Source organism: Hahella sp. HN01 (genome assembly GCF_018986435.1).
Lineage (GTDB): Bacteria > Pseudomonadota > Gammaproteobacteria > Pseudomonadales > Oleiphilaceae > Hahella.
Genome location: NZ_JAHMIN010000004.1, coordinates 57,672 through 115,342, shown reverse-complemented (window position 1 = coordinate 115,342; position 57,671 = coordinate 57,672). Strand labels below are relative to the sequence as shown.

50 protein-coding genes (1 of these 50 only partly in view) are annotated in these 57,671 nt (G+C 48.5%); 4 read left to right on the top strand and 46 right to left on the bottom strand.

What is annotated here, in order from left to right:
* On the bottom strand, window positions 1–128 hold the 5' portion of the coding sequence (leuD, locus tag KP814_RS05465; RefSeq protein ID WP_216735806.1) for a 3-isopropylmalate dehydratase small subunit. 523 nt of this gene lie to the left of the window's left edge; only the first 128 of its 651 coding nucleotides appear in the window; the start codon lies at window positions 126–128; its stop codon lies beyond the left edge, outside the window.
* Window positions 129–138: 10 nt separating this feature from the next.
* Window positions 139–1,554 (bottom strand): 3-isopropylmalate dehydratase large subunit, encoded by a 1,416-nt coding sequence (gene leuC, locus KP814_RS05460; protein ID WP_216735805.1) that lies wholly within the window; start codon window positions 1,552–1,554, stop codon window positions 139–141.
* A gap of 201 nt (window positions 1,555–1,755) precedes the next feature.
* Here leuC and KP814_RS05455 point away from each other — a divergent pair, with 201 nt between their 5' ends.
* Window positions 1,756–2,637: a LysR family transcriptional regulator gene (locus KP814_RS05455; RefSeq protein WP_216735804.1), complete on the top strand. Its 882-nt coding sequence runs from the start codon at window positions 1,756–1,758 to the stop codon at window positions 2,635–2,637.
* Here KP814_RS05455 and phaC read toward each other — a convergent pair.
* The 10 genes from phaC to KP814_RS05405 form a co-directional block, all read right to left on the bottom strand.
* The gene (gene phaC, locus KP814_RS05450) at window positions 2,634–4,445 is read right to left on the bottom strand and encodes a class I poly(R)-hydroxyalkanoic acid synthase (RefSeq protein WP_216735803.1); all 1,812 of its coding nucleotides are present in this window, start codon (window positions 4,443–4,445) and stop codon (window positions 2,634–2,636) included. The genes KP814_RS05455 and phaC overlap by 4 nt on opposite strands.
* Window positions 4,446–4,580: 135 nt before the next feature.
* Complete coding sequence (locus KP814_RS05445) at window positions 4,581–4,943, bottom strand: phasin family protein (RefSeq protein ID WP_256445966.1); 363 nt, start codon at window positions 4,941–4,943, stop codon at window positions 4,581–4,583.
* A gap of 385 nt (window positions 4,944–5,328) precedes the next feature.
* Entirely contained in the window at window positions 5,329–6,483 is a 1,155-nt protein-coding gene (locus KP814_RS05440) for an MFS transporter (protein WP_216735801.1), read from the bottom strand.
* A gap of 235 nt (window positions 6,484–6,718) precedes the next feature.
* A complete protein-coding gene (gene aroC / locus KP814_RS05435) occupies window positions 6,719–7,834 on the bottom strand; it encodes a chorismate synthase (protein ID WP_216735800.1) in 1,116 nt (371 codons plus the stop codon).
* A gap of 48 nt (window positions 7,835–7,882) precedes the next feature.
* Window positions 7,883–8,788 (bottom strand): 50S ribosomal protein L3 N(5)-glutamine methyltransferase, encoded by a 906-nt coding sequence (gene prmB / locus KP814_RS05430; RefSeq protein ID WP_216735799.1) that lies wholly within the window; start codon window positions 8,786–8,788, stop codon window positions 7,883–7,885.
* Between the two features lie 53 nt (window positions 8,789–8,841).
* Window positions 8,842–9,888, bottom strand: a complete 1,047-nt coding sequence (locus tag KP814_RS05425) for a patatin-like phospholipase family protein (RefSeq protein ID WP_216735798.1) — start codon at window positions 9,886–9,888, stop codon at window positions 8,842–8,844.
* 34 nt (window positions 9,889–9,922) lie between these two features.
* Complete coding sequence (locus KP814_RS05420) at window positions 9,923–10,816, bottom strand: DUF4892 domain-containing protein (RefSeq protein WP_216735797.1); 894 nt, start codon at window positions 10,814–10,816, stop codon at window positions 9,923–9,925.
* A 28-nt stretch (window positions 10,817–10,844) separates the two neighbouring features.
* The gene (locus KP814_RS05415; protein ID WP_216735796.1) at window positions 10,845–11,690 is read right to left on the bottom strand and encodes an alpha/beta hydrolase; all 846 of its coding nucleotides are present in this window, start codon (window positions 11,688–11,690) and stop codon (window positions 10,845–10,847) included.
* 8 nt (window positions 11,691–11,698) lie between these two features.
* Window positions 11,699–12,496 carry a TatD family hydrolase gene (locus tag KP814_RS05410; protein WP_216735795.1) on the bottom strand — a complete coding sequence of 266 codons (798 nt, stop codon included), beginning with the start codon at window positions 12,494–12,496 and terminating at the stop codon, window positions 11,699–11,701.
* An 87-nt stretch (window positions 12,497–12,583) separates the two neighbouring features.
* Window positions 12,584–12,934 carry a PilZ domain-containing protein gene (locus KP814_RS05405; protein ID WP_011396293.1) on the bottom strand — a complete coding sequence of 117 codons (351 nt, stop codon included), beginning with the start codon at window positions 12,932–12,934 and terminating at the stop codon, window positions 12,584–12,586.
* Window positions 12,935–13,102: 168 nt separating this feature from the next.
* On the opposite strand from KP814_RS05405, the gene KP814_RS05400 reads away from it, so the two are divergent.
* On the top strand, window positions 13,103–14,020 hold the full coding sequence (locus tag KP814_RS05400; RefSeq protein ID WP_216735794.1) for a metal ABC transporter solute-binding protein, Zn/Mn family: 918 nt from the start codon (window positions 13,103–13,105) through the stop codon (window positions 14,018–14,020).
* A gap of 59 nt (window positions 14,021–14,079) precedes the next feature.
* Here KP814_RS05400 and KP814_RS05395 read toward each other — a convergent pair whose 3' ends face one another.
* From KP814_RS05395 to KP814_RS05260, 28 genes are all read right to left on the bottom strand, one after another.
* Window positions 14,080–15,489, bottom strand: coding sequence for a mannose-1-phosphate guanylyltransferase/mannose-6-phosphate isomerase (locus KP814_RS05395; protein ID WP_216735793.1), 1,410 nt, complete (start codon window positions 15,487–15,489; stop codon window positions 14,080–14,082).
* Between the two features lie 24 nt (window positions 15,490–15,513).
* Complete coding sequence (locus KP814_RS05390; protein WP_371824033.1) at window positions 15,514–16,203, bottom strand: glycosyltransferase family 2 protein; 690 nt, start codon at window positions 16,201–16,203, stop codon at window positions 15,514–15,516.
* 314 nt (window positions 16,204–16,517) lie between these two features.
* Complete coding sequence (gene rfbD / locus KP814_RS05385; protein WP_216735791.1) at window positions 16,518–17,429, bottom strand: dTDP-4-dehydrorhamnose reductase; 912 nt, start codon at window positions 17,427–17,429, stop codon at window positions 16,518–16,520.
* The gene (rfbC, locus tag KP814_RS05380) at window positions 17,429–17,968 is read right to left on the bottom strand and encodes a dTDP-4-dehydrorhamnose 3,5-epimerase (protein ID WP_216735790.1); all 540 of its coding nucleotides are present in this window, start codon (window positions 17,966–17,968) and stop codon (window positions 17,429–17,431) included. The genes rfbD and rfbC overlap by 1 nt, the downstream gene beginning before the upstream one ends.
* Before the next feature lie 10 nt (window positions 17,969–17,978).
* The gene (gene rfbA / locus KP814_RS05375; protein WP_216735789.1) at window positions 17,979–18,851 is read right to left on the bottom strand and encodes a glucose-1-phosphate thymidylyltransferase RfbA; all 873 of its coding nucleotides are present in this window, start codon (window positions 18,849–18,851) and stop codon (window positions 17,979–17,981) included.
* 81 nt (window positions 18,852–18,932) lie between these two features.
* On the bottom strand, window positions 18,933–19,997 hold the full coding sequence (rfbB, locus tag KP814_RS05370; protein WP_216735788.1) for a dTDP-glucose 4,6-dehydratase: 1,065 nt from the start codon (window positions 19,995–19,997) through the stop codon (window positions 18,933–18,935).
* A gap of 172 nt (window positions 19,998–20,169) precedes the next feature.
* Entirely contained in the window at window positions 20,170–22,086 is a 1,917-nt protein-coding gene (locus KP814_RS05365) for a polysaccharide biosynthesis protein (protein WP_371824032.1), read from the bottom strand.
* Window position 22,087: 1 nt separating this feature from the next.
* On the bottom strand, window positions 22,088–23,107 hold the full coding sequence (locus tag KP814_RS05360) for a glycosyltransferase family 4 protein (protein ID WP_216735787.1): 1,020 nt from the start codon (window positions 23,105–23,107) through the stop codon (window positions 22,088–22,090).
* Window positions 23,108–23,373: 266 nt separating this feature from the next.
* Entirely contained in the window at window positions 23,374–24,303 is a 930-nt protein-coding gene (locus KP814_RS05355; RefSeq protein ID WP_216735786.1) for a ketoacyl-ACP synthase III, read from the bottom strand.
* A 221-nt stretch (window positions 24,304–24,524) separates the two neighbouring features.
* Window positions 24,525–25,445, bottom strand: coding sequence for an NAD-dependent epimerase/dehydratase family protein (locus KP814_RS05350; protein WP_216735785.1), 921 nt, complete (start codon window positions 25,443–25,445; stop codon window positions 24,525–24,527).
* Between the two features lie 112 nt (window positions 25,446–25,557).
* The gene (locus KP814_RS05345; RefSeq protein ID WP_216735784.1) at window positions 25,558–26,613 is read right to left on the bottom strand and encodes an MraY family glycosyltransferase; all 1,056 of its coding nucleotides are present in this window, start codon (window positions 26,611–26,613) and stop codon (window positions 25,558–25,560) included.
* 410 nt (window positions 26,614–27,023) lie between these two features.
* Window positions 27,024–28,130 carry a glycosyltransferase family 4 protein gene (locus KP814_RS05340; RefSeq protein WP_216735783.1) on the bottom strand — a complete coding sequence of 369 codons (1,107 nt, stop codon included), beginning with the start codon at window positions 28,128–28,130 and terminating at the stop codon, window positions 27,024–27,026.
* A gap of 12 nt (window positions 28,131–28,142) precedes the next feature.
* Window positions 28,143–30,140, bottom strand: a complete 1,998-nt coding sequence (gene asnB, locus KP814_RS05335) for an asparagine synthase (glutamine-hydrolyzing) (RefSeq protein WP_216735782.1) — start codon at window positions 30,138–30,140, stop codon at window positions 28,143–28,145.
* Window positions 30,141–30,199: 59 nt separating this feature from the next.
* On the bottom strand, window positions 30,200–32,170 hold the full coding sequence (asnB, locus tag KP814_RS05330) for an asparagine synthase (glutamine-hydrolyzing) (RefSeq protein WP_216735781.1): 1,971 nt from the start codon (window positions 32,168–32,170) through the stop codon (window positions 30,200–30,202).
* Between the two features lie 71 nt (window positions 32,171–32,241).
* Entirely contained in the window at window positions 32,242–33,375 is a 1,134-nt protein-coding gene (locus KP814_RS33330; protein WP_216735780.1) for a glycosyltransferase family 4 protein, read from the bottom strand.
* Between the two features lie 150 nt (window positions 33,376–33,525).
* Complete coding sequence (locus KP814_RS05320; RefSeq protein ID WP_216735779.1) at window positions 33,526–34,260, bottom strand: bifunctional 2-polyprenyl-6-hydroxyphenol methylase/3-demethylubiquinol 3-O-methyltransferase UbiG; 735 nt, start codon at window positions 34,258–34,260, stop codon at window positions 33,526–33,528.
* Window positions 34,253–35,185: a glycosyltransferase family 2 protein gene (locus KP814_RS05315; protein WP_216735778.1), complete on the bottom strand. Its 933-nt coding sequence runs from the start codon at window positions 35,183–35,185 to the stop codon at window positions 34,253–34,255. The genes KP814_RS05320 and KP814_RS05315 overlap by 8 nt, the downstream gene beginning before the upstream one ends.
* Window positions 35,175–36,272, bottom strand: coding sequence for a glycosyltransferase family 4 protein (locus tag KP814_RS05310; protein WP_216735777.1), 1,098 nt, complete (start codon window positions 36,270–36,272; stop codon window positions 35,175–35,177). The genes KP814_RS05315 and KP814_RS05310 overlap by 11 nt, the downstream gene beginning before the upstream one ends.
* A gap of 4 nt (window positions 36,273–36,276) precedes the next feature.
* Entirely contained in the window at window positions 36,277–37,689 is a 1,413-nt protein-coding gene (locus tag KP814_RS05305; RefSeq protein ID WP_216735776.1) for a hypothetical protein, read from the bottom strand.
* A gap of 5 nt (window positions 37,690–37,694) precedes the next feature.
* Window positions 37,695–38,444 carry a bifunctional 2-polyprenyl-6-hydroxyphenol methylase/3-demethylubiquinol 3-O-methyltransferase UbiG gene (locus KP814_RS05300; RefSeq protein WP_216735775.1) on the bottom strand — a complete coding sequence of 250 codons (750 nt, stop codon included), beginning with the start codon at window positions 38,442–38,444 and terminating at the stop codon, window positions 37,695–37,697.
* 35 nt (window positions 38,445–38,479) lie between these two features.
* Entirely contained in the window at window positions 38,480–40,237 is a 1,758-nt protein-coding gene (locus tag KP814_RS05295; protein WP_216735774.1) for a carbamoyltransferase C-terminal domain-containing protein, read from the bottom strand.
* On the bottom strand, window positions 40,237–41,409 hold the full coding sequence (locus KP814_RS05290) for a lipopolysaccharide biosynthesis protein (protein ID WP_216735773.1): 1,173 nt from the start codon (window positions 41,407–41,409) through the stop codon (window positions 40,237–40,239). The genes KP814_RS05295 and KP814_RS05290 overlap by 1 nt, the downstream gene beginning before the upstream one ends.
* Window positions 41,410–41,563: 154 nt before the next feature.
* Window positions 41,564–42,427 (bottom strand): bifunctional 2-polyprenyl-6-hydroxyphenol methylase/3-demethylubiquinol 3-O-methyltransferase UbiG, encoded by an 864-nt coding sequence (locus KP814_RS05285; RefSeq protein ID WP_216735772.1) that lies wholly within the window; start codon window positions 42,425–42,427, stop codon window positions 41,564–41,566.
* Entirely contained in the window at window positions 42,408–44,282 is a 1,875-nt protein-coding gene (gene asnB / locus KP814_RS05280; protein WP_216735771.1) for an asparagine synthase (glutamine-hydrolyzing), read from the bottom strand. The genes KP814_RS05285 and asnB (KP814_RS05280) overlap by 20 nt, the downstream gene beginning before the upstream one ends.
* Window positions 44,283–44,346: 64 nt before the next feature.
* A complete protein-coding gene (locus KP814_RS05275) occupies window positions 44,347–45,297 on the bottom strand; it encodes a Wzz/FepE/Etk N-terminal domain-containing protein (protein ID WP_216735770.1) in 951 nt (316 codons plus the stop codon).
* Between the two features lie 123 nt (window positions 45,298–45,420).
* Window positions 45,421–48,507, bottom strand: a complete 3,087-nt coding sequence (locus KP814_RS05270; protein ID WP_216735769.1) for an SLBB domain-containing protein — start codon at window positions 48,505–48,507, stop codon at window positions 45,421–45,423.
* A gap of 17 nt (window positions 48,508–48,524) precedes the next feature.
* Window positions 48,525–50,015 (bottom strand): capsule assembly Wzi family protein, encoded by a 1,491-nt coding sequence (locus KP814_RS05265; protein ID WP_216735768.1) that lies wholly within the window; start codon window positions 50,013–50,015, stop codon window positions 48,525–48,527.
* A gap of 226 nt (window positions 50,016–50,241) precedes the next feature.
* The gene (locus KP814_RS05260; protein ID WP_127969749.1) at window positions 50,242–50,589 is read right to left on the bottom strand and encodes a histone-like nucleoid-structuring protein, MvaT/MvaU family; all 348 of its coding nucleotides are present in this window, start codon (window positions 50,587–50,589) and stop codon (window positions 50,242–50,244) included.
* Between the two features lie 226 nt (window positions 50,590–50,815).
* On the opposite strand from KP814_RS05260, the gene KP814_RS05255 reads away from it, so the two are divergent.
* Window positions 50,816–51,121: a helix-hairpin-helix domain-containing protein gene (locus tag KP814_RS05255; protein WP_127969748.1), complete on the top strand. Its 306-nt coding sequence runs from the start codon at window positions 50,816–50,818 to the stop codon at window positions 51,119–51,121.
* 100 nt (window positions 51,122–51,221) lie between these two features.
* Here the strand turns inward: KP814_RS05255 and KP814_RS05250 are convergent, their stop codons facing one another.
* The 5 genes from KP814_RS05250 to KP814_RS05230 form a co-directional block, all read right to left on the bottom strand.
* Entirely contained in the window at window positions 51,222–52,391 is a 1,170-nt protein-coding gene (locus KP814_RS05250; RefSeq protein ID WP_216735767.1) for a DUF3103 domain-containing protein, read from the bottom strand.
* 485 nt (window positions 52,392–52,876) lie between these two features.
* Window positions 52,877–53,461 (bottom strand): ATP-dependent Clp protease proteolytic subunit, encoded by a 585-nt coding sequence (locus KP814_RS05245; RefSeq protein WP_216735766.1) that lies wholly within the window; start codon window positions 53,459–53,461, stop codon window positions 52,877–52,879.
* Window positions 53,462–53,611: 150 nt separating this feature from the next.
* Entirely contained in the window at window positions 53,612–54,127 is a 516-nt protein-coding gene (locus tag KP814_RS05240; RefSeq protein WP_216735765.1) for a DUF1993 family protein, read from the bottom strand.
* A gap of 125 nt (window positions 54,128–54,252) precedes the next feature.
* A complete protein-coding gene (locus KP814_RS05235) occupies window positions 54,253–56,244 on the bottom strand; it encodes a diguanylate cyclase domain-containing protein (RefSeq protein ID WP_216735764.1) in 1,992 nt (663 codons plus the stop codon).
* Between the two features lie 124 nt (window positions 56,245–56,368).
* A complete protein-coding gene (locus tag KP814_RS05230) occupies window positions 56,369–56,623 on the bottom strand; it encodes a hypothetical protein (RefSeq protein WP_216735763.1) in 255 nt (84 codons plus the stop codon).
* A 162-nt stretch (window positions 56,624–56,785) separates the two neighbouring features.
* On the opposite strand from KP814_RS05230, the gene KP814_RS05225 reads away from it, so the two are divergent.
* Window positions 56,786–57,286, top strand: coding sequence for a hypothetical protein (locus KP814_RS05225; protein WP_216735762.1), 501 nt, complete (start codon window positions 56,786–56,788; stop codon window positions 57,284–57,286).
* 9 nt (window positions 57,287–57,295) lie between these two features.
* Here the strand turns inward: KP814_RS05225 and KP814_RS05220 are convergent, their stop codons facing one another.
* A complete protein-coding gene (locus tag KP814_RS05220) occupies window positions 57,296–57,565 on the bottom strand; it encodes a hypothetical protein (RefSeq protein WP_216735761.1) in 270 nt (89 codons plus the stop codon).
* Between the last annotated feature and the right edge of the window lie 106 nt (window positions 57,566–57,671).

Here is a 57,671-nt window from a genome sequence, read left to right as displayed (position 1 = left end):
AACAGATTCGGACCGAAGCCGGAACGTTTAATGGATTTCAAAAACTGCTTCGGAATGATCATATCGGTGTCGACATTGGCGCGATCAATGGGCGCCACCACACCTGTGACCTGAGTAAATTTCTTCATGGGGCGCTCCTTAAATCAGCTCTCTGACATCAACAAAATGACCGAACACCGCCGCAGCGGCGGCCATAGCGGGACTGACCAAGTGGGTCCGACCGCCGAAGCCCTGACGGCCTTCGAAATTACGGTTGGAGGTGGACGCACAGTGCTCGCCCTGCCCCAACTTATCCGCATTCATGGCCAGACACATGGAGCATCCTGGTTCGCGCCATTCGAGACCCGCTTCGATAAATATTTTATCCAGGCCTTCCTGCTCCGCCTGCTCTTTCACCAGTCCAGAGCCTGGCACCACTAACGCCTGTTTGACATTGGCGGCGACCTTGCGGCCTTTGACGACTGCTGCGGCTTCGCGCAGGTCTTCAATTCGCGAGTTGGTGCAAGAGCCGATAAAGACGCGATCCAGTTTGATGTCGGTAATCGCGGCGCCAGCTTGCAAGCCCATATATTTCAAAGCGCGGCTGATGCCTTCTTTGGCGGTGGCGTCTTCCGCTTTTTCCGGATCGGGAACGCTGCTGTTGACGCCAGCGACCATTTCCGGGGAGGTGCCCCAAGTTACTTGCGGCTCAATGTCAGCGCCGTTCAATTCAACGACTTTATCGAATACAGCGTCGGAGTCGCTTTTCAAGTCGCGCCATGCTGCGACGGCTTTGTCCCACAACTCTTCTTTGGGGCTGTAGGGGCGACCCTTCACATATTCGATGGTCTTGTCATCCACCGCCACCAGTCCGGCGCGGGCGCCCGCTTCAATGGCCATGTTGCAGATGGTCATACGTCCTTCCATCGACAGGCTTTCTATCGCCTCGCCTGCAAACTCCATCGCGTAGCCAGTGCCGCCGGCCGTGCCGATTACACCGATAATCGCCAAAATCACGTCTTTTGCGGTGACGCCGCGAGACAACTGGCCATTCACTTTGATCAGCAGGTTTTTCATTTTCTTTTGCACCAGACACTGGGTGGCCAGCACATGCTCCACTTCCGAGGTGCCGATGCCATGGGCCAATGCGGCGAAAGCGCCGTGGGTCGAGGTGTGAGAATCGCCGCAGACGATAGTCATTCCTGGCAGGGTCGCGCCCTGCTCCGGCCCTATCACGTGTACAATGCCCTGACGCTTATCCAGCATCTTGAACTCAACGATGCCGAACTCTTCGCAGTTTTCGTCCAGCGTCTGCACCTGGATACGAGAGATGGGGTCTTCGATGCCCTGTACGCCGGCGCTGCGTTCCGTGGTGGGCACGTTGTGATCCGGCGTCGCCAGGTTAGCGTCCACGCGCCAGGGTTTTCTACCCGCCAGACGTAATCCTTCAAACGCCTGGGGCGAGGTAACTTCGTGCAGTAATTGACGATCGATATAGATAAGCGCGCTGCCGTCGTCGCGCTGTTTCACTACATGGGAATCCCATAATTTGTCGTAGAGGGTTTTGCCCGCCATGATAGTTACCTCAGAGTATTCATCGCTTTTTGAATTTGTTATCCGGACTTTGTTGCGCCTTGATCCGCGTCCGGGTCGCCACTTCCACGTTCATCCGTTGATAACGACGTCATGGGGCGACATGTATCGGCAATGCTAGTATTCAGGTTAGAATAAATCCAATTCATATTTTTCATATTTTCCATAACCAAACGGAATAGCATGGACTTACTCGATCTGAAGACCTTCATGGCTATCGCAGATACGGGCTCATTCTCGCAGGCCGCGGAATTGCTGCATGTCACTCAGCCTGCGGTATCAAAGCGCCTGGCCAACCTGGAGCAGCATTTTGCCACGCCATTGATTGAGCGTCTGCCACGCAAGGCGGTATTGACCGACGCTGGCAAGTTTTTACGCCAACGCGCCGCGACGATACTGCGTGAAGTCGACAACACGCAGGCGGAAATCCTCAATCTTCACAGCAGCGTCGCCGGGGTGTTGCACCTCGCCACCAGCCATCATATCGGACTGCACAGATTGCCAAAGGAAATCAGGCGCTTTTCCCGCGCCCACCCGGAAGCGGAATTCGATCTGCAGTTTTTAGCCTCGGAGGACGCCGAGCAGGCATTATTGGCGGGATCGGTGCAATTGGCGCTGGTCACGCTTCCTGAACAGGTAAAGGCTCCCTTCACCGCCCATGAGCTTTGGCTGGACCGCCTCGTTTTCGTGGCGGAGCCGGATCACCCTCTCACTCACAACACTGACTTACAACTGTCCGATCTGGCGGAGTATCGCGCACTGCTGCCAGCGCCGCACACCGTAACGTTTCAGTTGATTTCATCGCTGTTCGCCGGACAGTCTTTGCCGCTGGCGACATCCATGCCCACCAATTATCTGGAGACGATCAAGATGATGGTGTCGGTGGGACTGGGCTGGGGCGTACTGCCGGACTCCATGCTCGACGACAGCGTCGCCGAGCTGGCGCTGGAGACGAATCTCTATCGCAAGCTCGGCGTCATTTACGACTCCCGACGCACCCTGAGCAGGGTCGCGGAAGCTTTTCTTCGACAGCTCAGGGGAGAAGCGCCGCCAACAGCGCCTTAATGCCCGATTACATCGGCGATGCGTTGCTTCACGTAAGTGCCCGGGGCATCTTCGATCACGGCCAGTTCGCGGTCTCCCGGAACCCGGGCCGCTACTTTTTCTCCGGTGAAAGGCTGTATCCATTCGCTCCAATGGGGCCACCAGGAGCCTTTGTGTTTCTCCGCCATGGCGAACCAGTCATCCGGGTCGTCGGGTAGCTGGTCTCCAGTCCAAAAACCATACTTCTCCGCACTTGGGGGATTCACCACGCCAGCGATATGCCCGGAACCGGACAATACGAATTGCTTGGGACCGGAGTGCACGCGGGCGCCGCCATAGGTGGTCTTCCACTTGGCGATATGGTCCTGAATGGTGGAGAGGAAAAAGGCCGGCGTTTTGATCTTGCGCAGGTCAATGGGAGTATTCATCAGAGAAATCCCGCCCGGCTCCATCAACTTGTTCTCCAGGTACATATTGCGCAGATAGTAGCTGTGCATGGCCGCTGGCAAGTTCGTGCTGTCTGAGTTCCAGTAGAGCAAGTCAAATGCCGCCGGTTTTTCCCCCTTCAGATAGTTATTGACGAAGAAAGACCAGAACAGATCGTTCTCCCGCAGCATGTTGAAGCTGAAGGCCATGGCGCGACCGTCATAATAGCCAGCTTTATCCAGTTGCTTCTCTATGCCGCTGATCGCGTGCTTATTGATGAACACGCCAATGCCGCCAGGGTCAGTGAAGTCCAGCAGCGTCGTCAGATAAGTCGCCGACTTGATGCGCTTGGTCTGCTTCTTCGCCGCCAGATACGCCAGGGTACAGCCGAGCAAGGTGCCGCCGACGCAATAACCAATGGCGTTCATCTCCTTCTCGCCTGTGGCTTTCTCCACCGCATCCATGGCGGCCAGCGCGCCTTCCACCATATAGCTCTCAAACGTTTTGTCCCGCAGAGCCGGACCCGGATTGACCCAGGACACCACGAATACAGTGTGCCCCTGATCCACAATCCACTTGATCAACGAGTTTTTCTCTTTGAGATCCAGAATGTAGTACTTGTTAATCCAGGGCGGAATAATCAGCAGCGGCGTCTTATATACCTTCTCTGTGGTGGGCGTGTATTGAATCAGCTGCATCAGGTCATTCTGATAGACCACCTTGCCCGGCGTGGTGGCGACGTTGCGCCCCACTTCAAAGGCAGAAAAGTCAGTCATGGAGATATTGAGCAGATTGGGATTCTTCTTGTAGTCCTCCCAAAAGTTCTTCATGCCTTCCAATAAATTACCGCCGCCGCTGGATAGCGTCTTCCGCAGCACTTCGGGATTGGTGAGGAAGAAGTTGGTCGGCGCCAGCGCATTGACCAGCTGCCGGGTGTAGAACATGAATTGATCGTGTGTGTGATTGCCGGAATCCTCCAGCGTATCCACCAGATCCAACACCGCCTTGGAGTTCAACAAATAGGCTTGTTTGAGGTAATCGAAAAGAACGTTATCGTTCCACTCTGGATCGCTAAAACGGCGGTCGCCATCTTCCGGCATGGCGATCGGGTCCGGCTTTTTGCCAAGAAGACGTTTCAGGCTGCCGCCCAGCAGGGACACATGCCCTTTCGCCAGTTCAAATTCCTTGCCGGCGAGACGCACCGGATGCAGCGCCAGTTGCTCGGCGATGTCCCTGTAGGAGCCGAGCATATCCATCAGAGCCGACACTTGGGCGTCATTGACGTCCCAGTTCTTATTTAAAAAATCCTGCAGAGAGTTTCTGTAATTTTCCGAGGAAGTATTAACCGCGTGAAAAACCCTGCGCAGCGCTCTACCGGCCACGCTTCCCTTGTCGTCGCTCATTATTTCCATTTCCCCCTGGCCAAAATGACTTAAGGAGTCGGCCGGAATCCAACTACTCCGGGCGCGGAACCGGCCAGACTCATGAAAAAACGCCTGCGGGACAGGCGTTTATCTTGGAAAGTCTATGATTCGCTGTCAGGCGCCGGTATTACCGGCTGGTTTATCAGCGCCGTTGCGTGAGGTGGCGAGAATTTTCTCAACTTCATCTTTGAACTCAATGCCCATGTCGCCCAGCACTTTCATGTCTTCAACCCACTTCTTGCTGATTTCGCTGGCGAGCTCCGCCTGGCCTGCGGCGAAGTTTTTCAGAGACTCCACATCCTTGATGTCTGCGATATCCTTCCATTGTTTCATGGTCAAGTCTGCGTAGGACTTGGCCGCATCCATCTGGAACTCAGCTACTCTTTCCAGGTTGGACACAACCAGAGAGCCGATTTTCCCAACCGGTTCATACATGTGTTTTGCTTGGTCAGCAAAGTTCCCGAAGTATGATTGCATAGTAATCACCCAAATATTCCTGATTGGTTTGAACGTAACTACCCTGTCCCGGCGACAACAAACTCCCTGCTGGGCAGAAGTATTTTATTGCCATATCTGAAACTTCACAGCAAAAAATTGCGCTCTATTCCAGGGCGACTGCTTACAGCCGTTAGCCCAGTGTAGAGCGGCGACCTGTCAGCGCCGTTGATGCAAGTCAAAGCTCACGGCAAATCGCGAGCCCGTTTCAACGCCATTCCGTCAGGCTGACAAAAATAGTAGAAACATCCTCCCGCCCCCTGCAATACGACTATCCGCCAGCCATCAGCGCATCGGAGACAGCTGGCGGCGGTCTTGGCGTCACTTCAGAGGAAGGCCAGCCCAGGCTGCGCAACGCAGCGGAAGGTCAGTCCCATAACGCACCAAGATTACGGCGTTTAAGTATCAAAATTATTGCAGAAAGAAGACAAACGCCTGCGGCGGCGAGAAAGGTAAAGGTAGCGCCCAGGGGATCATAAATCGCGCCGCTGACATTGGCGCCAATCGCTCCGCCAACGCCAAAGCTGACCGCGCTGTACATCGCCTGCCCCTGCCCTGCATATTCTTTAGGGAAAGCGCGATGAACAAACTCAATCGCTGCGGCGTGCAAACCGCCAAAACTGGCTGCGTGCAGGGCCTGAGTCAACACCAGCACCCACCAGTGCTCCGCCAGCAACGCCACCCCCGACCAGCGTAGCGCCGTCAGCAACAGGCAGCTGACCACGATGACATACAGCGAATAGCGGCCCAGCAGGCGGTGCATCGCGGAAAACAACAGTATTTCCGCCACCACGCCCACGCTCCAGAACAGACCGATCATGGTCATGTCGTAGCCCAGCGATTTCAGATAAATACTGAAGAAGGTGTAAAACGGGCCGAAAGAAATCTGCCCAAGGCAGGCGATAAAGAAAAACAACAGAATCGAGCGATTCTTCAACAGCCCCAGAAAGCCGGTAAACCCCGCTGACTCCACCTTGCCGGTATCGCCGCGAATAATACAGGCGCTTAGGAAAATACCCACCAAAAGCGCCAGCAATAGCCAAGGCAACAACGCCACCGAATACAGGTTGAACAAAGCGCCGAAGCTGGTGACGGAGACGACAAAACCAATGGAGCCCCACAGGCGCACAGAGCTGTAACGCGCCCTCTCGTCGCCCAGGTTATGCAGCGTGACCACCTCAAACTGCGGCAGCACCGCATTCCAGAAACAACTAAACAAGGTCATCAGCAGCGCATGCCACCAGAAGCCCTGAATGATCAGCAACCCAGCGAAAAAGAAGGTGGCGCAGGCGCTGCCCATACGGATCATTAAAAGCCGTTTGCCGGTGGCGTCCGCAATCCAGCCCCACAGGTTAGGCGCCAGGATACGGGTCAGCATGAGGATGGACATGAGCTGCCCGACCTCCAGCGCATCGAAGCCGACATGCTCTAGATAAACCGGGAAGTAAGGCGAGATGCCGCCCACCAGGGCGAAATAGAAAAAGTAGAAGCCCGCGAGCTTCCATATGGGCTCTCTGGTCACGAGATATCCGTTTGTCAGGTTACAACTGATGACAAGACGCAGCCTCTGCAATGAGAAGCCGCGCCAATACTTTCAACCTTAGGCGTCATCCTTTCATCAAGGCTGACCGGGGCGCACAGGCCCCGACATTCCGGGAGCAATTGAGCGCTGAGGCGTTAGCGGCTCCTGACTTCCCTGCAGGAAAAATTGTCTCATACGCCTTGCCTGTATCTGGATATCGACGACAACGCGTCGCTTAGTATTGCGCCTTCGTCCGCGCAATGGCGGCGATATCAGGCGTGTCCACTTTAACGTCCGCGTTCTGTCCGCGATGACGCAGCAAGTGATCCATCAACACCATAGCCATCATGGCTTCCGCAATCGGCGTGGCGCGAATACCCACACAGGGATCGTGACGCCCGGTGGTGATCACCTCTACAGGATCGCCATTCACATCGATGGACTGGCCCGGCAGACGCAGACTGGAGGTCGGCTTGAGCGCCATGTGAGCGATTACGTCCTGGCCGCTGGAGATGCCGCCTAACACGCCGCCTGCGTTGTTGCTCAGGAAGCCTTCCGGCGTCATCTCGTCGCGATGCTCAGTGCCTTTCTGCTCGACCACGTCAAACCCGGCCCCTATCTCGACGCCCTTAACCGCATTGATACTCATCAGAGCATGCGCCAGATCTGCATCCAGACGATCAAAAATCGGCTCTCCCAAACCGGGAGGAACGCCTTCGGCGACCACGGTGATTTTAGCGCCGATGGAGTCGCCTTCTTTGCGCAAGGCGTCCATGTACTTTTCCATTTCCGGAATCTTATCCGCATCCGGACAAAAGAAAGGGTTGTCGTTAACGATAGACCAGTCCACTTTCTCGACTTTGATCGGTCCCAGCTGAGACAGATATCCGCGAATGCGAACGCCATAGACAGTCTGCAAGAACTTCTTGGCGATCGCCCCGGCGGCCACCCGCATGGCGGTCTCGCGAGCGGAGCTGCGACCGCCGCCGCGATAGTCGCGCACGCCATACTTGTGCCAGTAGGCGTAATCCGCATGCGCCGGACGGAACTGGTCTTTGATGTTGGAATAGTCTTTGGATTTCTGGTCGGTATTTTCGATTAACAGACCAATCGGCGTACCGGTGGTTTTTCCCTCAAATACGCCCGACAGAATGCGCACCTGATCAGGCTCTCTGCGCTGCGTCGTGTGGCGGGAGGTTCCCGGCTTGCGGCGATCCAGGTCAACCTGCAGATCTTCTTCCGTCAGCGGCAATCCTGGAGGGCAACCATCAACGATGCAGCCCAGCGCCAGGCCGTGACTTTCGCCGAAGGTCGTGACCGTGAATAACTTGCCAAATGTATTTCCAGACATAGGGGTATATCACTTTTTGCAATTTGAAACTTAATCGACGGCCATCGCCTATAGCAGTTCGCGACAGCCGAGCAAATCGTCTTTAGTCATGACGAAAACGCCGTCTCCGCCATTCTCGAATTCAGGGAAGATGAACATGATCTCCGGATAGGAGTTCTGCAGCGCTTCCATACTGTTGCCGACTTCACACACCATGAACCCGCCATCGCTTAGGAAGTCTGCGGCGCGAGCGAGAATAATCCGCGCAGCGTCAAGACCATCCGCCCCGGAAGCCAGCCCCAGCTCGGGCTCATGCAGATATTCCGGCGGCAGGCTGTCCATATCCGGCTTGTCGACATATGGGGGGTTGGTGAGGATCACATCAAATTCGCCATGCAGCGCGTCGAACATGTCTGACTCCACTACTTTACAGCGATCCCCCAGGTGATGCCGGGCCACATTTTTACGCGCCACTTCTAAAGCCAGCGGGGAGATGTCCGCCAGTACGACTTCCGCTTCAGGGAATACGTGCGCCGCCGCGATGCCAATACAGCCGCTGCCGCAGCACAAATCCAGAATACGTAGTGGAGGCTGTTCAAGCCAGGGTTGCAGATCATTTTCCAGCAGCTCCGCAATGGGAGAGCGAGGAATCAGGACGTCCTGAGTGATATGAAACGGTAATCCCATGAACCAGGCTTCGCCCAGAATATATGGCGTGGGAATACGCTGCAGCACGCGCTTGCCGATGGCCTCGGCCAAGGCCAGCTTTTCGTGATCCACAAGACGAGCGTCCAGCATGCTCGCGTCCACGTCCCAGGGAAGGTGCAACGAACCTAACACCAGGTGCACCGCCTCGTCCCAGGCGTTGTCCGTGCCATGGCCAAAAAACAGTTCTTCCTGATTAAAACGGGACCAGGCATAACGAATAAAATCACGAATTGTCTGCAACTGCAGGAAAGACTCTGGTTCGAACACAGCACACCTCAGAAAAAATGGAGCCCTATTATAGCGACGCTTGGCGGCCGCGCCTAACCGGATTCAACACCATTCCCCTCTAACTTGCCTTCTTTGGCGAGTTTGTCCAGGGTGCGCTCGGCGATTTCCCGGCCAAGTTGAATTAATTCCGGAGCTTTATGGTACTCAAAGGTACGACATACGCCCTTGGGAATATTGATCAGAATATCCGGCGGATACCCCGCCAGTTTGTATTGCGTCAACGAACTCTGCATCGCCTCGAAAGACAAGTTCATAATGTCGAACTTGCCCAGACTGAGCCGGGTCTCCATAGCGTCATCCGTCGACGCTTCATCTTCAGTACTCACCGCCTCCGCGCCGCCAGCGCTGTTCGGCGTCGGCTCGCCTATCGCTGGCGCGCCAGGGGGTGAAGCTGCAGCACCGGAAAGCGCCTCTTCTTCCCGATCAAAGAACTGCGAGGCTTTTTCCCACACGCCCGCAACCCATTCCTCAAATCGGCGATCCTGCTTGATCTCCGTTTTTTCATAGAGTTTTTTCTCAGCCTGATAATCGTAATAACTGAGATTGACCGCAATAATATAGTCAGCGTGAGCGGAGATGGTGGGAATGATCGGCAAGGGGTTCAAAAGACCACCGTCTACCAGGACGCGATCCTTAATGATTTCAGGAGTCAGCAGGCTGGGAATAGCGACTGAAGCCCTTATTGCCTGATGCAGCGGCCCTTCCTGAAACCACACCTCTTTTTGATGCAGCAGATCTGTAGCTACGGCAGTGTAAGCGATGGGCAAATCTTCTATACGAATGTCGCCAATCAACTCCCGCACCACGGAAAAGACTTTCTCTCCCCGAATGGCGCCAGGGGAAGACAGGGAAATATCCAGCAGGCGCAGTACGTCAAACTGATCCAGCCCGGTAGCCCAGTCTTTGAACTCTCTCAGCTTGCCCGCCGCATAGATGCCGCCAACCAACGCCCCCATTGAGCACCCGGAGAGCGCAACAATGTTATAGCCGCGTTCCAGCAGTACCTCAATCACGCCAACATGCGCATATCCGCGCGCGCCACCGCTACCCAACACCAACGCAACTGTTTTCGCCGCCATAGCCGATCATTCGCTCCAAGTCTTGGTTATGCGCTCAGGGGACCGCATCAACCGTATGTATCTCCAGATAACTGGCGCTCTCCGCAAAATCCTCTTCATCCGCAAAAGGCCCTATCACAATGAGGCGAATTGAGCCGGAGGGAATCGCCTGCTGCGTTAAATACACGCGAAACCTGCGAGCAAGGTCGGCGGCGTGCTCATAATTTTCAACGTCCGTGCGCTTTGATGAGTGACTATAAGAGGCGATAAATATTTGGAAGTCTGCAGGATTCGCCCTCACTTTGCTCAGCCAGACGCCCAGCTTGCCATTCAAAGAACTCGGTCGCTCCAGATCAGCTTCGTCAATGGTGATCTGCTCCCGCTTGCGCGCTTGCATAGCGACTTCAGCGTTGTTCAGCTCAACCAGCTCCACATGCGCAAACACTCGCTGGTTGGCGCGGCGCACCGTATAAATCGCCACCGCATAAGCTGCGTCCTGCGCCTGAAAGGTGGCGGCAAGGTACTGCTGATAATCATCCAGTCCATACAGATAAGAACGCTTGAAAATCACGTTCGCCCAATCATTGCTGCGCCCACAATCGCGGCCTTCGCAGCGATACAAAATGTTCGCATTCAGTCGCTGCAGCGCTTTGAGATAATGCTGCATCACCTCCCTGGGTTCATGCACCTGGGGAATCTCATATGACTTCTGCGTCAGTTGACCGCTAACCCGCTCCTCTTTTTCTGGTCTCGCGACGCTGCCGAGAGACGCTAACGGGCCTGTCGCCAAGCGATACTCTGGCGCATTCACCGCACGATCGCCAACCACGTCCGCCAGCGGAAACAGAGGCAACAAATCCTCCACGCGACTTCCTGCGACCGCGATCGCCATCTGGCTAAACGCCGCCCAAAGGACCCACAACAAGCGCAAACTGTCTTTTTTCTTCATTATTTATCCGTATCGTATGCGTCCAGGATCAACCCAAAAAATCATCGATGATTTGCGCAAGACCGTCGACATCTCCATCCATATGCAAGTGGTGACCGCCACGAAGAGTTTCTTTTCTCGCCGCCGCCAAGGCCTCAATCCTCGCATTTTTCTCAGAATCGAGCGAAATAAACCCCTTATCCCCCGCCACCAGCAAAGTTGGCGTCAAAATGGAGCGCAGATAAGCGTTCACCTGCTCTTCACTGAAACGTAAGTATGAGGGCCAACGCAAGCGCGCATCCGTACGCCATACCCAGCCGTCCCTCACCGGCTGAATGTTACGCTCCACCAGAATGCGGGAGGCTTCCGCCGACAGCCCGCCAAAGCCGCGTTGCCGGTCTTCCACTAATTTCTCAATGGTATAATAGACCTTTTTCTGACCTGATTTGGTGCGGGTTTTGGCCAAGGCTTTACTTAGATTGGCGGGAACTTCATTGGGAGTCGCAGCAACCGGCCCCAAGGCCTCGATCAGTATCAAACGGGCAATACGATCCTGGGCCGCCGCCGCATATAACGAGCTGATCACCGCGCCTAATGAATGCCCTAACAAAATAGGACGATTCCATCCGAGAGCGATAAGCGCCTGATCCACCTCATGGAGATAATCCAGCAAATGGTAGCTGGACCCGAGTGGTCGATGCTGGCTGTAGCCGTGACCAGGCAGATCCACAGCGACGACCTCGTAGCCAGCAGCGGCTAAACGAGGCGCCAGAAAGGAAAATGACGCAGCGTTATCCAACCACCCATGCAGCGCCAGAATTTTATTCGGCTGCCCTTCCCCCCAACGTAATGCCGCCAGTTTAATATGGGGAAGTTGCAGGGTCAGTTCATCCATGGCGTACTTCAGCTACCCTCAGCGCTTTGTCGCGTTTTGAATAAGCGATGAAAGTTGTCGGTGGTCGCTTGCGCCGTCTTATCCAAAGACAATCCCTTCAAATCCGCCACACATTGAGCGACTTCCACCACCCACTGGGGCTGGTTGCTTTTGCCTCGATAAGGAACAGGCGCCAGATAAGGAGAGTCGGTTTCCACCAGCAAGCGCTCTATCGGCGTCTGCTTGACCACCTCTCGCAGCTCTTCCGCATTGCGGAAGGTGATAATGCCGGAAAACGAAATATAGAAATCCAGATCTAACGCGGCTCTCGCCATATCCCAACTTTCGGTGAAGCAGTGCAAAACCCCCTGCAGTCCTTTAGCTGAGTATTTTCTCAACAGGTGAAGCGTATCTTCCCGCGCCTCCCGAGTATGCACGATGACCGGCTTGCCGATATCGCACGCCACACTCAATTGCTTTTCAAACATTTCCTGTTGGTTGGCTTTGCTGTCCTGATCGTAGTAGTAATCCAGCCCACACTCGCCAACAGCTACCACCTTATCGCCGGACATCGCCAGCTGCGTAAGGTGATCAGTGCTCAAATCCACTGCGTTCATTTTGGCTAATGGGTGAACGCCCGCAGAGCACCAGATATCGTCGTAAGCTTGGGCGATACGGTAGACGTCATTGAAGTTATCCAGGTCGATATCAACACAGAGGAAACCGGATACACCACGCGCTCGCGCCTGGTTCAAAGCGACGGTCAAATCGCCGTCGGCCTGGGACAGATCAATGCGATCCAAATGACAATGGGAATCTATCAACATCTTTAAGTGTGGTCTGTAGAAAAAGGAATTGGCTCAGAGCATGAGGCCGAATCAGCCGGCCTCCGGCATAAACTGAACGGCGCGCAATCACATAGTATGCGTCGGGCGGTCGGAGTTCAACGCTCCGGCAAGATAGGTCTCGATCTTGTTCTTCGCTGTCTCATCATCGCTGTTAAACTGCACGCCAATACCGGCTGCACGGTTTCCCTGGGCGCCCTTGGGCGTCACCCAGACAACTTTACCCGCCACCGGAATCTTTTCCGGCTCATCCATCAGATTCAATAACAGAAAGACTTCATCGCCCAATTGATAGTTCTTTGAGGTAGGAATAAACAGACCGCCATTACGAACAAAAGGCATGTAAGCAGCATAAAGCACTGCTTTGTCTTTTATGGTTAACGTCAATATGCCACTGCGAGCACCAAATTTTGGAGGCATAGTATTCTATTCCCTTGATTTTCGTTCTAAGACAAGCATATACCAATTTTATCAAACTCGCGCAGAGTTTAGCGCAATAGCTATCAAATGCCTCGGGTTATTTGTATAATGTTATGTTATAACCTTTCCAGAAACTCTCAAGGCGTAACGCCGTATCACTCAAAAGTCATGCAGTTAATCATTCGTTCGCTATCGCAATTTTTCCAGGCGCTGTTATTGCTCTGCCTGTTCACCATGCCCGTTCAAGCGGGAGAAAAAATCAAAGTACTCACGTCAATCAAGCCATTGAGCCTGATCGTCAATGAAGCATTCGGCGACGCCGTGCAAGTGGACTATTTGCTCCCACCAATGGCCAGTCCCCACATGTATCAGCTCAAACCCAGCGATGCGCGACGGCTGCAGGCGGCGGACGTGTTTCTATGGGTGGGGCCGGAGCTGGAGCGATTTCTTCCGAAAATCCTGGAGAAATACATACAGCTGGAGAAAGTGGACGCCCTCAGTTATCTCGAGAGCAGCCAGGATACGCTACTGCTGGCGTTTAATCAGTCAAAACACAGCGACTCCCATGATCACAACCACGATGGAGCGCACGACCCTCATGTCTGGCTAAGCGCGAATGTAGCTGGCGCCATCGCCTTGGATCTGGCGGAGACGCTCTCCCGGATAGACCCCATCGGCGCCGATTACCAGGCGCTGGCTAGAAAATATCAAACACAGATGCGGGAGCTGGCTGACGCTTCGCAAATGGCTGCGCAGCAGCTTAATAACAGGAACCTGCTTACCTATCACAATGGGTTTAATTATTTCGCCAATGAGTTAAGTCTGAATGTCGTAGATGTCGTGGCGCTGCAACCCGAAACCTCTCCTGGTGCCCGCCATCTCTCGGATATCAAGGCCAAAGCTATCTCTTTGCAAGCCTGCATCGTGGTCGAGCCACAGTATCGAGCCTCAGCCATAGACCGCTTTTTCACAATCCCCAACCTGGCGATCACTGAAATAGATCCCATGGGAAGCGAATACACAACGTATTCAGACTACTATCGGGGAATGGTGAAGAGAGTGCTGGAATGCCTGAGCAGCCACTGAGCTGCGACTATTGAGTAGATAGTAAAAAAGCGCACCGTCCGGTGCGCTTCAGTCTTGGCTTACGATCGTCCGTACGTATCTTCAAAGCGCACAATGTCATCTTCACCGAGATAACTTCCTGTCTGCACTTCAATGAGCTCAAGCGGAATCACCCCTGGATTCTCCAGGCGATGCACAACGCCCAACGGAATATAGGTAGATTGATCTTCACTCAATAGCATGACTTCATCGCCGCGGGTGACGCTTGCGGTTCCCTTCACTACCACCCAGTGCTCTGCGCGATGATGATGTTTTTGCAGGGAAAGCGTGCCGCCAGGATTCACTACAATGCGTTTCACCTGGAAGCGATCGGATATCGCGATGCCCTCGTAAGTCCCCCAGGGACGGTGCACCTTCTTGTGGAAGCGGTGCTCAGCGCGGTTCTGCTGCTTGACCTGCGCCACCAGCTTCTTAACATCCTGCACACGCTCTTTGTCCGCTACCAGCACCACGTCATCCGTTTCAACAATCACGTGATTTTTCAGGCCAATCGCTGCGATCAGGCGACCTTCGGAATGGATATAAGAGCCTTCCACGTCTTCAGTGATTACATCGCCGCGACACACATTGTCGGATGCGTCTTTATCTTGAATCTCCCACAGCGTCGACCAAGAGCCCACATCGCTCCATCCCGCATCCAGAGGAATCACGACTGCGTCGGACGTCTTTTCCATCACCGCATAGTCAATGGAGTCATCCGGGCAATCAGAGAACGCCTGCTTGTCCACGCGCACAAAGTCCAAATCAGAGGACTTGCTGGCATAAGCTTTAGCACAAGCCTCGTAGATGTCCGCCCGGAACTTTTTCAGCTCTTCCAAGTAACGATCCGCACGGAACATGAACATGCCGCTGTTCCAGAAATAGCTTCCAGAATCCACGTAACTCTTGGCCGTATCCAGATCCGGCTTCTCAACAAACTGCTCCACCGGAGCCCAGTCTTTGTCGCCAACATCCGCTTTGATATACCCGTAACCCGTATGCGGGGAATCCGGTACGATACCAAAGGTCACCAACTTCCCTTGCGCAGCCGCCTGCTCACCTGTGCGCACTGCATCAGCGAATGCTTGCACATTGCGAATAACATGATCCGCTGGCAACACCAACAATACCGCCTGCGCATCCGACGCCAATGCATCCAACGCAGCCAATGCGATAGCCGGCGCAGTATTGCGGGCGCATGGTTCTAAAAGGATATTTTTCTTTGTGGACGGACACTGCACCTGCAATGTAGCCGCCACCAGGAAGCGATGATCTTCGTTGGAGACCACGCTTAAATGAGCGTCACTATCAACCGCCGCCACTCGGGCGATTGTCTCAGCCAACAGACTGCCATCAGCCGCCAAACTTAAAAACTGCTTAGGATAGGTTTCTCTGGATAATGGCCAAAGGCGCGTGCCTGAGCCGCCACAGAGAATGATCGCAGTAAGCATTGCTACTCCCCAAAATTGATAAGGTCAGATCCACTTTAGGCCGTGCTTATGGAAAAATTTAGCAGCAGATACGATAAACATCCTAACGTGCTTCCATCCTTTACGCCCTGCGCCTCCCCCATAATGCTGAATTTTCATTTCCGGCAAATAAACCACTTTACCAACTTTCCCCATCCTCAGCGATAGATCAAAGTCCTCAAAGTATAAAAAAAAGCGCTCGTCAAAACCGCCAATTTTCTTCAAAGCTGAAGTTTGACATAACATAAAGCAGCCGCTGACTATCTCGGGAGAAAAACTGACTCCAGAGTCAGTCTCGTGTCTGTATTCATACTCTGATAGTGCGCGACTAAAACGAGCGTTTAACCACGGCGACTTAATAAACCGAAGAAAAAGGACCAGGAAGGATGGGTAGCGCTTGCATAGGTACTGTATGGGCCCACCAAAAAAATCATACGAAGCTGGAGCCACCAGCGACAGACTTGAGTCGCCCGTCAATTGCTTCAAGCCTCTAGACAGCGCGCCCGAAGCCAGAACAACATCAGGGTTTAGTATAAGATGATATTCTGACTTAATCTTATCTAGAACAATATTATTTCCCTGAGCGTATCCAACATTGCCATGCCCGGAAACAAGCTCCAAAGGAAAAGAACATTTGCTCCCCAAGCTCTGCAAAAAAGATTCTAGCTCCAGAGCATCGCTTTCGGAATTATTCACGACAAAAACTCTGGCGCTAACCCCAAGTAGGCGAATAGACTCCGACAAAGAAATAAGACACTTACCAAGCAATTCATAGTCTGGGTTATATACCACACATGACACAGAAAGGTTGCAAGCATCGCCCTCGGTATTGACACTCCTCATGCGCTTAAAAGCCCTTAACTAATCGCCGCTCAACAACTTAACATATACAAATCTACAGCATACTCAACCACAAGTCCCTCCTGCTTTGAGTACAACAGCAGACATAACTCCTTGCTCAGCAAGCATCGAAACATCAAAAGGGAGGTTAATTAGCGACTGATCAGTGGCTATCTCATCAAGCTTGACACTACATCGGCAATGCATAAGCGACATGAGTATTTCCAGTCAGGCATGCGCACCTGAAAAGCTTCTTCAAATTTTGAGGCGTCCAGTTTGGAGTATGCAGGCCTCTTTGCATCAGTCTTATAAAAGTCAGTGGTTACTTCACTAATTTCATTAACGATCACTCGACCTGCATCATCTCCGAGCTGAGACCTGAACTCTTCAATAAGGTAGCTGGCAAAGCCATGCCACGAGGTCTCCCCCGAAGATGCAAGATTGTAAATACCGGACTTAAATCCGCCATCTTTCATCGCATTAATGGATCTATATGTCGACAACAAAGTCATTTGCGCCAAATCTCGCGCCCAAGTAGGGGCCCCTTTCTGGTCAGACACCACGCTTAAAGACTCTCTGGATTGCGCCAAGTTAAGCATGGTGAGCAGAAAGTTTTTACCCCGCGAGGCATATACCCAGCTGGTCCGGAATATTAGGTAGTCCCCCCCGATTTGCTCGATTAGCTTCTCACCTGAAAGCTTACTCGCACCATAGGAATTTATAGGACAAACTAAGTCAATCTCGGTATATGGCGACCCTTTCTCGCCATTAAAAACATAGTCTGTTGAGTAATGAACAAATAGCGCTCCAAGATTCTTAGCTTCTTCAGCCAGAGTAGCCACCGACTCAGAGTTAACACGCATCGCCCCCGAGACATCCGTTTCAGCCTTATCTACAGCTGTATAGGCAGCGGCGTTTACAATCATGTCAGGCTTAATATCCCTTACCACCGCCCTCAGTGAGCCTGGGTCATTCAAGTCGCATTGACGCCTATCCAGTGCGTGAACCCTTCCAAGCATCGACAAACTTCTGGCCAACTCCCAACCTAACTGGCCAGTTGCGCCGGTCACCATAATTTCCATTAGCTAACCTCGAGGTCACGCAGAGTTGGCAATACCAAGTCCTTTTGCGACAAATTTGGACTATCTATTGGCCAAACTACGCCAATATCTGGATCATTCCAGATTAAACCACCCTCATCAGAAGGGTCGTAATAGTCGGTACACTTGTATTGAAAGTCCGCTGTCTCACTCAAAACACAGAAGCCATGCGCAAACCCAGGAGGCACATAGAACTGAAGATGGTTTTCTCCAGAAAGAATAACACCTTCCCATTGGCCATAGGTGGGCGACCCCTTACGCAGATCTACCGCCACATCGAAGACCTCCCCTTGAGTCACCCTAACCAATTTACCTTGAGGCTTCGATTTTTGAAAATGCAAACCTCGTAATACTCCCCGCCCAGAGCGAGAGTGATTGTCTTGTACAAACGCCAAATCAATACCCGCTTCGTCGCGATATCTAGAGGCCTGATAAGTCTCCATAAAAAAGCCACGATGATCGCCAAATACCTTGGGCTCAATAATTACAACGCCACTCAACTTCGTTTGTATAACTTTCATAACTAATAAATCAAAGCTGCTTTTCGACCAAGTGCATTAAGTATTGCCCATAGCCCGTCTTGGACAACCCACTTGCTTGCTCCAGCAGCCTATCTTTAGACAGCCATCCATTATGAAAAGCAATCTCCTCTAAACAGGCAATTTTAAGGCCTTGTCTGGACTCAATTGTTTTTACAAAATGCGCAGCTTCCAGCAAGCTGTCGTGAGTCCCCGTATCCAACCACGCAAACCCACGCCCAAGTTGAGTAACATTAAGGTCTCCACGCTGCAGATACGCTCTGTTAACAGAAGTGATCTCTAGTTCTCCTCTTTCTGAAGGCCGGACCGACTTTGCGATATCTATAACATCATTATCGTAAAAATATAATCCAGTCACTGCGTAATTTGATTTAGGAATCTCCGGCTTCTCTTCAATTGAAACCGCTCTCCCTTGCTGATCAAACTCAACAACGCCAAACCTCTCAGGGTCATTCACAAAATAACCAAATACCGTGGCGCCCCTATCTTTCTTGGCGGCCATTTTCAACTTATCAGAGAAGTGCTCACCATAGAAAATGTTATCGCCCAACACTAAGCACACACTATCATCGCCGATAAAGTCTTCGCCGATTATGAAAGCCTGAGCCAGCCCATCAGGAGAAGGTTGTTCGGCATACTCAAATGCAACGCCAAAGTCTCCACCGTCACCCAACATCTTTTTAAAATATGGTAAGTCATCTGGGGTTGAAATGATGAGAATTTCCCTTATTCCAGCCAACATTAACACTGAAATCGGGTAATAAATCATCGGTTTGTCGTAGATTGGGAGCAACTGCTTGGAAACCCCCCTTGTAATCGGGTGTAGCCGAGTTCCCGACCCACCTGCCAAAACAATGCCTTTCATCCTAACTATCTATTCCCCCAACATACTCTAAAGAGCATAACAATCTGTCGTAACTCAATGCGGCCACTGAATAGCCCGCGCCTACTGAGCAAGCCCTAACCTTTCACCTTTGTATGAGCCATCCAGAACTCTTTGTGACCACGACCTATTAGACAAATACCACTCCACGGTTTTCCTTAACCCACTTTCAAACGTTTCTGTAGGAGACCAGCCCAATTCTCTTTGGATCTTCGATGCGTCAATAGCATAACGAACATCGTGACCAGGCCGATCTTTTACAAAACTGATCAGCTCTTCGTAGGAGGATACGCCCTGAGGTTTAACAGGAACCAGCTCTTCTAATAGCTGGCAAATAGCCCGCACAACTTCGATGTTCTTTTTCTCGTTATGACCACCAATATTGTATGTCTCCCCAATTCCACCTTCAGTCACAACTTTGTACAAAGCTGCAGCATGGTCCTCAACGAATAGCCAATCCCTTATTTGATCCCCCTGTCCATAAACAGGCAAAGACTTACCTTCCAGCGCATTGAGAATCATGAGAGGTATTAGCTTTTCTGGAAAGTGATAAGGACCATAGTTATTAGAGCAGTTTGTAACAATTACAGGCAGACCATAGGTGCGCCCCCATGCTCTAACTAAATGATCGGAGCTAGCCTTACTTGCTGAGTAGGGTGAACTGGGCGCATATGGCGTGTCTTCGCGAAAAAGGTCTGTAACCCCATCCAAATCGCCAAATACTTCATCAGTAGAGATATGGTGAAAGCGAAATACTTCTTTCCGCTCCACTGGCAACTGAAGCCAATACTTACGAGCTTCTTCCAATAACGTGTAAGTCCCAACAATATTAGTGTGAATAAAATCACCCGGCCCATCGATCGAGCGGTCTACATGCGACTCCGCAGCTAAATGCATAACTGCATCAGGCTTGTATTGCGAGAATACATTCGCTATTGCAGTGCGATCACAAATGTCTGCACGAATAAACTCATAACGATTACTGTCTGCGACATCCACCAAGTTATCTAAATTACCGGCATAGGTTAGCTTATCTATATTTATCACGCTGTCATCAGTGCAATTAATAATATATCTAACTACCGCGGAACCAATAAACCCTGCACCGCCGGTCACTAATATCTTCATACTCTATACTCACAATTAATGGCTCAAGCCATATAGCCAAGCACAATCAAGTTGAGCCTAGCCACTAAAAACCAAAACGTTTTAATCAAATAGCACTGCGGCTAGCGACTAGGTTATTTCTACAGAAATTGCACTTTTTGAGGATACAACCCAATAGACTCTTCCCGCGACCTCACTTAACAAGGCCCACCACATTACCTTGGTATTGAGTCAGTGCAACACTTTTATAGCTTTGTTCCTGCACTGTGTCGCTCTCCACTATTTGATTAAGCAGTTTTTTGACCACCTCTTCCAACTGCGCTTCGCATGCTTTAAGCAAAGCAGCAGCATAGCTTTCCATATTAAAATCTCTCATCTTAGTTTGTCTTGCACGCCAAATCCGGCTGTGAGATGTGCCAAATCCATCTTCCTCATCAAAAAGCTGCTCATGAAGCTTTTCTCCCTGACGAAGCCCGGTGTACACAATCTCTATGTTGCCATCTGGGTTAGCGTCATCCTTAACATCCAAGCCCATAAGATGAACCATTTTATATGCAAGATCCTTTATTTTAATGGGCGTCCCCATGTCCAATACAAACACCTCTCCATCACCGTCAGCCATTCCTCCCGCCTGAATCACCAACTGGGCCGCTTCAGGAATGGTCATGAAAAACCTAGTAACATCAGGGTGAGTCACAGTTACCGGCCCCCCCTTCTTGATCTGGTCCCTAAATAGAGGGACAACAGAGCCAGAGGAACCTAGCACATTACCGAATCTTACAGAGCAAAATGTCGTTTTGGATGGCTTTTCCGCCATTTTCCTCACGATAATCTCTGCTGCACGCTTGGTCTGCCCCATAACATTAACAGGCTTAACAGCTTTATCTGTAGAAATAAGTACAAACTTCTCTACACCGTACGTCTTTGCTGCTAGCGCAGCATAATAGGTGCCTAGCACATTATTTTTTGCGCCCTCAATAGAGTTTCGCTCTACAATGGGCACATGTTTGTAGGCTGCAGCATGATAAAGGGTATGAATACTATAGTTAGCGACTACGCTTCCGATTAAATCCTTATTAGTGACTGACCCTAGAATAGGAATCAAATCCACATTAAGCTTTCTTAGAGCGCAGATTTCCGATAGCGACTTGGTGATTTCATAAAGCGCAAATTCAGATTGCTCCAGAAGAACCAACTTTGTTGGCGACAACCTGACCAGTTGGCGGCACAACTCAGAACCTATTGACCCTCCCGCGCCAGTCACCATAACATTCTTATGCTGAGCGCATGAATGCATCAATTCCATATCCGGCTCGACACAATCTCTCCCCAACAAATCCTCGATCTCTACGCTTCGGAGCTCCTGAATTTTTGACTTACCTTCGATCAAGTCTGTAAAGCTGGGAATTTTAAGAACCTCCACAGGGAATGGCTCCAGAAATCGAAGTATTAAGCGCTTTGTGCTTTGCGGCGCATCACTGATGGCCAGCAAAACCTTCTTAACTTTATAGTCTTTGATAAGCTCATCAAGCTCTGTTGGCGAATACACATGCAGCCCTTGCACGATACTTCGCTGCTTACGCTTGTCGTCATCGACATAAAGCACCGGCTGGTAATCACTACCCTGCGACAAGGCTATGGCCAATTGGACCCCAGCATGTCCAGCGCCATAGATGATAACTTTCTCTTTAGGCTTCACTAATTTATTGTGCAAATATGCTCGCACAAGCATTCTGGACCCACCTACCATCAGGAGAACAAAACACCAGTACATAAAAGGCACTGACCTGGGAATAAACGCCTTAACTAAAAAGCCCATACTTGCCAGCACCAGACCAGAGAAAGAGGCGCCAATAAACACAGCCATCATTGCGTGATTGCTCATAAAGCGAATCACCGCTCGGTACAACCCAAGACGGACAAAAAAGAAAATACTTGCCGTAATGGTAATTCCAAGAACACCAACCTGCTTTACGTCAAAATTAAGGTAGATCTCATCCATTCGCAAACTCATCGCCGCCCAAAAAGCAATCAGAATGAATAGTGAGTCAGTAATTACAGAAAGTATTCGCTTGGTTCGCCTTGAGGCATTCAGCAGTGTTTCCAGCACTTTAACATTCCTCAGCCTTGGAATTTCCAATCAGTCGCCCTCTCGCCATAGCGCAGATCAGCAGAAGAGGAGTATAAGCCGCTACGGCAAAGCCCCACGCCCAATCAGCCACCATGAAAGCGAATAACGCCATGGGAAGCAACCACACAATATTAACGAATATCAATAAATAGTTAACTTTACGATGGTCTCCTAGACGAAGACTCAACAACTGGTACAAATGAGTTCTGTGGGGAAGCCAAACCTTTTCTCCATTTAACAATCGAGCCAGCAAGGTACAGGTCGCATCCGAAATAAACACTCCCATTAGAATAAGATATACCCATACTCCCACTTGGGTTACCTGGGCGCTAACCAACATTCCTGCGCCAAATACCCATCCTAAAGAAATACTCCCTATATCCCCCATAAATATTTTCGCTGGAGCCCAGTTCCAACATAAAAAGCCCATACTTGCCACAACCACTACAAGCATAAACCAAGCCCATATGTATTCACCAGAATATGTATATACACCTACCAAAGACAAAGATACAAATATTGCCTCAGTAGCCGCAATCCCATCGATTCCGTCCATGAAATTATACAGATTTGTAATCCAGACTACTCCGAAGACTGCCAATATGATTGAGACAAAACCAGTAACATGGGCATTCATGCCCAGAATATAATGAAGACTATCAGACACCCCCACAAAGTATACAAGTGCGCATGCGCATACCAGCTGCATCAACAAACGCACTTTAAAACCCAGGCCCTGATGATCATCAACGTAGCTAATTAGCGCCAACAACGCCAACGTACACCACAATACCCATCCGTATTCAACCTCTAAAAAAGGTAGCACTGCCAGGGTACAAAGCACTATTGAGATTCCTCCTCCCCTAGGAGTAGGAACAGTATGGGAGCTTCGCGCTTCAGGGATGTCTAACACTTTCTTTGCTAATGCATACCGCCTAGCCCAACCAGTTAACAAAAAGGAGGCGATACCCAGAATAAGAAGCAAAACCAAAGTATCCAAGACTCATTCCACATTGAGTTTAGAGCAGTGTAAAGGGCCGACTCTCGCTGCATAGGACCACGATGAGTTTTTCAAAGACGGTAAACGCCTCGCGAGCCGCGACCAATTTTAAAGCCTAGACAGAGTAGTTTTCTGCCACAGGGGCTTTAACAGCGGCGCGAAGTTTAACAGGTTTTAATGCGGGCTTACATAAGCGGCGAAACGATAATCACCGCCAAAATGTATCCATCTGTAACAAAAAAATCAGCCATCACTAACGGCGGATATTAGTCATCACAGAGGCGGGATAACACGCAACTCCCCCAAGACAACCCAACGCCAAATCCCGAGACAACCACTTGTCGGGCTTCTTTTTCATTAGCCAGGATCATTGGGATGGATGAGGAAACGGTGTTGCCGTACTGGGCGGCTTCGAAGGGAACTTTGGCGGGATCAAGCTTCATGCGTTTGATAACCATATCAACGATGAACTTGCTTCCTTGATGGAGGATGAATTTATCGATGTCGCCCAAAACAGTATTGTTTTGAGCCAGGGTGGCGTGAATATTTTCAGGAACGACGTTGGCGCAAAAATCGAGTACCGCCCTGCCAGCCATCTCGAATTTACGGTCTTCCGCACGGACGCGAATAGCTGCGTTACGAGTGCCGTCAGTGCCAAAAACACACTTGCCAATCAGCCACTTTGGCTTATCGCTGAACAAAGTGACGGTAGCTGCATCGCCGAATAGGAGGGAAGTATTCTTGTCGGACATATCGATTATTTTCGAATAAGGGTCCGCAGTGATAAGAACGCCTTTTTTGTAGCCATTGGCGTCCATAAAGGCCTTCATAATGGAAATGCTGTAAACATATCCCGAGCAGGCAAGAGAGATGTCAAAGCAAGCGCAGTGCACTGGCAACTCGAGCTTACCATGCACGATGGCCGAAGTATGAGGAACTCCGTAGGCGTCGGGGTTTTGCGTACAGACTACAAGGCACTCAATATCGCTGGCAAGCGGACCAAGCTCTTCTTCCAGACGTCGAAACGCCTTCACGCACATGTCAGAGGTTTCTTCCCCCTCTCCTTTCACTGCCAAATACCGCATCCCGGTCTTTTCGGTCAGAAAGGTCTCGTTGACGTTAAACTGCTCCTGACGCTCCAGATTGTTAACTCGTCCCTCTGGCAAATACGTACTGATGTGCTCGATGCCGATCATAAATAAACCGTTAAATAGCAAAACCGCATTTTCGGGGGCCCTTCACCCGAAACACGGCTTTTTGTAATTCTTTGATGGGACCGGCATTCAACTGAGAGTCGCCAGCGCCTTTACCTCAAAAGGTAAGTGCTTAGCGAGGAAAGATAAATTCGACCTTTTTCTATAAGAGGCAGCCGCAACTCAGTTTCTGACTGCATCAGCCAACATAATTAGCATCCGGTTCAACGTATTCCCGGAGCTGGTCGCCAATCTAACTCCGACATCGTGGCGGAGCAGTCGACTTCCAAGCTGCCAAAGAGCTTTTCCTTGATCCCCAACTTATCAAGCACATAGAACATGAGCGATTTGAACGGCTTGGGAAGATTGAAAACACGTCCATTAATATCCATTGAGCGGCACAAAGAAAGGTAAATCTGACTGGTAGACACTGAATAGCCATCGGAAACCAGCCAAAGTTTTCCCGCTCCGGGAGCGACGGAGGGCGCCTCCGCACAGCGCAAGATGACGTCGACCAAGTTTTCGCGACTGATTAAACTACGACGATTCTCCACTCCGGCTAAGGGCAGCGGCGCTCGCAGCCGCGCTAATTTTTCCAATATAGCCAGGTTTCCTTTGGCCCCATCGCCATAAACCAAAGGAGGACGAATGATGTCAAAAGACATTGTGGACCCAGCAGAAACTTCACGCAGGGCCTGCTCCCCCTCCCACTTGGATAAGGCATAAGGAGATGAGGGATTTGGAGAGTCGCAGGAAGTAAACGGTTGACCAGGGGAAGTCCCCTCCCCATTAACTTTGATCGTGCTTAAATATATAAATTTCTTAACGCTGGATTTAACAGCCCATTGCGCAAGTTTTTTAGTCGCATCAGTGTTTGCGGCGCGGAATTCGGCCAATGGATCGATTGCGTCGTCTTTTACTTGATGAACCCGGGCCGCGCAGTGAACAAGAACATCCACCTCGCGCAACAGATCAATCCAACGTTCACTTTCATAGGCAGGAGACAACTCGATTTTGCCAGGAAATGGCGGTGAGCACTGACCAGCTTTTCGGGAAGTACCAATGACAAAATACCCCCGCGACGCAGCTTCAGCAGCTAATGCGGAGCCAACAAACCCCGTACAGCCGGTTATTAAGATTTTCATTACTAATGCTTAGTTATCTATTTCACTTCCTCCTATTATATCTCGCAACGCTACACATTATTAGCCACCCAGACACAGCTGACCAAATAGCAAGCCACTCTATTTTTCTCAACTAAGCACTCTGATTGACGCGCTTATTATCAAGCGAGTTCACAGCAAGACTGTACGCAATAAACGCCAGGATAAATAATGGAAACATTAAATATTCAGGAATATCCGCCACTTCTCCTGCGACGCCAAATGCGACCAACGCAAAGTGTCCGCCAACAATGAGAAAGACAACTCGACTGATTGAAACGCCATGGTCCAAAAGAATATGGTGGATATGGTCTCTGCCAGCTGTAAATGGAGAGCGCCTAAATTTAACTCTTCTCGCCATAACTCGGCAGGTGTCGAACAAAGGAACTGAGAATACCCATAACGCCGTGACAGGCCTCAATACCTGATGGTCTCCCTGCGACAGGTCAATAGAAAACCACGCAATCGAAAAGCCAAGAAACATACTTCCGGCGTCTCCCATGAACACCCGAGCCCTCGGTTGTCCTGGGCCCCGCATATTAAAATATAGAAAGGCTGCAATAACACTTATATATAAAAGCAGTATGCCTGATTTAAACAGGCCATCCCCTCCCAACAAGCTCAGAACATAAAATCCCATAAAGGTGACAAGACTGACTCCACCCGCCAAGCCATCAACCCCATCAGCCATGTTGAGGGCATTGATGACGCCAACTACGCAGAACACCGTTACAGGCAAAGCCATCACTCCCAGTGTGATTTCACCCAGCCCGACAAGGTTACCCATGCTATGTAGAGAGACACCGCCAAAAATCATCATAACGAGAGACGCTGCGGTCTGAGCCGCAAATCGAGTCTTTACGCCCAGTTCATTTAAATCGTCCAGAATACCCGTAGTTAAGATAATGACTAAGGCGACAATTAAGAGTAGAAAATATTCGTTTCCATGAGTGAGAATGACGCCGCTGACACAAAAACCAAAAAACATGGCGACGCCGCCTATCAAGGGTACTTTGCCGTCATGAGACTTACGCCCTCCCGGCACATCAACCAGTTCCAGCTTCTGCGACATCGGGATTAAAATTTTGTGTAGTACAATTGTCCCTACCAACACCAAACTGTAGAAAGCCAACTGAAATAACGCGTCCATACACCCTTCTTATTCTTCGAGTAAAACCAGTTAATGGTGCTCTGGTCTAGCCAGAGGTGAGTAAAACAGCTAATAGTCCGCCACCGCGCATGAAGCACGAACGTCAAAGAGCTGGTACTACTTAACAACTGGGCTTTTCCGGCTACTTAACTTACATTGCGCAAGTCGACACTCCAGTCCGGAACTTTTGTCTCCCCCAATACGCCTCCATTGGGGCGACAGGGGGGAAACCTTCTCCTATAACGACACCATCTGGCTCAAGCCCTCAGTGATGGGAATCGTATTATTCAGCTTAGACGCTTTCTATTTTTTTGCTTAAACTTTTTAAGGCTTGGGGAGTGTTTTAGGACCATCAAACATCAGCGCCCATCCTATGCTCCCTAACATGGGCCAACATAAGCGTTTTTTCTTCAACATACAGATTCAACGCACTCTAACGCCCTATTAATGACATAGACCTCAGAAAATGCTTTCTCTACTCTCCTTCGCGCGGCAGCCCCCATCATAGAGAGACTGCTTCGTTCAAGCTCAATGACTTCAAGCATTCTTCTCGTTAAATCAGAGGCATTCTGAGGCTGGCAGTGAAATCCGGTTACACCGGCCTCTACCGACTGCCTGCATCCTGGCGCGTCAGTTACTATAGCCGCCCTTCCCATACTTGCGGCCTCTAGAACAACCCGCGGCATACCTTCTCGATAAGAGGGCAGCACCACCACATGCGCCTGGCTAATTAGCGGCCTGACATCCTCTTGGTATCCCAAGTATTCGACCCACTCCTTCCGCACCCACTCAGCAATCTCTTCCTCTGCGATAGCCGTCTTATTGCTGACTCCCATTGGCCCTACCAATAAGCACCTAACATCTGGATACTTTTCTCTGACGACTTTGGAAGCCGCTACATACTCGCGAACACCTTTATCTGCAATCAGACGCGCTATCATCAAGAATACGATTGGGCCGTCAGGTAGAGGGGAAAAGTAGAATTCATCCGTGTTTACGCCAGACCCCGGCAAAATATCGACACTTTGCCGCCGGATGAGATTCAGACGCTCAAATAGACTTTTGTCGTCTTCATTTTGAAAGAAAACTCTATGCGCCCCCTTATTGGAAAACCCAAGTAGTTTTCTTGCCACTCGATACACAAATGAATCATGAATAAATGCAGTGCCAAGGCCAGATATATTATTCGAGTAGAGAATCCCCATACTCCTACACGCCAGCCCACTATACAGATTCATTTTAGGCGTAAAGTTAAATACATAGTCGGGTCTTATACGCTTTATCGCCTGGTATAGTTCACAAATAACACTAAACTCTTTAAGAGGGTTGACACTTTTTCCATCCATTCTTATGTCAACAAACTCAGCGCCCAAATCCACCAGCATTTTCGAATAGTCATCACGGGGAGCCAAACAATAAACCGCCCCTCCTTCCTCCAGCAGCCGACTTATCGTAGAGCGCCTAAACTTAAATAAGTACCAGGAAGTATTAGAGCAAAATATTATTCTTCTATTCATGTCCGTATTCCTTTACGCGTTGGTTTCCACCTCTCTCCCATATTCCTTGGAACTGCTGGCGAAACTGTCATCTATTGAAAAGCGCCATGCCTGGAACATAAGCACCCCCCACATTTCATACCACCAATTCCGCTTTCCTGTCACATGTTCCTTCCACTTCTCCCTGACAGCGTCAACATTCCAACAACCCGGAGCTGCCAATGCCGCATGAGATAAAAGTGACTCAGCCCAGTCCCTCAAATCCTTTCTTAACCACTCTGCGATCGGCACGCCAAACCCAGTTTTTGGGCGTTCAATAAGCTGTTCGGGCACATGTCTGTATAACACCTGTCGTAAAATCCATTTCCCTTTTCCATCCCTCACTTTAAGCGCCGCCGGAAGACGCCATGCAAACTGAGTGACACGGTGATCCAAGAAAGGCACTCTGGTTTCCAAACTGACAGCCATTGCGGCACGATCTACTTTGGTCAAGATGTCGTCTCTTAGATAACTAAGCTGATCCATCAACATCATTTGTTCGCTAAAATCCGACAACGCACCCCAAACACTAGACTCATTCAGCACCGTAGAAAGTTCACAGCCTCCCGCTACCAGAGAGTCCGGCTTTTTGCATTGAGATACGAGATAGTGATAAACATCAAAATGATTTTTAGAGCCAAGAACGCCTGCAAGCTTGTGCAGTTTATCGCCAGGATGCGATTGTTTGAACCGCGCTGGCGTCAATGGACTTAACGCGTCAGCGATACTATTCCAACGCTCAACAGATACACCACTAATTAAAGACTGGGCAGCCAACCGAGCCGGCAACGGAATATTTCGCATTGCTCGCCAAATGCTCGTCGCCCAGGAATATCGGGTATATCCGCCAAAAAGCTCGTCGCCCCCATCGCCAGAGAGAGCAACAGTTACATGCTGGCGAGCCAACTGCGAAACAATATATGTAGGTATCTGCGATACATCAGCAAACGGCTCATCATATATTAAAGGTAGTTCGGGGATAATCGACTGCGCCATCTCGGGCGTAACATAGAGCTCCGTATGCTCGGTATTCAGATACGACGCCACTTCTTTCGCGAATTGCGCTTCGTTATATTCATCCTCATGAAAGCCGATAGAAAATGTCCTGACCTTTCTGGAGCTTTGCTTCTGCATCAACGCAACAATTGTTGAGGAGTCAACGCCGCCAGAGAGAAATGCGCCAAGAGGCACATCCGCTATCATCTTGTCGCTAATAGTATCCAGCAACACCTGCTCCAGCTTTTCTATGGCGCGATGATCGTCGCCTGAAAATGAGTCTCGAGGTGAATTAGCGTCGTCCACCGCAGACCAGTAGTTGATACACTCAGGCTCAAGAAAATTATCTCCTTTAAAGACGATATACGTTCCCGGAACTGCTTTCCTAAACCCTTTATAGATACAATAAGGCGTAGGCACATAATTGAACCTCAAATAGGTCGACAGGACATCTTTATCTATATCGTTATTAAAGCAAGGGTGCGCCCGAATAGCTTTTAACTCGGAGGAAAATAATAAAACGCCTTGACTCACTCCATAGTACAGGGGCTTTTCACCAAATCGATCGCGCATCAGATACAACTTTTTCTCGAAGTTATCCCATAACGCAATAGCAAACATTCCCACCATTGCCTTTAATGCTTCCTTGACCCCCTTCTGCTCAAATAATGCAAGGATAACTTCAGTATCAGAATGGCCATAAAATTTATACCCTGAACTCTCCAATTCAGCTCGCAAAGAAAGGAAGTTATAAACTTCACCATTAAAAATAATTGTGTAGCGCCCGCTTGGTGATTTCATCGGCTGATGGCCTAATTCAGATAAGTCCTGAATAGACAATCTTTGGTGCGCGAATCCAAGACCAGCAACAGGATCATGCCATAAGCCAAAATCATCAGGGCCACGATGACGTATAGCATTCGCCATACTACGCAGTACGCTTTCTGGATTTTTAGTTGTCGCTCTTGCGTCCCAAAAGCCAGCTATGCCACACACCAAACACCCCCTTAAACGATTTTAAATTTATAATTACGGGTATTACGGGGGCCACTTGCTCACGCAAGCGCCACCGGTGGTACAACTACTTCTTTTCTACGGCTCAGTAAGACCCTTTCTTCCCAGCTTCTGAACACAAGTATTGTCCACAATTGTGAAGAGAAATTTTCACCGCGGAGATGGCGACGCCACATATTCGCCACCAATTCAAAATTCACTAAACAAGAGCGCTCCAATGCTGTTTTCATCAGCAGGGACTCCGCCCAATCTCTCAGCGCGCCTCTTAACCATCGATCCATAGGCAACCCAAACCCCTTCTTTGGACGCTCAATCAAGTTTGACGGCACATAGCGGTACAACAGCTCTCTCATCACCCGCTTACCCTGATCAACGCCGTCCGCCTTTTTATACTGAAAGGGCAATGTCCAAGCCCACTCAACCAAACGATGGTCAAGCAGCGGCTCTCTTGCTTCTAGTGAGCACCGCATAGACGCCCAGTCCACTTTCATGAGGATATCGTTGGGCAGATAATGCTCCTGGTCACAGGCCATCATCTGTTCCGACCATGGAATTCCCTGGTAATGATCTATCGAGGGCCCCCAGTCATACAGCTCTCTCATGCCTAAAAGCGACCCTGGCGAGTCCCATACAGATATTATTTTTCTGTATGCATCACTCTCCGAAGTAGACAGGTAGTCAGCGAATCTGTCCACTCGATAGGCCAGTCCCTCGCTACCGGTATATCGCCCACGCGTTAAACGATGGACAAAACTGTCCCAAAATGTCGCAGGCGCTAATTTTAATAGCCCACCGATAGCCCTCGCCCCCACCGGGGTCAGCGCTTTTCTCAGTGCGCTTATTCGGTCGCCCCAAAAATACCTGGGATAGCCTGCGAAAAGCTCATCGCCTCCGTCGCCAGACAGTGCAACCGTGACTTTCTCACGCGTGAATTTACTTAGCAGATAGGTAGGAATAATGCTGTTATCGGCAAAAGGCTCATCTTGAGCGCCGGCGATTTCAGGAACCAAGTCAATCGCATCGCGCTCAGTTAAAATAGCCTCATGATGATCAAGTTTCAGGCTCCGCGCCACGCCCCGCGCATATGCCGACTCGTCATGCGACGGCTCTTCAAAGCCAATAGAAAAAGAAGAAATAGAGCCATTTGAAAGCTTGCGCATCATCGCGGCAACCAGAGAGGAATCCACGCCGCCGGATAAGAAAACACCTAGAGGCACATCTGAAATCATTCTAAGGGAGATCGACTCACTGAGAATGGACTCCATCTCGTCCGCAACCGCCTTGATATCAAGCCCTCCTTTCTCCTTGCGCGCTAACACCCCATTGCGAACGGTCTCTTTAATTGACCAGTATGCGGACTCTTTAACGCCGGAAGTTTGCGACCACTCAATCAAAACACCAGGCTTTACTTTACGTATCGACTTAAAGATAGAGATTGGAGCGGGAACAGTTAGATACCGAAAATAGGCTTGCATCGCATCGCCATTCAGCTCAGCGTCAAACCAGGGCAAACGCTTCAAAGGTCCCAGTTCTGAGGAAAAAGCGATTTCGTCGCTATCAACAGAATAGTAAAGAGGTTTCACCCCCATTCGGTCTCGCGCCAAATAGAGCTTCCTGTCATGAGCATCGTAGACGGCGAAAGCGAACATTCCGACCAATCGCCTCAACGTATCAACAACACCACGGCGCTCTATGCTTCTTAATAGAACTTCTGTATCCGAGCTTCCTTTAAACTGGCAACCCGCCTCTATAAGCTGTCGCCTGAGCTGTTGAAAGTTATATATTTCTCCATTGAATGTCAGCGTCCAGCGCCCATTTTCACTGGACATGGGCTGCCTTCCCGCACTGCTCAAGTCCAAAATAGAGAGGCGCCTGTGCCCAAGCCAAACGTTATGATCTGGATAAAACCAATCTCCACGATCATCCGGCCCTCTATGCGTTAACTGATCCAGCATTTGATTTGCATGCTGTACATTTAGTCGAGCGCCAATCCAACCTAAGACTCCACACATAAGCAGAAGCTTCCATCTTATCGCCGCGCTATAGGCTGCGCCGCTTAAGCCTTTAATTCATTGGTCGCCCACTACTTTCCGTTGTATGCGGCCAGTTGCGCAGTCCGATAGATCAGTCTGTTCCAGTATTGTTCATGAGATTTACAACAGTTCGTGATTGAGAAAGTGGTTTCTGCTTTGGATCTAGCGGCGACAGACAGTCGCTCCCTCAATTCCGTATTCCCTAAGACAGCCACTATAGAGTCCGCCAAAAAATCAACATTACCGACTTGCTCAACTAAAAGTCCTTCTTTTCCAGACTCCACCAGCTCAGGAATGCCATCGATTGCATAGGCCACAATTGGCAAACCAAAACTCATGGCTTCCATTATGGATGTAGGGCACCCTTCACAGTACAAAGAGGGCAAAACCATCAAAGATGAGGCCTTGAGAAAAGGGCTTACATCCTGTTGAAATCCGGCGTAAGTAACCCACTTCGTCAAATCCATTGACTGAATCTTGCTTTGTATAATTCCTCCCAAATCGTCTCTTCCCAAGAAAATAAACTTGACGTCAGGAATTACATTCACAACTTTCGAAATAGCATGCAGATAAGGCTCATAACCTTTTCGGTAATTGAGATTCGCAACTGTAATAACTACAAGTGAAGGCTTGGCTGTCACGTCCAAACTGAATGGAATGGCGTCCAAGCCATTGTAGGCCGTAGCAAGTTTGCTAGAAGGAATACCGAGTTGCTGCAACGTACGATAAGCGGCTGTTGAATTGGTGACGTATCCATCAATCATCCTGTGCGCGTACTTCTCTATTCGCCTAAACCAGACATCTAGCCTGCTTGTTGAATCTGGGTTCCACCTAATACCTTGAACCAATTTCACACAAGGCATGCACCATCGCAGCATTCTGAGGAGAACTGCTGACCGAAAGCCGATGACATAAACAATATTGATATTTCGCTCTCGAACAAATCTTATTGCGTTAAGAATGGCCAACATCCCAAAGCGTCCATGCCTTCGCTGGCGCTTTCCAAACAGAAATGGAGTCATACCTATTCCATGAGCCCATTCAGACCATGCGCCATCGCCATCCAACGCCCCTATGAAATATTCAACATTTGGAGTGGAATAGGTCGCCGCCCTCGCCATTTTAGTAAGGCTGCGTTCCGCCCCACCTAACTCACTGCTGGTAAATAGAATTAGAACTTTCACCGGTAGGTCTCGCCTTTAATATCCTTACTATCAACTTTCCAGACCACTCATATATCAAGCTCACCTTTTCACCTTCAAAAACGAGCCCCCTTTAAACACCAACTATAAAAATATACTGCTAACAAATCACATAACGATCCATTAAGAAAATTACTGCCAAGGGTTTTCACTCGCCAACACAATATAATGCGTAGCCATTATTTTAGAGTATATATTTAATCCTGCAGACCGCAGAAGGAGCTTTTCAGCCATCCTGACCCACTTATTGTTATATGGCGAAAATGGAGCTGAAGCATAGATATAGTCACGTATAACCACATATCCATGACTTGCAAGCAAGTTACGGAAGCTTTCTCGCGTCCAAAACTGTACATGTCCAAGTGAGTTTTCATACCTTGGTTTGTTTAAAAGAGACCATTTCAGTGTCTGAAACAGGCAGTCTTCAAGTGGCACTTCAAATACATACCACTTGGCGACCCCCTTCAATGACGCCAGCGCTTCATCAACATCTGGAATATGCTCAAGCACATGGGAAGAAACGACAGCATCAAACTCGCCCAACTGCCTGACGTTCATTGGTGACGTAATAACCCTGTAATCCAATCCCGGTTGAGCAAACTCCCGGTGTGCATTACGAACTCCAGTTCTACTGACGTCTACACCGAGCACCTTATAAGCAAAGCTATTCTGATACATCCAGTATGACAGAACGCCATTGCCGCACCCGAAATCCAGGACCCGATGCGGCCGACGCAGCCCTCCCCAGACTTTCTCGATTGCAGGAAAACGATCTCTAACCGCCGAATCCATCGCATACGCATACTGATAGCCTGCGTCACGCCAAAAATCTTCATAAAATTCAGAGTCGTCCAGTGTGTTATCCATATTTTCTCAGCACTCCGATTCTACGTGCGAACATTATAAGAGGGCGCATTACCCCCTCTCCCATAACAAGAATAAAAGCCGTAGCTAGAAACTCGGGTATAGCGCGCATGGAAAAGCCCTGCAGCCAGGGACGCCATATTCCTGACAGGTTGCCGACTTTTCTGTATACGGCGTAGCGTAACATTTTGGTGTGATAAACTCTGGGAGCGTACCGCCGATACTCAGCGCTGAATTCTTGAAAGAGCTTCTCATAACAAAGGGCCGTCTCCCTGGCTTTCTTTTCCGTTAACCAACCACTGGAAACAGAGCCCTGCCTTTGATCGTGATATATCCTTAAAATGATGGGGGTAATCCAAAAGTCGCATTCTTTTGCGAAATAGAGGTAACTAACTACCCCACAAGACTTTCGCAACCCTAAGTCTTGATATAGTTGAGTTCTTACAAAATTTCCACGAAAAACAGGCAAATATTCTCCTGAATGCCTTTCATTCAAAAGATCCTCGTAGGTCAATCTGCCACGATAAGCTGGCTCTGAGACAGTAGGCGCGCCGTTAGAATTTACACATGCGCTGTAGCACAATTGGCAATCTTCCGGCCATTCAGAAATAATTGACAGCAGTCGCTCTGGCCAACCTTCGACAAACTCATCATCCGCATCCAGGATCGTAACAAAATCGCCTCGGCTGGCCTTGATTCCTGTGTTACGAGCGGCGCACATCCCCTTATTAGACTCATGCACGACCAAGCGCACAAAAGGATAGTCCTTGATGGCGATCACAAGTGAATCACCGTCGTCGCTTCCATCATCCACCACCACTACTTCCACTTCGAAGGCGATATCTACCAGGGAAGCGCTAATACTTTTTAAAGTCGCGCTTATAGTCGCACTGGCATTAAATGCAGGCACAATAACGCTAAGCAGCATGACGGCCAAACTCCCTCAAAAAAATCTCCAGGCTGTTCTTCCTGTACCGCTTTAAACGCTCTTCGTCTTCAGCGACATGGACAATCGCTTTCTCCAATTCTCGAGAGAAAACACTATCATCCGCTCTTTCTATCAATGACTTTATATTTCCAAGTTGATAGTAGTACGGAGATGGGAGGTATTTATCCCATATCGAAATAGGTGGCCGCAGTAAAACCCCGTTCTCTTCATTCCTGACCATTTCTGATATGGCGTACACATCAGTGGCAATTAGCGCCATTCCGTATGACATCGCCTCCAATACCACCATCCCAAATGAGTCCACGTAGGTTGGATGAATCAAAACGTCACAATGGCTCATAAATTTTTCTGCTATTTCGCGCCGGCTATATTCTGCAGGGTGAAAATGGATAGCAGGGCAACTAGCAACCAAATCTTTATATTTATCAGGAAGATGAGTTACCATATCCAAAGAAATATTGGGAGATGATTTATAGGCATTTATAAATGCGTTTATTAGCGCCCGCCCACCTTTTATATCGAACTGAGTAGATATATAAAGAAATCTCTTAACCCCTCCCCCTCTAGCAAGATGAGTTACATTCGTCTCTCTAACCACAGGCATATAGGGATATGATACAACTGCTTTATCAGCCACATCATCCCCCAAAGTAAGCCGCAAGTTTTCTAGGCAAGCGCGGCTCATACATCTTATCTGAACACAGCGCTCAGAAAGCAATATTTTCCTCAATATAGGCTTATATAACCCGAAAGCTCTAATATTGTAGCCAGTAAGGCTATAAGGGTTATCTAAATCTACAATAAACTTTCCAGATAGGACTAAAGCCCCCCATACATAGACAACAGTATGATCATCAAGCCCCTTGGGCCTGACCTTAAAGTTAATCAATGGCACTCTATTAACCCAAGATTTTATACCAGCGCCAGCAATAGACTTTTTAGAGGCGACTTGCTTTCCCACCTGTTTGCCAACATCTGGGTTAGCGACTTCTCCTGGCCAATTCCTAACCGTATCAAGTTGACGGTCTCTAAAGTAGCCATGGGGATAGAAATATATTGCACTCATAATATTAACCAGAATTCAACGCCAAATCCTTTACATCACCCTCAACTTTACAGCATTTTAACCCTAGCACGATCTCAACCATTTCCTTAACCTCTGCATATATACGGCGCGGGCCTAATATAATTGCCGATGAGATCAAAAATATAATTAACGGCTGAGTAAATCCAGTTCCACTTCTGACTATATTAAAAATATTTGCCAAAACAAATATGGAAATTGATTTTCCGGCATAATTTTCATCATTAGACCATAATTTAAAATAGAGAATTTTAAGCAGTCTTCCCAAAAAGAAGGCAAAGAAAATACCTACAAAAAAACCCATCCCGAACATGAAATCAACAACAAAGCTTGATGGCAAAGTTGTTGTAGCTGATCCGTTTTCATACATCCAAGGATAAAGAAACTTCTGCTCAGATATGCTTCCATATATTTCAGGTTTACTTGTCCACAACGCCCTGGGAACAGCCCCTAAAAAAAAGTTGAAAACCCAAGCCACACCGCCATCAACTCCAAATACAATCTGATTAAAATCAGCCTTCTCCAAAAACGCAGCTAAGTGGTCGATACCTTCAAAAGAGGAAGATAAAGAAGTAAGAAAATTTCTCATCACAAATGCACTTAGAATTATCTTGCTGACAGATATATCTTCAGATAAAAATAAGTACGGATCAGTATATCTCAAAGTCTGCAGAAGTGGCGCCATAAATATGGAAGAAAGTATCAAAGCTGGCGCCAACGCCACTCCGCGCCGCCGCCTTAAAATATAGCACACCGCCAAAACAAATATTGTCATTGATATAATACGCCTGGAAGCCAGCGCAACTGTCATAACAAGAGATGTAATCAATACAGCCAAAACGACAATCCAAAAAACATTATCTTTAGCAGGCCTCCTTTTATAAATCCAAATAATGCATACATAGGAGAAAAACGCGTTCAAATAGAGTTCTGAAAATAGGAATACATGCCCTCCCCCCGTCCTCATCTCGTTTTGCTCGTTACCTTGAAATGGGACAAAAACACCGTCTTGTATAACTCGACCAAAAAGGAAAACCCAGGCCAGAGAAACTAACACCAACACCTTAATCCCTGGATACTTTACCGCCACCTCTCTCTTCGCTATAAAATGCTGGTTGCTGCCCGTTAATGACAAATAGCCGAAAAATGCAGAAACCCAAAACAAGAATGCCACTAATAGCGAAATAATAAGCTCTGACTCACGCCAATCCCTGCTAACTTGGAGAGAAATTATTCCCTGATCAATCAAAACCCCTCTAAATGGAAAATATATTATCCATAACAGCGAGAAAAACCAAAAATGATTCAAGCAGGATTTGGAGACACCCAGACGACAAGTATCGTATAGCCAAAGCCCAACAACCAAAGCACAAGAGACTATGAGAAAGGCTAAAAGCATTTCTATTATTTTCCAACAAAGTGGATTTTATAATTCATACTTTTTATATTCAAAAAAACCTTATGAAGCTTCGGCATAAAGCCTTCAAAAGCCCCTTTCATTATCAAATACTCTTTTTTGCACACCAACCCTTGATTATAGTAAAGCTCTTTCCAAAAAGGTTCTGAGTGAAAACAAACACCAAATCCTGCAGTATTAGCTCCCATAAATTTCGCAAACGGAGCCAACAGCCTGCTGGACGAAATTCCGAATATTATTTTACTCGTTACCTCGTTATACAACCCTCCGTTATAGTGAATTTCATAAACAATAATCACACCATTTTTTGTAAGTAGCTCTCTGGATACTTCTAAAGCTTTCCTCTGTAATGCTACAGATGACGCCCAGCTTTCACTGACAAAGTGATGGAGTACGAAATTAAAAAAAATGACATCGAACCTCTCATTACTATCTAGCTTTCTGTTAGCCCAATCCAAGTAGTTATCACATACGACCTCTTTGTTGTGACGGGATGTATTTTTGTCAGCCATTACTTGGCTCATCTCGACAATTGTCCCCCTTGATTCAGGCATAGAGCTCAGCATAGTATCCAAAAAAGTCCCATTCCCTCCTCCTACATCCAACAAATTAACTGAAGCCGGATTATTGAGAAGTGAGCGAACAGTGTTTACAACCGGTGAAACAGCATGTACAGCAGTGGAGTCATGATCAAAATAAGCCACTCTATCTTCTGAGAGCCGCACTATATCGTTCATAATTGCGTACCTTGTATTCTTGGCCCATAGCAACGCTATGATTTTGAGATTAAAAATGTTCCAAGCGCCAAATATTGCAGGCCTGAGTTCTCAAAAGTCATAATTGCCTGCTCTGGCGTGGCGACTAACGGATAGCCATGAAGGTTGAAACTCGTGTTTAAAACAGCTCCTACGCCTGTAAGGCCATGGAACTCATGGATCAGCCTGTAATAGTCAGGATTCACTTGCTTTTTGACGACCTGAGGCCTCAACGTGTGGTCCCCTTGATGGATCGCAGCGCGCAGCTGGGCGACCCCTTCCTCTGTCGCCTGATATGTACATATCATATAAGGCGCTTCTGATTTTTCAGGGTCATAGTTTTGCAAATACAGAGAAGCATGCTCTTCGAGGATGCTGGGAGCGAAAGGCATCCAGAAGTCTCTGGATTTAATCAAATCATTAACTGTGTAGAAGCTTTCCATATAGCTTGGGTGCGCCAATATGGCTCTATTACCCAATGAACGGGCTCCCCATTCACAGCGGCCATGAAATCTTGCAACGACATTTTTGCTTGCAAGCAGTTGCGCAATTTTTACTTCTATCTCATCAAACTCTTGAATCTTATACTTCTCACTCAACCTCGTTTTTTCTATGTAATCAACGAAATCCTCCCTTGAGTATCCGATCCCCAGAAATAAGTCTTTCAATGGTTTTGTGGGATGACCGCTTCTCGCAGCATAGTCATAACAAGCGCCAATGGGATTAGACTCATCGCCACATGAAGGCATAAAACAGACAGTGTCGACTTCTTCCAAATCCTTAATTCGCTGGTTTAGCTTGACGTTCATAAAAACTCCGCCACCAACAAATATATCCCGCAGTCCCGTTTTCTCTATTCCACTTTTAATCCAGCGAATGCATAGATCTTCCGTTAGATGCTGTAACGCGGCGGCGATATTGTCGAAACGCTCTCCAACTGCATTCTCCACCAGATAATCGTAGAATTTTGTCGTATCCACATTGGAAGAAAAGCTAAGCGGGTTATGTGGATCTAAATCTATTACCGGTTTAAAAATCTTTTCATAGGCTTTCAGGTAGTAGCTTTTCGCATAAGGAGCCAATCCCATTACCTTATATTCATGCTCCAGTATCTTCATGCCTAAAAATCTAGTGGTGTTACTATATATCCCCCCCAGGGAAGACCTCATCGGCGTTTCAGCCAACCTCTCCCAACCGCCATCAGCGCGAGAAATGCTCACAGTGGAGCATAGGCCGTCGCCGCTACCATCTAAGGTAAATATAAGTGCGTCTTTTTTTGATGGAGTTGAACAAAATGAGTGAAATGCCGCACGAGCATGACAGGTATGATGCTCAATATGCTCTATGGATTTATGCTCAAGTCCTGCTTTTTTTAAGTTAACTTGTAACTCCTCTACCCCCATCTCCTTTAGCTGATTCGCCCGAATAGTCCTAAGTCGGTCAAATGCTTTAGGAGCCAAACGTCCGGCGATACCTTTTTCGGCTCTTTTGATAAGCTCCGCTATGCTCAGGGAAGTCTGGGTTTCTGGAGTAGACCCAAATAGATAGTCGTAACAAATAGCAGGAAAGACCTCCAAGCTTGCTATCAGCACTTTATCTATCTCGTCCGTACGCCATCCCACCTCTCTGCAAAGAGAGCGAATGGCATCCACCGGAAAATCTGCGGAGTTCTTCTTATTATCCAGCTTCTCCTGACTTAACGCGCCTTTAATCTCACCATCTTCCATAGCTGCGACAGTGGAATTATGACCGACATGAATCGCTAATATCTTCATTAGATCAATCTCTCTTTTCTTATTATAAAGTAATAGGCTAGAGCCAGCCCTAGTATATATTCAACGTTTACCGCCACAATTGGAGAAATAAAGCCAAAATAGTCATACAGTGAAATTATTAGTGCAATTTTAAAAACCAACTCAACAGCCATAACTTTTATCAGCATACGCAATCTAACCATTGCATAAAGGAAGCTAACCGGCCATCGGGCAAGACTAAGAAAGAAAACAGCTCCGGCGCACATTAAGTAATTAAAATCGCCTGAAAGCTCGGAAATATTACCCACCCATACCTTTAGTATGCTTTCTCCTGCAAAGTAAAACACCGTCGCCGCCACAAAGCACATCACTCCATAAGCGAAAAATCCTTTTTTGAAGAGATTTCGCAAACTCTCCTTCTCACCTTTGGCATCCATGTGAATGACATATGGCTCAGCATATCCGGGAATTCTCCACAATGTCTGCATCAGAAGATTAGGGATTTTCCAAATCAGAGTGAGAGTAGCGGCGGCTTCCGCCCCCATTAAATACCCAACAATGATTACATCCGAGAATATAAATAGAAGTAATACTCCATATATTGAGTACCCTGCCGCAAAGCTCTTAAGCATTCTAGAGGCGATTTCTATTTGCGCCCTATCTGGGCGCTGTAAAATCACATAATGTCCGTGGCTGGACATTTTCCTCCAGTAAAAGTGGGTGCATATTCGCATTATCAGGAAGCCAAGCGCCATGGCTATAAATACCGCCTGCATACCGATATCAGACAAGATCATAAGATATACTGAGACAGCCATAATCAAAGGGCTTATAACCTGCAATACATTACCTTCGTGCTGTTTTTTCGTCGCAGCAAACGCAGCCAGCTCAGCGGAAAACTCATACTGGATGACAATGTATATACAAAAGCATGCAATTAAGGAGTGAAAATTAGATATTGCATAGGAGTCAGGAGCCCCGCTAAGCCAGTAACTCTGAAAGAAAACTCCAATTATCGCAAGCAGCGCCGCAACTATAAGTCCATAACCTGTAAATAGGTACTTTGATGTTGAGTAGATCTGACGGGCGCCAGCAATATCCTGTTTAGCAACCGCTTCTCCCATAAGACGCGCCCCTCCGCCGCTAACCCAAGTTATTCCTAATGCCAGGAGAGGTATTGCGGCAAGCATCATGGAAATAACTCCAAACCCCCACTTTTCGTACTGGTCAAGATATAGAGGTATCGTAATAAGCTGAGTCAGCATTGTTACGAACATCAGGATATAACCACTTGAAAGAGTGCTTAAGTATGGCTTTATAACTTTTATTGACGCCAAGGCTAGCAATTCATTGTCCCTTTTTAGCGACAAACATAAGACTGGGGTAAAGCCCAATTAGGAATATCACGCTGATTACTGCCTTTCCCACCCCTAATTTATTCAGCATACGAAGGGCCTTTGCTATGCCAGGGTACGCCTTTATCGCCACAGAGTTACCGAGCAATAAGCGTTCTACTTTTTCATAAAATACATTTCTGATGGCAAGTTCATTATTAAGCAGTAATTTCTTAATTTGATGAGGCGTTACAAGCTGCAAGTGATCTAAAAAGGGCGCCTGTTTTCTCTTACCCTGAACCAGAGCACACAAAGACATCCATTTTTTTCCCAGCTTTGGTATCGTCCATATTTGTAAGTGCGGCTCATAGGGCCATATGTAGTTTGGCGCTTCAATGTATATCACTCCATTTTTTGATAGCACCCGCGTCATTTCACTGATGACTTTCTCTACGTCCCTGACATGCTCAATCACCGTACTACATAAAATCAGATCAAACTCACCATCCTCAAAAGGTAGGCTCTCACCGAAGCCCCGAACAAATCGGCAAGTAGCAACCTCCTTAGATAAAGCTTCCGCCACATTAACCGCTTCGTGTTCAGGCTCAATACCAGTCACTTTAGCTCCCGGGTACTCTTCAGCGAGGGCCACGCAGTTCATTCCAATAGAAGAGCCAACCTCAAGAATGCTTTTTACATTATTTCTGTCTACGTACTGGGAGACCCACCGAACTACCTCGCGAGATGACTGAGAACAAGCTTCGTAATGACGTTGAAGGCTGTCGCCCAAAATAATCCGTTCCGCGTGCCCTCTATTGTCAGAGTTGTTCAAGAAGTCCAACCAAAGGGCTTCCGCTTCAGAAGTCAGCGCTCTCATGATTCCTCCAGAGTTGTATGGCGAAGAGCCTCGCGACAGTGCTTGTATCGACGCGGCTGTCTCCTCCCAGGTACCGATTCCAGACACCATTCAGGTTTTTTGCGTCAAATAGGCCCTCGCAGTCATCCGCTCCGGTAAAAAGACGATTTCCTACATCTCGCCATGGCCCCTTTAAAACATCTTCTTCCTGAATCCCCATACCAAAGCCTCGCTTTGGCGCATGCAGTATTTCTTTTGGGATCAAGTCTCCCACCGCCTCCCTGAGAATATATTTCAGACCCTCTCCACTTCCCCCTTTGCGCACCTTATCTTTAAAATGTATTCCCATCGCAGCTGCGATAACTTCTTTATCAAGAAAAGGCGCTCGAAATTCCACTGAAGCCATCATTGCGGGCAGATCAGACGAAATTGTTATTGAATGGGCATTCTCAATTAGTAAAGCCAAATAGTTGGACTCATCGATGAAATCTTTATTTGGAAGAAGCGGCCCCCAATAACTCATTTCCTCGGAAACATAGTTCAGCATGGTCCTGGCTATGTCAGGAGGAATAATCAAAGGCCATTGTTCAGCCGCCTTATACTTATAATATGCCGCTTTCCTTAATCCAGGCCTTTCTAGTAAAAACTTTAGCGGCCCCTTTCTCCAACTGTCAGGTGCAATTCGAGCACATGCCAGAAATAAAGCTATGCCGCTTAAAAGCTTTGATATTTTTGCAGTATGGAAATGACCGGTATAACCGAAGAACAGCTCATCAGCGCCATTTCCGCTCATGACGACCTTAACTCCATCCTCATGAATCGCTTCAGACATTTCATAAGTATGAATAAGCGGCAACAGCATGATTGGCTCCCCCCAGGTCGCCAACAAGCTTTTAAAAACCTGAAATTGCCTATCAGCGTCATAATAAAATTCCTTATGACTCACTCCGAAAAGTCTCGCTACCTTTCTCGCCCTGCACAAATCTTCATCCTCAGGGCCAGCTCCGAAGGCATAGGTTCGAATAGTTTGGTTGGTGTGCTTTTTCATCAAAGCGACAATAGCGGAGCTATCTACCCCGCCCGACAATAAGGCGCCAACAGGAACATCAGCTTGGGACCGTATAGCCACAGCGTTCTCAATTACATCACGCAGTTCCGCGGCGTCTCTCACCATGCCGGGAGTGGGACTCCAATGCCGCCACATCGACTCCAGCCTTCCTTCGCGAACAATCATTGCATGGCCTGGCCTAAGCCTTTTAATCCCTTGAAAAGCGGTATGTGGCTCAGGAATATGACGAAGATTATGTAAAAGCATCGCCGCCAAGGCGGAGTGATCAATACTTCTGTTGATATCCGTAAACACTCCCAATGCGGGGATCTCAGAAGAAAAATAAAATCCGCTACTAGTTTCAGCGTATATGAAAGGCTTTTTGCCTACAGGATCCCGTGCGCAAATCAGGATATTTCTCTGATGGTCAAATAGTGCGAGGGAAAACATCCCTCTTAGCTCATCAAGAAACAATTCTCCCTTCACCCGGTAGGCGACCAGTAAAACCTCAGTATCAGAATTGGAATTAAATGTATATCCAAGCGCCTCATACCGGGTTCGCAGTTCTTTATAGTTATATATCTCTCCATTAAAAACTACGGTCAAGTCACCACAGGGGCTATGCATGGGCTGATTGCCTTGGGGAGATAAATCAACTATAGCCAGCCTGGAGTGACAAAGCCCTATTGCTTTCGACTTATTAAGCCAATAAGCGGAAGCATCAGGGCCGCGATGCCGCTGCTTTTCCAGAATCCCTTTAAGCAACGCCGCGCCATTCTGGTTCGCGCAGTGTGAAGGTTTATAGTAGAAACCGCCTATTCCACACATTAGCTTGATAGATCCTCATATCATTTATATAAATAGTGATAATGCAAGGACAACAATAACAGGCTTACTCACTTTTTTTGCTTTCAGTTAAAATCTGAATAAATAAAACTAATAAAACCCCAAAAACACACCCTGCGATAGCGCCAACGATCACCATTTGAAATCTATTTGGTTTATATTTTTGCTCTGGCACAAACGCAGGATCGATCACCCTGAACACATAATCCTCCCTGACGCTAGCCAACATAGCCACTTTGGCCTGCGCTTCAACTAACTGATATAAAACTCTTTGCATTTCAGCATTTACAGTGAGTCTTATCTGTTCATTTAGATAATCTATGCTTCTTTCGGCTTCAGCTTTTTTCTGTAGCCTTACATGGCTATTGAGTTTATTAATCAGGAGGGTTACCCAATGCGCCGCCTCTTCTGGCTCATACGCCATGACAGAAACCGTTACCAGCCCGGATTTAGGATCTTCAGATACACTTAAATGCTTACTTACAAAGACCTGATAGGTTTTTTGCCAGGAAGGTTCGAGAGAAGATAATTCCTCCTCATCATCTCCCTTTAACCAAGTTAAGAGCCCGCCTAGTAGAGAGCCGGGCTTTTTCCACTGTCCACTCTCTTTATCCCAGTTTTTAATAAACAGAGAGGACTTAATATTTTCCTCTTTCAAAAAATGCGTGAGAAAATCTTGTGACTTCAGGATAGCCAGCGCCTCGGTTACTTCAGACTTCCCTCCGCCAATATTAAGTCCCGCGATACTGGCCAACCCTCCAAACTGCCCCGCAAGACCTGCAAGCCCCCCTCTTTGCTCTTCCTGCGCCGGCGTCAACAATACAGATGACTTATATATATTCGGTTTATTAACCGCCATTAATATCGCAAAAAAAATTGAAATGAAGGTTATGGATATTATTAGCCACTTCCCCTTCCACAAGGTGCGAAGCATGTCCTTAAGACTGACTTCGTTATCCTTGTACGTTTCAATAACAGGAAAAGTCTTTCTTTCCATAGTTCAATAGTCCATAGAGAAGGTCATTTCTCTTCCTATCTGGATAGAAAATCTTTTCATAAACCCTCCTGAACAAAGTAACAGTAACTACATTAATGTAGTTACACCAGGGAATTATTTACGCTATAAACTTGCAACCGCCGCCGCTCCCAAAGCGATCTGATAGAAGATCTGACTGACATTCGTCCAAAGCTGTAGCTTACTAAGCCTGTCCGTTTCCAGAGGCACTACGATAGTGTCTCCAGGCCCTATCTTCTCTGTACCACTGCTAAACCAAGGAGAACCGCCTGGTAGCCAAACGGAGCCATTTGCCCTTACAACATAAGTACGTCCCGCGTCCGCTTGAGCCGTTTCGCCGCCACTCCGTTTAATATAGTCTTCAACGGAAAGATTTTGATAAAAGATATGGCTGGTGGAAAACTGGACTTCTCCTATAACCGTCACAGATTGCGTGACTGGAGGAACGATTAATCTATCTCCCTCCTGCAAAATGACATCTTGTTTCTTATCCCCCTGCATCAACGCACTCAAGTCTATTACCAGACGACCCAGAGGCTTGCTCTCTTTGACTTGGCTAAGCAAGTTTTCCAATGTGCCCAGATCAGATGTAGATATTTCCTGCCCAGGGTTGCCTTCCCTGGCCAATTGCAGTTGCAGTGAGGCCAAGTCCCTTTTCAAGCGCGCCTCCGCCTCTTTCAACCTCTCCGCCTCCAACTCCGCCAGACGCTCTCTTGTATAGATCGCCCCCTTAATAAAGGCGTTCGAGCTGAATCCCCCAGCCCTCTCGATAACTTGCGATAGCGTCTCACCCTTTCTAACTACATATTCTCCCGGAAACTGAACCTCCCCCTCCAAAGTGACGGTATATCGCTCCGCGTACTCAGGTATAGTTTTTATAAATACCTTATCCATAGCTTTTAGCTCGCTCGTCACGCCATCAGTCAGCGTATTTACAGGCGCATTAAATACTTCCAAGTCGCTTTTTGCAGAAGAGACATTTATGCGCGATATTTCGGCCTGCAGCGTATATGAAGAGTCGAGCAATCCCCCCGCCGCACGAATGAGCCGATCAATTGAGAATTTTTCCGTAACAGGATAGGAGCCGGGAAACTTCACCGCGCCGCCAATGGTCACATACTGAGGGGGGTGGCCCGGGCGCGCTTGCTCTCGCAACCTGCTAATAACGTCTTCAAGAAGCGGCTCCCTGATTGCATCTTTATTAAAGAGAATGAGCTTATCTAAGGGCTTAATCGTATAGCCGGCATCTCGCTTGTCAGAAAAAATTTCTACCAAGTCCAGCGCCTTAACTGCAATATCTCCACGCGGGTTGACCTCTCTTATCAATAGCGCGTAATTGAGGTCCGTTACGGCTGGGTCTATCCCCCCTGCAGCAATGATAGCGTCCTTCACAGAGTAGTTTTCAGGTAACGGAAACTTACCTTGCAGGCGAGCGGTTCCAAGAACGGAGAATGTTTTTTCTTTTTCGGCCGGGCTCGACTGCGCCTTTAATTTTCTTAACAGTCCGGCCAGCATTTTGCTTCTGCTGCGATATCGATCAAAAACCAGCAGCCGGTCCTTATCCATCATAACCACATTTGCAGCGCTACTTGGTTTTGAAAGGGCTTCCCCTAGTTTGACGTGAATAACTTCAATGTCTTTATAGGCGCCCTTTTCTCTGACTATCAGCGCATACTCCAGGTCCGACAAAGGTTTTAAGCCTGATTTGATGGAGTGCAAGACATCACTGACCCGCATCCCCGGACTCCAGTCGTATACCCCTGGGCGGCTGACTTCGCCCAAGATTTTCACGTAGCCTTCCACAAGTTCATCCACGGCGCCGACAGTAATTAAGTCACCATTTTTGACGCCAAACCTTTCCCCCTGCTTGGTAAGGAGATTCACGTCCTGCACCGTCTTTTTAAAGCCATCGGCGACCCGCTCCACCTTGGTGAACTTCGGGTAGGCTTCCGCCCGAAGCCCCCCCGCCAGCTCTACAACCTCAGATATCGTCTTTTCATTCTTCAGCTCGTAGACAGCAGGGCGTTGAACATAGCCATCAACGCCCACAGCTTTACCTTTGGGAGGGATAAAAATGACATCGCCAGGCTGCAAGCGATGATCAGCGCTTGTATCTCCGCTCAGCAGCAAGTCATACAAATCCAAAGCGGAAATCAGCTTACCTTGGCGCTTAAGCTGAATATTACGTAGCGAACCAGTAGGCCTCACTCCTCCGCTGACAAACAGAGCATTAGTCATGGTAGATAACGAACTTACTGTATAAGCCCCCGGCGTTCTTGCCTCGCCCAGGATAAACACCCTTATGCTTCTTAGCTCGCCCAGGGAAATAGCACTCTCAACGCCAATAAATTTTTGTTGAATCAAACGTGTTAATTGATCTTTCAACTCGTTGAAAGACAAGCCCGCCACGGGAATTGGTCCTATTTGAGGTATCTGAATCTGACCGTCCCTGGTAACTATCAGCTCGTGTAGTTGATTTTCTTTGCCAAACATCTGCACCCGGATAGTGTCTCCAGGTCCAACGATATACTCTGCGGGTATAGGTATTTCAGTGACTGGTGCAAACGTGGTTGGCGCACCAGCAAATAGGTCATAGCCAAATGGTTTTATTTTATTGGCGGTAGAAGGCGCATCAGGTCTCTCTTCTCTCTCTCGTCTTTCTCGCCACTCCCGCTGATCCAACTGTTCTCGTTTGTCTTGGCGGTCAGTCCTGAACTGCTTGTTACGCCGATCCTTATTATAACGCTCCCTGTTTTCCTCCCTTGAAGACCAGCTTCTATCTCTCTCATACTCTCCATCTTGACCCAGATCTCTATCGGCAGGCGGCTCATCATCGCGCAACAGCCAGTCTTGCTCATAAGAGTAAGCCCCTTCGTCCGGCTCCCATTCATATCCATACTCATCAATACGACTGTCAGGTCCACCACTGTCAGCAAGTCGCTCTTGTTCTTCAGAAGACAAAGGCCTGACTGGCGATTCCGGAGCCGGCTCAAGTCTTTTCTTGCTTGTGGTGGCCTGTGATTTTTTTAATGCGTTTATATCCAGGCCATATTGTTGGGCCAGCGCCTTTTGTTGCGCCTCAGGAAGCGAAAGAAACTGCTGCACTTGCTCTTGCGTTAGCATCTGAGCGCCTGAGAGCAAGCTCCATCCCCAGAGAAGTATTATCGCTATAGCTTTATACATACTGTGCATATATACGTTCTTCATTATTAAAATCTATATGTCCCTTCAAGCCACACCAGGAAGTCGCCACTTGCGGCATAATCGTTGATTAATTCTCTAGAGAAATAGTTACAGCCGACTTCATACCGCAACCCTCCCCATTCATTCTGATACGCCAGCTGTGCTTCCCATAGCGACTCTTCATAAAACTCTCCGCTGGGCGAAGGGGCAATTCGCGCGCTGTCAATGTTCGCGCGCACTTTTGCAACAGACCCTGTTATCACCGTAGAACTCGGGGCAATTAAACGCAGTCCAATGGAATATATTTCCGCATCATTATCCACCGAGGCTCCAATAGAGCGTCCGTGATATCTGTAACCTGTCAGGTAAGTTTGATGGTTATATGCAACATTGGAAGAAAGAGATCCAAAAATCCCCCCCGCCGATGTTGTCGCCGCTTCAAGAAAAAAACCGTAATCCCAGTCATTTAGACCAAATGAGCTCTCAAGCCCACCGAGCCATAGCCTCTTGGACGGTAGGCCTCCAGCTTCATCTTCTCCAACCACTTGCAGGTAGAGGGCGGAGGGAAGCGAATCAAAATCAAGGGAAAAGCGCAGGTCGATACCGGCTAACTGATTACCAGGCTCATTCTCAGCAACGACCCCTCCATCTCCGATGTTGTCTCTCCCCAACAACATATCAACCAAACTGGAAATTGACTGAGGACGCCCCTCTCCTCCCCACTGAGCAACCCGATATAATCCAAACTCCAGATTTTGCAGCGGTCTAAAAGAGAAACGAGCGCCTAGTAGTTTGGCGTCAGGGACAGCACGCTCGCCCTCCAATTGACCACCAAACATTTCGAAGCTCCAGGGCCCTAACCAGGAAAGCCAGCGTGTTTCAAAAGAAGTGTCGGCATTACGCCGCAGGAACACGCCAGGGACCGGCCTGGCGTTATTGGAAAGAATAAGACTGGATTGCCACCCCGGTCCCCACCAGCGGTCAATTGCGCCGATGCCAAAAACCCAATTACCGAAGATTCCAGCAATATAAGAGCCGTCGGCCCGAGCAGTAGGAGTCTCGTCATAATCCCCATTGACGCCGCCGACACGTATGCCGGCAGCCAAAAAACTACCCAAAAATTCCGCTTGCAACCATGCTTCATCTTTCTCTGTAAAACTGTCACCAAAGCCTTTTAGGAAAGGAGAACGACTGGAAGCATAGAATTGAGCTTCAAAATGAGCGCTCTGAGTCTTATAGCGGCGTAATTCAAATTGGACATAGTCGAAAGCGGTACGAATACGGTCGGAAGGGAGTTCTGCGCGGTCGATCAGCATCAATTCTCTATCAATGCTGGACCAGGAGATAGGCCACGCCATCACATTCAGGTTGGCGTACCCTGAATCGACTAGTAGCTGCAGGCTGTGACGCAGACGGATATCGTCAGTATCCGCCCATGGCGAAGCATGCGCATTAAGTGACCAGACCAGGAGCAAGGCAAGTACAGACTTCCTCCCCGGAATTAGTGATTCCTTCACCCTTATTACCGATTATTGTAGTTGTCTGATACCACTCTGATTAGGAGAGCTGGCGTTATTATAATTAGATACAGCTATTTAAAAGGATTATAGGAGAGATGTTTTGGAATGTGTAGGAAGCGAGGAAAATTAATTTTTGCGCATTATTTAACCAAATCAATGCATTAGGTGACTGATTTTGGTGCGCGCCACCTGCCGGAAAGCACTGCAGGTAGCGCCAAGAAGCTTAGCTGATCCAGCTGTCGACGGTTTCTTTACCGTACTTACCGCGCCACTCGTTCAGCACTTTATGGTTGCCGCCGCGGGTTTTAACCACTTCGCCAGTATGAGGATTTTTGTATACTTTCAAAGGACGAACGCCACGACGTTTATCAGTCGCACTGGGTTTCTCGTCTTTATTCCACATACGAACGACTTCTTCTTTGGATACCCCGTATTTATCCATTAAGTCCTGTAGTTTCTTTTGAAACTCTAACGTTTTCTTAACACTCTCATCGCTCTCCAATGCTTCAATTTTCTTCTTGAGGTTTTCGTAGGCGGCTTTTGCTTCAATATAAGCAGATAGTTTATTCATTTATAGCTCCGGGGGTTATTCGATCGGGTTTACAATCATCCCATAACAATGTAATTAAAAATAAATAAATATCAAGAGGTATATGGAGCATTTCTTACAGTCGTACGTTATTTCTTACGAAAAATTCAGAATAAAGCGTACAGCTTTTTTAAACGCATTGAGCATAATAGCGCCACCACCGGGATCGGTGGATATTAAATCAAATACTTCAATGGAGTGATTTCACATGCAAAAACTGCTATCCGTTATTTTCTTCGCTTTTACTCTCGCCTTCGCTAATGTTTCATTCGCTACGGACGTCGCGCCACAGCAAACGCAGCCGGCCGCGCAACAGAATGTGGTGAATATTAATACGGCGGACGCCGAAGCATTAGCAAAAGCACTCAATGGCGTTGGCCTTAAAAAAGCCGAAGCTATTATAGAGTTTCGCACCACCAACGGCCCCTTCAAAGATATTTCCGAGTTGGCGCTGGTTAAAGGTATTGGTGAGAAGACCGTAGAAAAGAATCGTAGCTTGATTGTGCTGGAATAATATTGAGGCATTCGAAAGGCCCCTCCACAAAAGTTATAACTGTTCCTGGAGTGGGCCTTTTTTATTTGGCGGGCGCATCTACGCGCCTGCTTATTTACCGTTATTTAATTCCATTCAACGTGTAGGGTCTCATAGTCGTCATCGCATTACCCGATACGCCCATGTGATTTCCATAGTGCATACTCTTTTCTAATGTATAGAAAGAGTCCAGATAGTCGTCGTCGTTGCTGAACCAGTGTTCTGGCATCAGTTCGACAATTCCGCTGCCTAAAGCCACCAATGCCCCAATCTCCGGCTGCCCCAGCGCTGACAAAACTTCAGCGGCGGTAGTCAGAAGTTTTTGCGCCAGCGTTTGATAGTTGGTGTTGTCGTCATGCTCCATCAAAATGATATTCGCTGCGCCCCAACGATATCTATCCCAATAAACGACAACCTGGTTGGGGTAATAAGTTTTGCCGTCTTCATCGAGATAAGGCATGTCCACAATATCCAGCGCCGGCTCATCCCTGCTGGGGTCAACGCCTGTCACAATCGCGTATACCTCAGCATTGCCAGAGATCCATGGCTCTTCGTCGTCTTCCAAACGGATGCTGTCCAGTATGGTCACATCAATGCTATCCGACTGAGCTTTATTTATCTGAATGGATTTAGACGCGGAGCGAGAAAAAACCTCACGCATCTGCGCCAAACCAAGCTGCATATCCTTTTTCGCATTGATGTCGACAACGACAACGGGCTGTTCCGGCATATTCCACACATCCAGCAAGTGCAAACCGCCATTGCTGTCATAGGCTTCAATATACTGCCAGGAAGATTCGTCCCCATCCGGTTCGTAGGCATAGAGAGGCTCCACGCCCTCTTGTAACTGCGACATCATCTGCGGAGCGGCTATGCGCAACTCAAGTAATGTTTCCCCTTTTGTCCGTATGCCTTTCTTGTTCAGGACGCTTCTTTCTGCGCTTTGCGCCTGACTCACAAAGGAACTGGATAAACCTTTTACATCCTTCAGTACATTGGCCACCGAGACGCTGCCGTTATTTTCCTTTAATTGGCGTACAAGATCCGCTGGATTAATTTCCCGTGCAGCGGCGCTGGCCATCATACGTTTTTCATTGGCGAGTTTGATAAATCCAGGCGGGACGAACTTAGAGTGAATAGCAGGAACATTTGATGGCGAGTTATTAATGGTGACCGTTTCGGCCGCCGTTATATTGGACATGAAACTGCACGCCAACAAAGTTACGAATCCCAAAGCAGTATTTTTCCTCATACTGAATTCCTTATTATTTCCTTATTGATAGAACCCTGATACAGGTCTATTCCCTCGACTACGAGCGCTGGATAAATGGAAAAGAGCGAATAGCCCCCATCAGGGGTTACTGCCGGAGAACACACTGGATTTTGATAACGACTTTATATGCATGAGAGGTCCGCCGGTCATTTGAGAATACAACATGTTTTCCAAAAAGTTTCTCAATGATTTAATTTTTTTAATATTTTTGAGAAGAATGTTGCAAGTTTCAGTTTTATCGGCTGAATAGGATAGTGACGAGGCTGATATTTTTTCCTATGCTCTAGAGCCAAATGACTCTAAAAATCTCTTTAGTATCAGAAGGCTGAGGCGGAAATAGAGATACATTGTTATCTATTTTTCGCGCCAGAAGTATATATTCGATAAGGTCGGTTATATAAATCGTTATAAATAAATCATGAGCGCTTTAAACCGCGCTCATGAAGCAGTAGAGAATATAAAGTTTACTGGAGATCCTTGTAGGACTCGATTACACGGGAGACAATGCCGTAATCCATCGCCTCCTCTGGACTCATCCAAAAATCCCTTTCTATATCCACCAATACTTTTTCGAATGGTTTGCCCGTCTGTCTGGCGACAACATGGGCGATACGCTCACGGGCTCTCAGGATCTCTTTCGCCTGAATGGCGATATCCGAGGCAGGACCGCCTGCGCCGCCGCCAGGTTGGTGAATCATAAAGCGCGTATTGGGCAAACAAACTCGATGCTCTTTTTCCGCCGCCAAATAGATATGCGTACCCGCACTGGCGACCCATCCAGCGCCTACCGTAACGACCGGCGCGCGGATGAAACGAATAATGTCGTGAATTGCGTCTCCCGACTCCACATGCCCGCCGGGAGAAGATATCAGCACTCTGATAGGGTCTTCCGAGTCTTCCGCCAAGGCTATCAAGCGCTGGCAGGTCGCTTGCGCCATTTCATGGTTGATCTCGCCGAAAATAAACACAAAACGGGACTTGAACGAATACTGCTCTTCAATACGGTCAGTCTTACTCCCCTTTTCAGGTTCGCCGGACAACTTTTCCATGGATCACTCTCCTTATATTGATTTTAGCTTGCGCACTGAACGCAACCGGTGATTAAGCCACCTCAGTATAGTTCACCTCTTCCAAATCAAAACAACCCCAAAAGTAACCCCGAGAAGTGACCTAGGTGCGAAGGTCAAGGTTCATGAGGCTCAAAATGCAAATCCCGGGGGATACTCATGAAAACCATCGAAGTCCCCCTTCCCAACTGGAACCCCACAATGTCGCAAAATTGCGTAGGCCATGCTGAGATGAAAGAAAAAATTCGGCAATGCGTACTGGGTTAGAAAAGTTTGACCATCCAATCGCAACTCTTTGAACCCGGCTGTCGTCACAATTTCCCGTTCTGCAGCCTTGGTAAAACTTTGCGCTGACAAGGCCTGCAAATAGCGCTCTGCTTCTTGAATTTGACGGTGCAGATCTATGACAGTGTCTTCACGAGACTGTATTTCTGGTATCTCCAACCCGGCTAGCGGATAGCAGGTCCGCAGAGAAAAACCGATCGCCGTGCGCACCTGCTGTACAAGCGGGAACATTCCTCGAGCGAGACTCGTTTGCAGTATTGCTTCCTGTTTAGACGCCGTCTCAGCATATGCCTCCAGGCGGTTCAACATGACGGACAAACGCCGCAAATAGTGTTCAAAGACGATAACGGATTGATCGTACATGCTACTCCTTAATCGATAGACACATGAAATACTTAGCGTTGGCGGTCATTAAATACAGGACGCATGACGACGAGTAAATGCCTGTGAGGTAAATGAAGACGTTGCCGCGATGTTACAGCACCAGGCTACTCTTCGGCGCCATCCAGGTCTGCGTAATACCGATACTGTCCAGGACCGCTTTTTTTGGCTTCGTACATGGCTTCATCCGCACAGGAAAGCAGTTGGGACTCACCAGAGACATCATCAGGATAGACGGCGATGCCGATACTGGGGGAGGTGCGCACTTCGACGCTTGCAAATATGTATGGCGCAGACAGGCTCTTGATAATGCTTTCCGCAAGCCGCGTAACATCGGAAACGCCTTTAATATCCAGGAGCACCACCACAAATTCATCGCCCCCCAACCTGACGATCAAATCCGACTCGCGCACCACTTGACGTAATCGGCGCGTCACCTCCTGAAGCAGCGCGTCGCCGATGTCATGTCCATGGTTATCATTGACGTCTTTGAAACGATCAAGATCCAGATACAGCGCAGCGACTTTCTTGTTCTGTCGCCGGGCCACCGCTAGTTCCTGCGTAATAAAAGTAGAGAGGAAACGTCGATTGGGCAGCCCCGTCAACGTATCGTGAGTCGCGAAGTATTCCGCCTGTCGCTGCGCGGTCATTTCGCTGATCAGTAACGCCACGGCGACTGCAGATGCTTTCTTCTCTTCAAACAAGGGCAGACAGGAGGCTAAAAAGTGCCGCGACTTACCTGCACTGCTCTCATTCATCCTCATCTCAATACCAAATTCCGGGGCCCCGGACTCCAATACTTTCAATACCACCGGTTTGGTCCACTCCATCAACTCACTGGAGATTTCATGGATATTACGCCCCACCACCCACGTATTATCCACCCCAAACCAGTCCGCCAAACGGGTATTGATGCGCAGGCAGTTCAAGTCCTGCCCAATCATAGCGATGCCAACCGGTGAGCCTTCGTACAGCATTTGCAGCTCCGAATACTGGCGCTGCAAGGTTTCCTCTCGATTTCGCAGCTTCTCCAGCATATCCCGCAAGGCCGCCGCCAATCCGCGAATTTCTCTGGGGGCGAATGATTCCGTGTAGGAAAGTTGGCTATCCGTGCGCTCAATCGCTTCCGCGGAAGCCGCCAGCTCTCTTAGAGGACGCGAAATACGCGCCGCGATCATCCAGCCAATCATGGCAAAAATAATAGTAATCGAGCCTCCCCACATCCATATTGCCGCACTCAGCTGCCGAACCGGACCGAGGGCCTGGGAGACTTCCCGTCGCGCAATGACTGTCCACCCAAGCCCGGAGTATTCAAGGAACCCCTTGGTGCCTGAAAAGCCCGTCAAATACTTCTGACCATCGGGCCAAGTCATAATGTGGGTTTCGTTGCCTTTGAGCGAATCTGGAAGCGTCACTTTCGTAAAAGGCGTATTTTCAGGCGCTAGCAGAACATCGCCATCCTTTGAGAGCACCAGCAGTTCTATATCTTTGTTGCGTTGCTGCAGCAGGCTGGATGCGGCTTCTTTGACCCAGTCCCAATTAAGGTGAGCGCCCATTACGCCAATTGGCGCGCCATCCGGCCCGAGAATCGGCGCAGCGAAGTCCACAATACGCAGAGGTTGCGTCGGATCTCCCTGACGCGGATAGCGATCAAGCATTTCGCTATCTCTTACATCGCCAACATAAGGGGCGAGATGCCCTTCTTTCCACCAGGGCAAGCTGGAAACATCCACCCCTTCCATCAGACCACCGGTAGCTCGGAGCACCACACCGTTAACATCGGTGAGACCCACCCAGGCGTAATAGCCGTAAGTTCGCTTGAGGGTTTCCAGAATATTGCGCTGCAGCTCCGCCTGGGAGCCATTGAGATTGCGGATAGTGGGGAGACTGGACACGTTGATCATGTCACTGAGCCTTTCGAACATCCCCCTATCCAACCGATCCGCCATTTGATAGGCGAGTTCAGAATACTGCTCCCCTAACTCATTCCGTAAACGGTGCGAAGCCTCATAGTCGACAATCCCATTCACAAGGCTGGTGGTGATGAAGACTATTCCGGCAAGGGTGAGTGATAGCAGGGTTCGAATACCCAGATTCATAGCGGCCGATTCCGATCGCAGTCTGAATACTAAGAGATAGATGATTTGACAAGGGGTTGCAAGAACTCTGAGGGACTATGCGCCAGAGAAAGACGCATAGTGTGCGGCGGAAAGTCTGGTCGGGCTATCGATATCTATCTTTCATAAAAACCAGAATAATCAGGCCTATCAGACTGAACAACCCAAGAAATCCCCACACTCCAGAATACCCTTTGCTTTTCGCATACTGCCCGCAGCCCCACACAAAGAGGACAATGCCCAATAAGACGACAATAACACCCATTGTTGGACTGGTGGCGCTCATGGACTTTCCCGCCAACTGCATTATGACGCCTAGGCCGACGCCGATATTGGTATTTCGTTTATGCTCGTAAATCATTTAATCATCTCAATTAATACTTTCATGGCGAGCACCGCCTAACGCAGTACTTTACGCGCCAACACTTTGCAGGCCGCGTATCTTATACTTATAAATCGAAAGGTGACGAAAAATTATCTTTATGAAATGTAAAATCTGACGTCCGCCACAGAGGCATCTACCTTGGTTATCGCTCTCGCCATGCTATTTTTTCTGGGATTCTTCCTGGCGGCGCCATTCTGGGTCTCGTTCCTGACTAAAAACGAGACCAAAGAGGGTCATTGGCTCTCAATCACTGCCAATTACATCAAGGGAGATCCATACCATCATCTAGCTCTGGGCTACTCACCTTTCCTCTTTTCCGTAGGCGCAAACCTACTTTTCAGCCAAGATCCAGCGGACACACAAATAGAATCAGGCCTCTTAACTATCGGACTCGCAATTTTTTTCATTATAGGCAGAGAGCATCTGTCTCACGCTCTTCTTAAACGCAAGAGGGCTGGGCTCGTATCGATCGCTGCGTTTTTTGCCCTGTTCGCACTGGCTTACTTAACTGGCGCCGGCTGGATACATCTTATTTCTTGCGTTTTCTTCAGCGTCTTGATCTGTTTAATTTGGACGCCATACGCCCTTGTAATGGAAGCAACCTATGCGCATGACCCGAACAAAGACAAAGAAGGGTGAATAGCGTCGCTATGCCTCTCCATTCGAGGAAGAAATATCCGCCTTGATGGCCAAATAAAGTAACTTAATAAGCCCGCCAGCAAATACAGGCCCTGCCGTCGCAGCGATGACCACAGGGACTAGCATTCCAAGAGCCCCGTAATCTCTGACTTCTGTATCCATATATTCTCGGTACATAAATTCAACGCCCAGCATGAGAAGCAGCCCTCCAAGAACCAAAACCAAGGCGCTCAACCACTTCCATGAAGAGATAAGCAGCGGGGCGATAAAAGCGACCATAATAAATAGGCCTACGCACACTAATAGCAATGCCGCCTCCCAATTCCTTTTCCAGATAAAGTTACGGGCCTAAATCGTGACATAAACGTTACATAAGCCGTCACGA

Coding starts and splice junctions, on each gene's coding strand:
- KP814_RS05250 (WP_216735767.1), bottom strand. CDS start 52,391: ATGAGGAAAAATACTGCTTTGGGATTCGTAACTTTGTTGGCGTGCAGT.
- KP814_RS05340 (WP_216735783.1), bottom strand. CDS start 28,130: ATGAATAGAAGAATAATATTTTGCTCTAATACTTCCTGGTACTTATTT.
- KP814_RS05320 (WP_216735779.1), bottom strand. CDS start 34,260: ATGGATAACACACTGGACGACTCTGAATTTTATGAAGATTTTTGGCGT.
- KP814_RS05350 (WP_216735785.1), bottom strand. CDS start 25,445: ATGAAAATCTTAATAACCGGCTGTACGGGGTTTGTTGGCTCCGCATTA.
- KP814_RS05395 (WP_216735793.1), bottom strand. CDS start 15,489: ATGCTTACTGCGATCATTCTCTGTGGCGGCTCAGGCACGCGCCTTTGG.
- KP814_RS05400 (WP_216735794.1), top strand. CDS start 13,103: ATGCAGTTAATCATTCGTTCGCTATCGCAATTTTTCCAGGCGCTGTTA.
- KP814_RS05235 (WP_216735764.1), bottom strand. CDS start 56,244: ATGAATCTGGGTATTCGAACCCTGCTATCACTCACCCTTGCCGGAATA.
- KP814_RS05415 (WP_216735796.1), bottom strand. CDS start 11,690: ATGGATGAACTGACCCTGCAACTTCCCCATATTAAACTGGCGGCATTA.
- KP814_RS05410 (WP_216735795.1), bottom strand. CDS start 12,496: ATGTTGATAGATTCCCATTGTCATTTGGATCGCATTGATCTGTCCCAG.
- KP814_RS05305 (WP_216735776.1), bottom strand. CDS start 37,689: ATGCTTTTAGCCTTTCTCATAGTCTCTTGTGCTTTGGTTGTTGGGCTT.
- KP814_RS05445 (WP_256445966.1), bottom strand. CDS start 4,943: ATGCAATCATACTTCGGGAACTTTGCTGACCAAGCAAAACACATGTAT.
- rfbD (WP_216735791.1), bottom strand. CDS start 17,429: ATGGAAATTATGGTGACCGGCGCAACTGGCCAGTTAGGTTGGGAGTTG.
- KP814_RS05295 (WP_216735774.1), bottom strand. CDS start 40,237: ATGAAGATATTAGCGATTCATGTCGGTCATAATTCCACTGTCGCAGCT.
- KP814_RS05405 (WP_011396293.1), bottom strand. CDS start 12,934: ATGCCTCCAAAATTTGGTGCTCGCAGTGGCATATTGACGTTAACCATA.
- KP814_RS05425 (WP_216735798.1), bottom strand. CDS start 9,888: ATGGCGGCGAAAACAGTTGCGTTGGTGTTGGGTAGCGGTGGCGCGCGC.
- aroC (WP_216735800.1), bottom strand. CDS start 7,834: ATGTCTGGAAATACATTTGGCAAGTTATTCACGGTCACGACCTTCGGC.
- KP814_RS05355 (WP_216735786.1), bottom strand. CDS start 24,303: ATGATCGGCATCGAGCACATCAGTACGTATTTGCCAGAGGGACGAGTT.
- KP814_RS05455 (WP_216735804.1), top strand. CDS start 1,756: ATGGACTTACTCGATCTGAAGACCTTCATGGCTATCGCAGATACGGGC.
- KP814_RS05270 (WP_216735769.1), bottom strand. CDS start 48,507: ATGCACAGTATGTATAAAGCTATAGCGATAATACTTCTCTGGGGATGG.
- asnB (WP_216735771.1), bottom strand. CDS start 44,282: ATGTGTGGAATAGGCGGTTTCTACTATAAACCTTCACACTGCGCGAAC.
- KP814_RS05420 (WP_216735797.1), bottom strand. CDS start 10,816: ATGAAGAAAAAAGACAGTTTGCGCTTGTTGTGGGTCCTTTGGGCGGCG.
- KP814_RS05260 (WP_127969749.1), bottom strand. CDS start 50,589: ATGAATAAACTATCTGCTTATATTGAAGCAAAAGCCGCCTACGAAAAC.
- KP814_RS05345 (WP_216735784.1), bottom strand. CDS start 26,613: ATGGACGCGTTATTTCAGTTGGCTTTCTACAGTTTGGTGTTGGTAGGG.
- leuC (WP_216735805.1), bottom strand. CDS start 1,554: ATGGCGGGCAAAACCCTCTACGACAAATTATGGGATTCCCATGTAGTG.
- KP814_RS05300 (WP_216735775.1), bottom strand. CDS start 38,444: ATGAACGATATAGTGCGGCTCTCAGAAGATAGAGTGGCTTATTTTGAT.
- KP814_RS05275 (WP_216735770.1), bottom strand. CDS start 45,297: ATGGAAAGAAAGACTTTTCCTGTTATTGAAACGTACAAGGATAACGAA.
- KP814_RS05240 (WP_216735765.1), bottom strand. CDS start 54,127: ATGTACGATCAATCCGTTATCGTCTTTGAACACTATTTGCGGCGTTTG.
- asnB (WP_216735781.1), bottom strand. CDS start 32,170: ATGTGTGGAGTCTTAGGTTGGATTGGCGCTCGACTAAATGTACAGCAT.
- phaC (WP_216735803.1), bottom strand. CDS start 4,445: ATGAGCGACGACAAGGGAAGCGTGGCCGGTAGAGCGCTGCGCAGGGTT.
- KP814_RS05245 (WP_216735766.1), bottom strand. CDS start 53,461: ATGGAAAAGTTGTCCGGCGAACCTGAAAAGGGGAGTAAGACTGACCGT.
- rfbB (WP_216735788.1), bottom strand. CDS start 19,997: ATGAAGATATTAGTGACCGGCGGTGCAGGGTTTATTGGTTCCGCGGTA.
- KP814_RS05230 (WP_216735763.1), bottom strand. CDS start 56,623: ATGATTTACGAGCATAAACGAAATACCAATATCGGCGTCGGCCTAGGC.
- KP814_RS05255 (WP_127969748.1), top strand. CDS start 50,816: ATGCAAAAACTGCTATCCGTTATTTTCTTCGCTTTTACTCTCGCCTTC.
- KP814_RS05290 (WP_216735773.1), bottom strand. CDS start 41,409: ATGATGCTTGCCGCAATACCTCTCCTGGCATTAGGAATAACTTGGGTT.
- KP814_RS05285 (WP_216735772.1), bottom strand. CDS start 42,427: ATGAGAGCGCTGACTTCTGAAGCGGAAGCCCTTTGGTTGGACTTCTTG.
- rfbC (WP_216735790.1), bottom strand. CDS start 17,968: ATGAAAGTTATACAAACGAAGTTGAGTGGCGTTGTAATTATTGAGCCC.
- KP814_RS05315 (WP_216735778.1), bottom strand. CDS start 35,185: ATGCTGCTTAGCGTTATTGTGCCTGCATTTAATGCCAGTGCGACTATA.
- KP814_RS05220 (WP_216735761.1), bottom strand. CDS start 57,565: ATGGTCGCTTTTATCGCCCCGCTGCTTATCTCTTCATGGAAGTGGTTG.
- KP814_RS05310 (WP_216735777.1), bottom strand. CDS start 36,272: ATGAGTGCAATATATTTCTATCCCCATGGCTACTTTAGAGACCGTCAA.
- rfbA (WP_216735789.1), bottom strand. CDS start 18,851: ATGAAAGGCATTGTTTTGGCAGGTGGGTCGGGAACTCGGCTACACCCG.